35 protein-coding genes, 5 pseudogenes and 1 other annotated feature are annotated in these 43,577 nt (G+C 47.6%); of the genes and pseudogenes, 11 read left to right on the forward strand and 29 right to left on the reverse strand.

All coding sequences use genetic code 11. From position 1 onward, the window contains the following. Window positions 1-244 precede the first annotated feature (244 nt). The 5 genes from FTU83_RS10875 to FTU83_RS10895 form a co-directional block, all read right to left on the reverse strand. Window positions 245-787 carry an AAA family ATPase gene (locus FTU83_RS10875; RefSeq protein ID WP_000587837.1) on the reverse strand — a complete coding sequence of 181 codons (543 nt, stop codon included), beginning with the start codon at window positions 785-787 and terminating at the stop codon, window positions 245-247. Between the two features lie 12 nt (window positions 788-799). Further along, entirely contained in the window at window positions 800-1,660 is an 861-nt protein-coding gene (aac(3)-IId, locus tag FTU83_RS10880) for an aminoglycoside N-acetyltransferase AAC(3)-IId (RefSeq protein WP_000557454.1), read from the reverse strand. Between the two features lie 161 nt (window positions 1,661-1,821). Then, window positions 1,822-2,649: a DJ-1/PfpI family protein gene (locus tag FTU83_RS10885; RefSeq protein ID WP_021263998.1), complete on the reverse strand. Its 828-nt coding sequence runs from the start codon at window positions 2,647-2,649 to the stop codon at window positions 1,822-1,824. A gap of 221 nt (window positions 2,650-2,870) precedes the next feature. After that, window positions 2,871-3,179, reverse strand: coding sequence for a BA14K family protein (locus FTU83_RS17700; RefSeq protein WP_196494983.1), 309 nt, complete (start codon window positions 3,177-3,179; stop codon window positions 2,871-2,873). 155 nt (window positions 3,180-3,334) lie between these two features. Beyond that, a complete protein-coding gene (locus FTU83_RS10895; protein ID WP_021263996.1) occupies window positions 3,335-3,760 on the reverse strand; it encodes an EF-hand domain-containing protein in 426 nt (141 codons plus the stop codon). A gap of 234 nt (window positions 3,761-3,994) precedes the next feature. Here FTU83_RS10895 and FTU83_RS10900 point away from each other — a divergent pair, with 234 nt between their 5' ends. The 5 genes from FTU83_RS10900 to FTU83_RS10920 all read left to right on the forward strand — a co-directional run bounded on the left by FTU83_RS10900 (window position 3,995) and on the right by FTU83_RS10920 (window position 6,810). After that, window positions 3,995-4,426, forward strand: coding sequence for an EF-hand domain-containing protein (locus tag FTU83_RS10900; protein ID WP_180106511.1), 432 nt, complete (start codon window positions 3,995-3,997; stop codon window positions 4,424-4,426). 50 nt (window positions 4,427-4,476) lie between these two features. Further along, on the forward strand, window positions 4,477-4,866 hold the full coding sequence (locus tag FTU83_RS10905) for a hypothetical protein (RefSeq protein WP_021263994.1): 390 nt from the start codon (window positions 4,477-4,479) through the stop codon (window positions 4,864-4,866). Beyond that, the gene (locus tag FTU83_RS10910) at window positions 4,863-5,483 is read left to right on the forward strand and encodes an RNA polymerase sigma factor (RefSeq protein WP_046127927.1); all 621 of its coding nucleotides are present in this window, start codon (window positions 4,863-4,865) and stop codon (window positions 5,481-5,483) included. Before FTU83_RS10905 ends, FTU83_RS10910 begins: the two co-directional genes overlap by 4 nt. Beyond that, the gene (locus FTU83_RS10915; RefSeq protein ID WP_021263992.1) at window positions 5,480-5,929 is read left to right on the forward strand and encodes a hypothetical protein; all 450 of its coding nucleotides are present in this window, start codon (window positions 5,480-5,482) and stop codon (window positions 5,927-5,929) included. Before FTU83_RS10910 ends, FTU83_RS10915 begins: the two co-directional genes overlap by 4 nt. Window positions 5,930-6,105: 176 nt before the next feature. Beyond that, window positions 6,106-6,810 (forward strand): IS6-like element IS1008 family transposase, encoded by a 705-nt coding sequence (locus FTU83_RS10920; protein WP_001067790.1) that lies wholly within the window; start codon window positions 6,106-6,108, stop codon window positions 6,808-6,810. A gap of 52 nt (window positions 6,811-6,862) precedes the next feature. Here FTU83_RS10920 and FTU83_RS10925 read toward each other — a convergent pair. Next, window positions 6,863-7,210: pseudogene (locus tag FTU83_RS10925) on the reverse strand (IS4 family transposase); the annotation flags it as partial. A gap of 89 nt (window positions 7,211-7,299) precedes the next feature. On the opposite strand from FTU83_RS10925, the gene sul2 reads away from it, so the two are divergent. Together sul2 and FTU83_RS10935 are read left to right on the forward strand one after the other, a co-directional pair. After that, entirely contained in the window at window positions 7,300-8,115 is an 816-nt protein-coding gene (sul2, locus tag FTU83_RS10930; RefSeq protein ID WP_001043260.1) for a sulfonamide-resistant dihydropteroate synthase Sul2, read from the forward strand. A gap of 86 nt (window positions 8,116-8,201) precedes the next feature. Further along, window positions 8,202-8,504 (forward strand): phosphoglucosamine mutase, encoded by a 303-nt coding sequence (locus FTU83_RS10935; RefSeq protein ID WP_000251875.1) that lies wholly within the window; start codon window positions 8,202-8,204, stop codon window positions 8,502-8,504. Between the two features lie 175 nt (window positions 8,505-8,679). Here FTU83_RS10935 and FTU83_RS10945 read toward each other — a convergent pair whose 3' ends face one another. The 15 genes and pseudogenes from FTU83_RS10945 to FTU83_RS11020 all read right to left on the reverse strand — a co-directional run bounded on the left by FTU83_RS10945 (window position 8,680) and on the right by FTU83_RS11020 (window position 25,703). Then, window positions 8,680-10,173, reverse strand: a complete 1,494-nt coding sequence (locus FTU83_RS10945; RefSeq protein ID WP_001120888.1) for an IS91-like element ISVsa3 family transposase — start codon at window positions 10,171-10,173, stop codon at window positions 8,680-8,682. Between the two features lie 210 nt (window positions 10,174-10,383). Further along, entirely contained in the window at window positions 10,384-10,608 is a 225-nt protein-coding gene (locus FTU83_RS10950; RefSeq protein ID WP_000743213.1) for a hypothetical protein, read from the reverse strand. Then, window positions 10,605-11,342, reverse strand: a complete 738-nt coding sequence (locus FTU83_RS10955; RefSeq protein WP_001366550.1) for a recombinase family protein — start codon at window positions 11,340-11,342, stop codon at window positions 10,605-10,607. Before FTU83_RS10955 ends, FTU83_RS10950 begins: the two co-directional genes overlap by 4 nt. A gap of 148 nt (window positions 11,343-11,490) precedes the next feature. After that, the gene (locus FTU83_RS10960; protein ID WP_024160783.1) at window positions 11,491-12,657 is read right to left on the reverse strand and encodes a tetracycline-inactivating monooxygenase Tet(X3); all 1,167 of its coding nucleotides are present in this window, start codon (window positions 12,655-12,657) and stop codon (window positions 11,491-11,493) included. A 189-nt stretch (window positions 12,658-12,846) separates the two neighbouring features. Continuing rightward, the gene (locus FTU83_RS10965; protein WP_015060916.1) at window positions 12,847-13,512 is read right to left on the reverse strand and encodes a tyrosine-type recombinase/integrase; all 666 of its coding nucleotides are present in this window, start codon (window positions 13,510-13,512) and stop codon (window positions 12,847-12,849) included. 284 nt (window positions 13,513-13,796) lie between these two features. Beyond that, window positions 13,797-15,290, reverse strand: coding sequence for an IS91-like element ISVsa3 family transposase (locus tag FTU83_RS10975; RefSeq protein ID WP_180124329.1), 1,494 nt, complete (start codon window positions 15,288-15,290; stop codon window positions 13,797-13,799). Between the two features lie 111 nt (window positions 15,291-15,401). Then, window positions 15,402-15,707, reverse strand: coding sequence for a LysR family transcriptional regulator (locus FTU83_RS10980; protein WP_001255015.1), 306 nt, complete (start codon window positions 15,705-15,707; stop codon window positions 15,402-15,404). 27 nt (window positions 15,708-15,734) lie between these two features. Further along, entirely contained in the window at window positions 15,735-16,949 is a 1,215-nt protein-coding gene (floR, locus tag FTU83_RS10985; RefSeq protein ID WP_000214119.1) for a chloramphenicol/florfenicol efflux MFS transporter FloR, read from the reverse strand. A 216-nt stretch (window positions 16,950-17,165) separates the two neighbouring features. Continuing rightward, window positions 17,166-17,297, reverse strand: a pseudogene (locus FTU83_RS10990) (DUF3363 domain-containing protein); the annotation flags it as partial. Further along, window positions 17,296-18,325 (reverse strand): annotated as a pseudogene (locus FTU83_RS10995) (IS3 family transposase); the annotation flags it as partial. The pseudogenes FTU83_RS10990 and FTU83_RS10995, both read right to left, overlap by 2 nt. Then, window positions 17,920-18,036 (reverse strand) — a sequence feature (AL1L pseudoknot). It overlaps the preceding pseudogene by 117 nt. A 182-nt stretch (window positions 18,326-18,507) precedes the next feature. Then, window positions 18,508-19,074, reverse strand: coding sequence for a recombinase family protein (locus FTU83_RS11000; RefSeq protein ID WP_006581699.1), 567 nt, complete (start codon window positions 19,072-19,074; stop codon window positions 18,508-18,510). Between the two features lie 154 nt (window positions 19,075-19,228). Further along, entirely contained in the window at window positions 19,229-20,095 is an 867-nt protein-coding gene (locus FTU83_RS11005; RefSeq protein ID WP_004676005.1) for a hypothetical protein, read from the reverse strand. Beyond that, on the reverse strand, window positions 20,086-21,330 hold the full coding sequence (locus FTU83_RS11010) for a hypothetical protein (RefSeq protein WP_005100615.1): 1,245 nt from the start codon (window positions 21,328-21,330) through the stop codon (window positions 20,086-20,088). Before FTU83_RS11010 ends, FTU83_RS11005 begins: the two co-directional genes overlap by 10 nt. Then, window positions 21,327-21,959 carry a hypothetical protein gene (locus FTU83_RS11015; protein WP_004676008.1) on the reverse strand — a complete coding sequence of 211 codons (633 nt, stop codon included), beginning with the start codon at window positions 21,957-21,959 and terminating at the stop codon, window positions 21,327-21,329. Before FTU83_RS11015 ends, FTU83_RS11010 begins: the two co-directional genes overlap by 4 nt. Before the next feature lie 24 nt (window positions 21,960-21,983). Further along, a complete protein-coding gene (locus FTU83_RS11020) occupies window positions 21,984-25,703 on the reverse strand; it encodes an ATP-binding protein (RefSeq protein ID WP_078390059.1) in 3,720 nt (1,239 codons plus the stop codon). 461 nt (window positions 25,704-26,164) lie between these two features. Here FTU83_RS11020 and FTU83_RS11025 point away from each other — a divergent pair, with 461 nt between their 5' ends. The 4 genes and pseudogenes from FTU83_RS11025 to FTU83_RS11040 all read left to right on the forward strand — a co-directional run. Beyond that, a complete protein-coding gene (locus FTU83_RS11025) occupies window positions 26,165-26,812 on the forward strand; it encodes a hypothetical protein (protein ID WP_004827010.1) in 648 nt (215 codons plus the stop codon). Beyond that, window positions 26,809-27,531 carry a hypothetical protein gene (locus tag FTU83_RS11030; RefSeq protein ID WP_159153672.1) on the forward strand — a complete coding sequence of 241 codons (723 nt, stop codon included), beginning with the start codon at window positions 26,809-26,811 and terminating at the stop codon, window positions 27,529-27,531. Before FTU83_RS11025 ends, FTU83_RS11030 begins: the two co-directional genes overlap by 4 nt. Next, a complete protein-coding gene (locus FTU83_RS11035; protein ID WP_004827016.1) occupies window positions 27,513-28,223 on the forward strand; it encodes a serine/threonine protein phosphatase in 711 nt (236 codons plus the stop codon). Before FTU83_RS11030 ends, FTU83_RS11035 begins: the two co-directional genes overlap by 19 nt. Window positions 28,224-28,419: 196 nt before the next feature. Continuing rightward, a pseudogene (locus FTU83_RS11040) lies at window positions 28,420-28,656 on the forward strand (hypothetical protein); the annotation flags it as partial. A gap of 124 nt (window positions 28,657-28,780) precedes the next feature. Here the strand turns inward: FTU83_RS11040 and brxL are convergent. From brxL to FTU83_RS11080, 8 genes and pseudogenes are all read right to left on the reverse strand, one after another. Next, window positions 28,781-30,820 carry a protease Lon-related BREX system protein BrxL gene (gene brxL, locus FTU83_RS11045; RefSeq protein WP_180106512.1) on the reverse strand — a complete coding sequence of 680 codons (2,040 nt, stop codon included), beginning with the start codon at window positions 30,818-30,820 and terminating at the stop codon, window positions 28,781-28,783. Window positions 30,821-30,849: 29 nt separating this feature from the next. Then, window positions 30,850-33,474 carry a BREX-1 system phosphatase PglZ type A gene (gene pglZ / locus FTU83_RS11050; protein WP_180106515.1) on the reverse strand — a complete coding sequence of 875 codons (2,625 nt, stop codon included), beginning with the start codon at window positions 33,472-33,474 and terminating at the stop codon, window positions 30,850-30,852. Window positions 33,475-33,517: 43 nt separating this feature from the next. Then, the gene (pglX, locus tag FTU83_RS11055) at window positions 33,518-37,042 is read right to left on the reverse strand and encodes a BREX-1 system adenine-specific DNA-methyltransferase PglX (protein ID WP_180106517.1); all 3,525 of its coding nucleotides are present in this window, start codon (window positions 37,040-37,042) and stop codon (window positions 33,518-33,520) included. 46 nt (window positions 37,043-37,088) lie between these two features. Beyond that, complete coding sequence (gene brxC / locus FTU83_RS11060) at window positions 37,089-40,769, reverse strand: BREX system P-loop protein BrxC (RefSeq protein ID WP_180106519.1); 3,681 nt, start codon at window positions 40,767-40,769, stop codon at window positions 37,089-37,091. 41 nt (window positions 40,770-40,810) lie between these two features. Further along, window positions 40,811-41,386 carry a DUF1788 domain-containing protein gene (locus FTU83_RS11065; protein ID WP_065184484.1) on the reverse strand — a complete coding sequence of 192 codons (576 nt, stop codon included), beginning with the start codon at window positions 41,384-41,386 and terminating at the stop codon, window positions 40,811-40,813. A 16-nt stretch (window positions 41,387-41,402) separates the two neighbouring features. After that, window positions 41,403-42,014, reverse strand: coding sequence for a DUF1819 family protein (locus FTU83_RS11070; protein WP_180106521.1), 612 nt, complete (start codon window positions 42,012-42,014; stop codon window positions 41,403-41,405). Window positions 42,015-42,024: 10 nt separating this feature from the next. Then, window positions 42,025-42,891, reverse strand: coding sequence for a WYL domain-containing protein (locus FTU83_RS11075; RefSeq protein ID WP_180106523.1), 867 nt, complete (start codon window positions 42,889-42,891; stop codon window positions 42,025-42,027). A 159-nt stretch (window positions 42,892-43,050) separates the two neighbouring features. Next, window positions 43,051-43,455, reverse strand: a pseudogene (locus FTU83_RS11080) (RNA-guided endonuclease InsQ/TnpB family protein); the annotation flags it as partial. Window positions 43,456-43,577: the final 122 nt, after the last annotated feature.

The raw sequence follows: 43,577 nt of genomic DNA on the forward strand, positions 1-43,577 counted from the left end.
GTACCAGCGTACGGCCCACAGAATGATGTCACGCTGAAAATGCCGGCCTTTGAATGGGTTCATGTGCAGCTCCATCAGCAAAAGGGGATGATAAGTTTATCACCACCGACTATTTGCAACAGTGCCGGTTCGAGTCCCGTCGTCCGCACCACAAAGCCAAACATCCCTGCGATGATCGACCTCTGGGCGTTTGGTCGTGAGCCCGCCACCCTCGCGCTACGCTTTGCGCAGGCGTCGAAGGCGATCAGGTGCGCCCATCGATTCCGTCGAGCACCATCGCTGCGAGTTCATCGCTGGTGTGTGCACCACTATCGAGAACACGGGTTGTGCATGGAAGCCGTTCCCTTGCGGCCAAGCATCGGGCGACATTCGCTAATCGCCACTCTCGAATCTCCGCATTTCGATTCGGGTCAGGATGCATGGTCTGGTTCGCGATCCGGTGACGCAATAGGTCCTCGTTGAGCGTCAGAAAGATGTGCAGCAGCTGATCGTCGATCCGCCTTACCCCGTCGAGTATCTCAGTCAGATAGTCCGGGTGCACGAGCGTCATTGGGATGATGATGTCCTGCGAGTAATTCCTTCGAATCTCCCTGACCGCCGCGATCGTAAGTCCCCTCCACAAGGGGAGATCCTGATAGTCTCCGCTCGCTGGCATGGGGACCGTTTCTTTCACCACGAACCCGATTTCCTCGGGGTCAAAGATCAGCGATTTGGAACGCCGATCGCGCAGCCGCTTAGCGAGCGTCGTCTTTCCGGCGCCGAAAGGTCCGTTGATCCAGATTATCATTGTCGACGGCCTCTAACCTGAAGGCTCGCAAGAGCGCTCGACGGCCTCGTGCGGAGGCACGATCGGAGTGGTTCCGAAATGCTTCTCAAGATAGGTGACGCCGAACGTCACGATGTCCTGCGCGTCGAACAGGTAGCACTGAGCAAAGCCCACGACACCTTCTCGATGGCGACCGAGCTTCACGTAAGCATTTGCTATAGTTTCAACCGCATCCGGCTTTCCTTCGATAGCAAAGCAATCGAGAATGCCGTTTGAATCGTAATCCGATGCCGTTTTCCAGGCGACTTCACCGTCTCTTCCAAGCATCGGCATCTCATACGTCACCCACCGTTTGTTGGGGATATCGGCAACCGCCTCGGCGTAGTGCAATGCGGTAACGGAGTTTAGCGGCGCACCCAACAGCAGGGCCTTCCCGCCAAGGCGAACGAACCGCTCGACGGGCGATCCTTCCCCCAAGGCGTGACCGAGTTCGTGAGGCTCCGTCAGCGTTTCAGCCAGCGGACCAACCGCGACCATCGATGCATCGGGGTGCGCGCTGCGCCGCGCGCCGGGGGCTTGAACCAGAAATTGATTCAGCAGGCCGAACCCACGGTAAGTCCCGGCTGTTGCGGGATCGAACGGCAGCCAGGTACGGCGGGCTTCGTCATCCAGCCGAGCGCCATTCAGAGTCTCCTCGTAGGGTGATCGGTCCCACGACGCGTATCCCATCACAGTGCCAGTCGGCCCAACCGCGGAGCGTAACGCGGCAACGACCGTCTCCGCTCCTCCTTCGACCGGACCAATCGCTTTAAGTGAGGCATGCACCATCAAGAGGTCACCGGTTTGGACTCCGAGTTTTTGAAGCGCCTCCGTTATTGCCTTCCGCGTATGCATCGCGATATCTCCTCTAAACTGCAAAACACTATACCTATCGAGATATCACTCTACTATACCTATCGAGATCACTCTACTATACCTATCGAGATATCACTCTACCTCTCGCTGCTTGACCGAGGTGGGGGACCGTCGCCGTTGGTGGCTTTTTGGCCAAGCGTTTATCCGCGTCGTCTCGCCGCCCGCTCCGCCTCCGCGCGAATAGCAAGCAGCGAAGGACCAAGAAGCTCACGCGCATGAGCGACCGTTTCGGCGGATGCCGTGTTTAGCGAGCCGCTGTCAAAAGGAGGCTTGGGATCGTATTCCATGATCAATTGCTGCAGGCGCGCGCGCTGCTCGCCACGTAGCTCTGCTGCGAGTTCAAGCCCAAAGTCGAGTCCTGCGGTAATCCCGCCGCCCGTAATTCGGTTTCGATCCTTGACGACGCGATCACTAACGGGCGTCGCCCCGAACACTGGAAGCATGTCGAGCGTGCCCCAGTATGACGCCGCCTTGTAACCTTTGAGGAGACCGGCAGCTCCGAGAAGGACGGAGCCGGTGCAAACGCTGGTGATGTATCGCGCACGTGATCCGCGATGAGACACGAAATCGAGAAGCCGATCATTCTGGAGCGCGGTCAATGTACCCTTCGGCCCGCCGGGAACAAAGAAGACATCCAGTTCGTCAGGACACTGTTCAAAAGTCATCGTCGGGACGATTGCCAGGTCGCTGTCCGACATCACCGGGCTTTGGCTCTCGGCGATCAGATGAACGACTGAATTCGGAAGTTTCGACATCACCAGCTGGGGCGCAACAAGGTCCAAGGCGGTCATATTCGGGAAGAGCAGAAGCCCACAGGTCAAGGGCTTTTCGGAGTCGCGGGCGACCAGCTGCGATTGATCCTTCGCCGCGGTTTGCGCGGCCGAATCGTTGGTTAGTAGTGCACTGGTTGTAGCAAACGTTAGCGCAGAAAAGACTTCGCGGCGGGTGAAGTTCAGGTCTCGATTCATAGGTGCCTCCGGTTTCGCCGGCAGCTTAGCGACCCTGGAGTCGTGTCGAATGACAAACCGGCATCAGTTTCGGCCAAGAGATCGTAGAGCTGTTTCGAATTCGGCCCGACAATTTGAGGTTTGCTGCTAACCTGCCGCCAGCGACTTTCTCCCATGGACGAAGAACCGACCGGCGGTGCCTCTGCCGATCAGTTCGTCACACGCATTCGACATTTCCTACGTCAGTTGTAGGGCGACCAGCACTGTTCGCGCGGACCGTCGTACGGCTGATAGGTGTTATCGTACGCACGATATGACCGATAGTGATCGAAGCACCACTCGATATGGGCGGCGGTCAGACGGCGCGCCGGTGGCACGGGATGGGCCAGCGTTCGGCCGACGATCACGCCGGCAGCGAAGGCTGCGGGCGGAAACCAGTATCCTCGATAGAAGCGGTAGCCAGGACGCGCGACGACAACACCGCGATATCCATTATAGTAGTGGACGCCGCGGACCACGTAGAAGCCGTGCCGGTGGGCGACTTCTTGCACGGGGCCCTCACTATCGATCGTTACCGACGATCGAACGAGAGGATTCGCCGATGCAGGAGCGGCATAGGAAAAAGGAGGAGCGCTGCGGCGCCCATGGAGGCAATAGTCTTTCTCATCGCGTTGTGTGTCCTGTTCTTTGAAAGCCTAGGTGACGATTAGCGTTGACGAAGCGACCTGAGTTCGGAGAGCGAAAGTGAACGGTCGCCGTTTGCATCGGCGCGCTGAAGCCGATCGGGAATGAATTGAGCGAATTCCGCTCTCGTAATTCGGCCGTCGCCGTTCGCATCCATCCGGCGAGCCTGCGTTTCCAGACCTTCCGCCGTTGCCATCTGGAGCCTACCGCCCTCGCTCACGCGCTTAAGGGCGGCCTGCGCCTCACCATTGTCGAGAACGCCATTTCGATTTGCGTCCAGCCGGTCGAACAAGGACGCACGCGCCGCCTGTATCTCGGTAAACTGAAGCGCTCGATCACCGTTTTGGTCCATTTGGCGGAAAGCCTGCCGGGCTCTTTGCCCGTCCGCCGCGCAAGCGCTGCTAGTCGCGAGGACAACCATCACGCAGGCCAGCAATTTCAACTTCATTATTCTCTCCCCTTCCTCGGGTGGGATTGGCATCAACGCGAGCTTCTACGCATGGGAACGGCAGCTCCTACGCGCCGCCGGGCATTTTTCTTTGCAAGGGGCGTCCGTCGACGGCCACCGCCAAGATGTCAGGAATCCTTGATTGAGCGCGTAGGAGATGAGCCAGCGGTTCGTATTGGTTCACGTAGCTGCCCATCGGCAGACGAAAACCAAAGAACCGAAGGAAGACACTCGATGAAAAAGGCTTCATACGCGCTGGTCTCAGCGCTGGTCGCCGCTCTCTCCCTGCCGGGGATCTCGGCTCACGCGCAAACGGTATCGCCGATTCTTCAGCGGCTCGATGCGAATAACGACGGCGCTGTCTCGCGCGACGAGATAGTCGCCGCGCGGGCGAAACTCTTCGCTCGCCTCGACGTGAATAGCGACGGAGTTATCGATGAAGACGAAACTGAAATGCTCCGCGATGCGATCATGGATCGCGCGACGGCCATGCAGGCGCGTCTCGGAAATCAGATGCGGCAGCTCGACACGAGCGGCGACGGAAAGGTGTCGAGGGACGAATTTCGTGCTCGCACGCTCTTCTTCGACCTTGCCGACCGGGATGGCGACGGGAAGCTGTCGGCCGCCGAGTTTCTCGTCATCCGCGGCATCATGTTCGACCGCTGAGGTTGACCGCAGCTCTGAGCAAGAATTGAATCAGTACTGAGGAGTTCAAGATGTTTATTTCCTGGAAGAGAACCTTCGCCGCGCTTGGTGTTGCCATGTTGCTTGGCGCGGCCCCGGCCATGTCGGCTGAATGGACGCGCGATACGCGGAATGGCGGCCAGATCACCCGTAGCGTGACGAGAGACGGCAACATCTATTCCGGCCAGACGACACGTGTCGGGCCGAATGGTGCGACCTACACGTCAAATTCGACCTGCCGCAACGGGTTCGTCGACCGGTGCCGGCGCAGCTATTCTGCAACCGGCCCGAACGGGCGGACCTACTCCGGGAACACCGTGACGGCGCGAGCCCCCATGGCGTGCGGTCCATCGGTGTTCACACCGGCCCGCGCGGAAATGTCGGCATCGGCTTTCGCCGCCACTGGAGGTAAGCCCGCGTGAGCCAAGCGCGTGCCCCGGAAATCGCAAGACTGCCGGAGCGCCTCGACGACGAGGTGCTGCTCGCCCGCGTGGCTGCGGGCGAGCAGCTTGCCCTTCGGCAGCTGATAGACAGGCACGGACGCGGTCTACGCCTCTTCGCCGGGCGCTATCTTGGTGGTTCCGATGAAGCCGAGGATGTCGTGCAGGACGTCTTCATTGCGGTCTGGAAGAACGCGAAGCGCTTCGATCGTTCGAAAGGACGCGCGACGACGTGGATCTATCGGATCGCTGCAAATCGATGCATCGACGTGAGGCGCTGGCGCAAATTCCGCATGTTCATCGGCTTCGAAGAGGCGCACGAAGGATTTCCTTCGGAAGACCCCGATGTCGACTCGTGGATGGGCGCTCGGCAGGAGTTGGCCATCGTTCGCGCCGGCCTCGAAAAACTGCCGGAACGACAGCGAATGGCGCTGCTCCTTCGAGCAGTCGCCGACCTCGACGTTCCCGCGATTGCCGAAGTGATGGATGCAAGCGCCGGATCAGTAGAGCAACTGCTTGTCCGAGCGAGGCGAACGTTACGCGCCCAGCTTTCGGAGGTCGGGAAGGCTGAACCACAAAATGGAAGGAAAACAAGATGAACAGGGGCGAATTTGAAGGTTTGAAAGTTCGATTTGGAGCCGATGTCGCATCATGGCCGGCACCGTTTCGCCGCGAGGCGTTGCTGTTTCTAGCGACTGATCGACGCGATACGATCAGCGAGGAAGAGCAACTCGACCGTCTCGTGCTTGAAGCAACGATCGAGCCGACTGACGAGCGTGCGCTTGCGCGCAATGTGTTGGCCAAAATCGCGCTGCCGAAGCGCCGACCCTTCAGCCTGCCGATCGGTCTCGGATCGTGGTCGATGCCGGCGACAGCCGCGAGCATGGCACTTGTTCTTACAGTGTCAGCGGTCGGTGGCTACGTGGCCGCCGGTGTGGAAACGCAGATATCGGACAATGCTCTCTTGGCGTTTGCTGTCGGTGTTCCGCCTTCTGAGCTTGCGGAGACCATTACTGTCACACGAAGCAACGGAGGCCGCCTGTGAAACGATTTTCATGGCTGCGAGCGCTTCTGTTCGCCGTCTTCGCAGCATCGCTGGTCGGAAACTTCTTCTCGCTCGGGTACGTAGTGAAAAGCCAGCGTGACGCACCGGCGATGGGCACTGTTGCAAATAGGCTGACATGATAAGCTAAATATCTTATTTATTTCGAGATACAGCAGATGAATCCCTTCCATGGTCGGCACTTTCAAGGTGAAATCATTCTTTGGGCTGTTCGTTGGTATTGTAAATATGGCATCAGCTATCGTGAACTTCAAGAAATGCTCGCTGAACGGGGTGTGAATGTTGACCACACCACAATTTATCGTTGGGTTCAGCGTTATGCTCCAGAAATGGAAAAACGCTTACGCTGGTATTGGCGTAATCCTACAGATTTACATTCATGGCATATGGATGAGACTTATATCAAAGTGAAGGGGCGATGGACTTACCTGTATCGTGCAGTTGATCAACGTGGTCATACGATTGACTTTTACCTTTCCGCTAGACGGAACAGTAAATCAGCCTATTGTTTTTTAGGAAAAATCTTCAATACGGTGAAAAAATGGCAAATTCCACGGGTCATCAATACAGATAAAGCAGCGACCTATGGCCATGCTTTATCACGGTTAAAGCGAGAAGGAAAATGTCCAGTAGATATTGAGCACAGGCAGATTAAGTATAAAAATAATGTCATTGAATGTGATCATGGTAAGTTAAAGCGGATCATCAGGGCCACATTAGGATTCAAATCTATGAAGACGGCTTATGCCACAATTAAAGGTATTGAAGTCATGCGTGCACTACGTAAAGGACAAGCATCGTCATTTTATTATGGTCAGCCTCAAGGTGAAGTGTGTCTAATCAACAGGGTTTTCGGTCTCTAAGCACTTTTAAAAAGGAACTTCATCGACTCAAATCTCTATTTGCAACAGTGCCCGCTATTCCACGATAAACGATTGCGAGCATCAGGATATTAATATTTCGTTTTCCCCATTTCCAATTGGTTCTATCTAAAGTCAGTTGCACTTGGTCGAATGAAAACATATTGAAAATCAACTGAGAAATTTGACGATAATCAAAATACTGACCTGCAAAGAAGCGCTGCATACGTCGATAAAATGATTGTGGTAAACACTTGATGGGCAAGGCTTTAGATGCAGAAGAAAGATTACATGTTTGCTTTAAAATAATCACAAGCATGATGAGCGCAAAGCACTTTAAATGTGACTTGTTCCATTTTAGAGATTTGTTTAAGATAAGATATAACTCATTGAGATGTGTCATAGTATTCGTCGTTAGAAAACAATTATTGTGACATTATTTCAATGAGTTATCTATTTTTGTCGTGTACAGAGATTATTATAGAAGCCCCCATGAATAAATCGCTCATCATTTTCGGCATCGTCAACATAACCTCGGACAGTTTCTCCGATGGAGGCCGGTATCTGGCGCCAGACGCAGCCATTGCGCAGGCGCGTAAGCTGATGGCCGAGGGGGCAGATGTGATCGACCTCGGTCCGGCATCCAGCAATCCCGACGCCGCGCCTGTTTCGTCCGACACAGAAATCGCGCGTATCGCGCCGGTGCTGGACGCGCTCAAGGCAGATGGCATTCCCGTCTCGCTCGACAGTTATCAACCCGCGACGCAAGCCTATGCCTTGTCGCGTGGTGTGGCCTATCTCAATGATATTCGCGGTTTTCCAGACGCTGCGTTCTATCCGCAATTGGCGAAATCATCTGCCAAACTCGTCGTTATGCATTCGGTGCAAGACGGGCAGGCAGATCGGCGCGAGGCACCCGCTGGCGACATCATGGATCACATTGCGGCGTTCTTTGACGCGCGCATCGCGGCGCTGACGGGTGCCGGTATCAAACGCAACCGCCTTGTCCTTGATCCCGGCATGGGGTTTTTTCTGGGGGCTGCTCCCGAAACCTCGCTCTCGGTGCTGGCGCGGTTCGATGAATTGCGGCTGCGCTTCGATTTGCCGGTGCTTCTGTCTGTTTCGCGCAAATCCTTTCTGCGCGCGCTCACAGGCCGTGGTCCGGGGGATGTCGGGGCCGCGACACTCGCTGCAGAGCTTGCCGCCGCCGCAGGTGGAGCTGACTTCATCCGCACACACGAGCCGCGCCCCTTGCGCGACGGGCTGGCGGTATTGGCGGCGCTGAAAGAAACCGCAAGAATTCGTTAACTGCACATTCGGGATATTTCTCTATATTCGCGGTTCAGCAGGCATGTCCCCTTTGAGGGCGACCCGACGACAGGATAATCGACCTTATGGTGCGCAAATATTTCGGCACAGACGGTATTCGTGGCAAAGCCAACGAAGGCGCGATGACGGCGGAAACCGCCTTGCGCGTCGGCATGGCGGCTGGCCGTGTCTTTCGTCGCGGTGACCACCGCCATCGTGTCGTGATCGGCAAGGATACGCGCCTGTCGGGCTATATGCTTGAACCCGCGCTCACAGCCGGTTTCACCTCGATGGGCATGGACGTATTCCTTTTTGGCCCGCTGCCGACAACGTATAGGAAGAATAAACGCCCTTTTCACCCAAGTCCAACAGCTTTGGACCGCAGTTGACTCTTTCGACACCCCTGCGATGCAACCCAATCCGGCTGACGGGGAGCCAGCAACGCTGAAAATTTACCCTCCTCTTTCCCACTAGCGGCTCCTTTTCCGACAACCAGCACGGCGGATCCCTGCCGCGGCGCTGTGAACGCAGCATTTTGATTGGTATCGTTGGCCTTCAGGCTCGTCAGTCAAACAGACCCAGGAGCAGCTCAGCCGGTGGCGCCCGGCTTTCGGGTAACGCCCTGGTCCCGCTGGTTTCGGCTTTGTGCTTCAGGTGATCAAGGATCTGCTTGATCACTATAGGGTCTTCAATGCAGGCGATGACTTTCATGGCGCCGCCGCAGCCGCTGCAGGTCTCGATGTCGATATTGAAAACACGCTTGAGCCGTTGCGCCCATGTCATCGACGCTCGCCGTTGTGCTGGTGTTGCCGGTTCATCAGCCACCCTGACCTTGTTGCCCCTGCCCCGTTTTGCCGGCGTGACCAACGCCCGGTGCCGACTGTTGGGTGCGAACACCCCGTGGAAGCGGGTTAGGTTGACTCTGGGCTTCGGTACCAGGGCGGCCAGCCTTGCAATGAAATCCAATGGTTCGAAAATGACGTGCGTGGTGCCGTCCCGGTACGGCGTCTTGAGCTGGTAGCGCACGTTGCCGCCTCGTGTTAACGACAGCCGCTTCTCGGATACCGCCGGGCGGCTGATGTACCGGCACAGCCGTTCGAGCTTCTTGCGTTCATCGGCCCTGGCCGCCACGCCGGCGTGCAGGCTGGACCCGGCTACCTTGCCAATCCCGTCACCGAACGGATCACCACTGGTCGGCAGAGTTTGCAAAGTGAACACCTTTCGCCCCGCCTGTGAACCGACAGCGATACGGTAAGTGATCGAGTGCCCCAGCAGGGGTGTCATCGGGTCGTCATCCACCGCATCCGAGGCCAGATAGCTGTTTTCGACATCCCGTTCCAGCAGGCCTTGCCGTTCCAGATAGCGACCCACCCGGTGGGCGATGGTGTGCGTCAGCTGGGTGAGCTCTGGGCTGGTCGGCGCCTTGACCCAGCGGAAACGCGCTGAGCCGTGGGATTGCTCGACATACACACCGTCGAGAAACAGCATGTGGAAGTGAACATTCAGATTGAGCGCCGATCCAAAACGCTGGATCAGGGTGACCGCGCCCGTCTTGGCCACTTGGTGGGTATGGCCCGCTTTCTTGACCAGGTGCGTGGCAATGACGCGGTAAACGATGCCCAGCACCCACCCCATGATCTCGGGCCGGCTGGCAAACAGGAAACGCAGCTGAAACGGGAAGCTCAACACCCACTGACGCATGGGTTGTTCAGGCAGTACTTCATCAACCAGCAAGGCGGCACTTTCGGCCATCCGCCGCGCCCCACAGCTCGGGCAGAAACCGCGACGCTTACAGCTGAAAGCGACCAGGTGCTCGGCGTGGCAAGACTCGCAGCGAACCCGTAGAAAGCCATGCTCCAGCCGCCCGCATTGGAGAAATTCTTCAAATTCCCGTTGCACATAGCCCGGCAATTCCTTTCCCTGCTCTGCCATAAGCGCAGCGAATGCCGGGTAATACTCGTCAACGATCTGATAGAGAAGGGTTTGCTCGGGTCGGTGGCTCTGGTAACGACCAGTATCCCGATCCCGGCTGGCCGTCCTGGCCGCCACATGAGGCATGTTCCGCGTCCTTGCAATACTGTGTTTACATACAGTCTATCGCTTAGCGGAAAGTTCTTTTACCCTCAGCCGAAATGCCTGCCGTTGCTAGACATTGCCAGCCAGTGCCCGTCACTCCCACTCGATTGTAAACAAGCACACAAAACCCTTTAGTGACAACAATTTGCAAGAACTATCAGGCTCAGTGCCATGAAAAATACCATGACCAGATCATGAGGTTGAACACGGCTTGCGCCGGCAGCGTTCACGCTCCTGGTCGGCGATCTCGCCCGGCTGCAATGCTAGCTCAGCATCGGTCATGCGCTCCAGCACGTCGCGTAGGCGGATGGTGCAAGGAATGGGCGGCAGCTCGAACTCATAGCCGCCGGCGATCATTTCGGCCGCAATCTCCTCGGTGATGAAAAACGGCTCGTCGTCTTGGTTCGGCTTCTTCATGCCCTTTCCTCCTGGCGCTCATCCTGGCCGACAGCGGCCAGGGCATCGGCTTCCGTCAATGCGTCCTCCACGAACGCGCCGTGCTGCTTCGCTTCGGCCTGGCTGACCTCGGCCCATATCCGTTTCACCTGGGCCGCACTGTACCCGGCCAGCTCGGCGGTCTTGTTGATGCTGTAGCCGGACTTGCGCAGCGCGACAACTTGGGCGCGGCGCTTCGGATCAGCACGGCGGCCCTTGTACCGCCCGGCCTGGCGGGCCAACTCAATGCCTTGGCGCTGGCGTTCGCGCCTGTCCTCGTAGTCGTCGCGGGCCATCTGCAAGGCCAGGCGAAAAAGCATGATCTGCACGGCTTCCAGCACGATCTTGGCGACGCCCTGGGCCTCGGCCGCCAGGTCGGATAGATCGACCACGCCAGGGACGGCCAGGCGTGCGCCTTTGGCCTGTATCGAGGCCACCAGGCGCTCGGCCTCGGGCAAAGGTAGGCGGCTGATGCGGTCGATCTTCTCGGCAATGACCACCTCGCCGGGCTGTAGGTCGCCGATCATGCGCAGCAGCTCAGGCCGGTCGGCGCGTGCGCCGGATGCCTTCTCACGGTAGATGCCGGCGACGTAGTAGCCGGCGGCCTTCGCGGCCGTAGTGATCGCCTCTTGGCGTTCCAAGTCCTGCGCGTCGGTGCTGACGCGCAGATAGACCCGCGCCACCATCGGCGCGGCTACTGGCTTCGTCCTGCGCATACTTGCGGGCTCCTTTGGGCATACTCAAATGCACCCATCTTAAACTGGCAGCTAATGTACAAAAGTTGATAGAAGCACACAAGTTCAATTTTGCACTTCTGCCCCACTATTGCAAAACTGCTTGTTAGTAGCCGTTTTTTCTTACTGTTTATAGATTCAATAATTTTTGAAACGAAAAATTGGGACTAAACATTTCGGTTTCGTTTTCTGTCGATTCGTCCTGCGTATCTTTTGCATAAACAAACATTTGTTGTTCGTAGTTTTCGATGGCATTTTCAATACTTGTAAATTCTCCGTTTGTAAGGTTTTCAGACAATATCAAAGCATCCAATAATCCCGTATTTACACCCTGTCCTGCAAAAGGCGACATCAAATGAGCAGCATCGCCAATCATTGTTATGGGTAATGGACGGTTACTTTTCCAATCATTGTTCAAAGGAAATTTCCTTGTGGGCAAGCATTGAAATGTTGATACCGAACGTATTAATTGTTTGTAAACTTCACTCCATTTGGAAAATCTTTTCAATAAAAAATCGGCAACGCTGTTTCTGTCCTGAAAATCTAAGGGAATTTTATTTTTCCATTCATCGGGCGTTTTAAAACTAATTCCTAAATACAATGCACCATTATTATTGGGATTGGCAAACAATAAAATGCCCTGATGTCCCGCCATTAATCGGTTGCCGTTGCATAGCTGAAAAAATCCGGGACAGTTTATTTCCGGTTGAAGAATATCAGCTTGGATGTTGAAAGTACCGGTTTCTTCAACTTGCGTGTCGGTAACAAAGCTCCTTATTTTCGACATTCCACCATTGGCAAGAATAACCAAATCTGCTGTTTCACTCGGTTTATTCTCAAAAGTTAGTGTCCACTTCTTCTTACCAGGTTCAAGCATAACAAGTTTTCTATCCCAAATAACCGTGTCGTTTTCTAAACTATTCAACAAGATAGCCCTTAAGTCATTTCTGTTTATTTCAGGATTGTCAAATCGATTTTCGGGCTTTACATTTTTTGTGGATAAAATATTGCCTTTTTCATCAGCAATATTTACACCCATTGGTAAGGCTAAGTCATAATAAGTTTGTAACAATCCCGCTTTTTTCATTGCTTCCTGACCTGAACCTTTGTGTAGGTCAAGGGTTCCACCAAAAATTCTTGCCTCTCGGTCGTTGTCTCTTTCGTAAACTGAAACGTCTATGCCGTTTTGCTGTAATAATTTTGCCATAGTCAGTCCAACGGGTCCACCACCAATTATTGCAACGTTCTTATCACTAAGTAAATTCATTTGTTTGTCCGTATCTATTCGCATTGTCATTCAAAAATGGCACATAACAAGTGGCTATACGCCAAATGGCGTATATATCCACTATATCTTATTTTGCTAAACCTTTCATTATCAGTGACAAATCCGTTTTCAACCGTTTACCGTTCGTTTCTACTCTCTCAAAAGGATTTATATTCATAGTGCTTTTTGTTAAGTTTTGCTCAAATATACAAATCCTTTCTATATATCTAACAAATCCATCGGACTTTTTAATTGTTCCATTCCCTTGGTGGTAATATGTGTATAAACCTCAGTTGTTTTACTGCTTGAATGACCTAACAACGATTGAATATAACGTAAACTCGTACCATTCTCAAGCAAATGCGTTGCAAAGCTATGTCGTAAGGTATGTACAGTAACTTCCTTTTGAATCTTTGCTTTTAAAACAGCTGCTTTAAAAATGTTTTGAATACTTCGGCTTGAGTATGCGCCACCTTTTTGACCTTCAAATAAATAATCTTTTGGTTTATATTCCATAAAGTATGTTCTTAAAATAATTAATGTTTTCTCAGATAAAATGGTATAACGATCTCTTTTTCCTTTTGACTGTTCTATACGAATTTGCATGCGCTTGGAGTCAATGTCTTTTATTTTCAGGTTTATACATTCAGAAATGCGCAAACCTGCCGAATAAATAGTCATCAGAATAGCCTTGTGTTTCACGTTTTCAATAGCGCGTAGTACCCGAATGGTTTCTTCTTCACTCATCACAACAGGAAGTGTTTTTTCTTTTTTTGGTCTTTCGATGAAATATGTTTTCCGTTGTCCACCCAAAACACGTTCGTAATAAAACTTAATCGCATTGATTGCCTGGTTTTGATAAGATATTGAAACTTTTCGCTCCATAACCAAATGTCGGAGAAATGATTGTATATGTCCTTCATTCAATCGATCGACGTATAGGAAGAATAAACGCCCTTTTCACCCAAGTCCAACAGCTTTGGACCGCAGTTGACTCTTTCGACACCCCTGCGATGCAACCCAATCCGGCTGACGGGGAGCCAGCAACGCTGAAAATTTACCCTCCTCTTTCCCACTAGCGGCTCCTTTTCCGACAACCAGCACGGCGGATCCCTGCCGCGGCGCTGTGAACGCAGCATTTTGATTGGTATCGTTGGCCTTCAGGCTCGTCAGTCAAACAGACCCAGGAGCAGCTCAGCCGGTGGCGCCCGGCTTTCGGGTAACGCCCTGGTCCCGCTGGTTTCGGCTTTGTGCTTCAGGTGATCAAGGATCTGCTTGATCACTATAGGGTCTTCAATGCAGGCGATGACTTTCATGGCGCCGCCGCAGCCGCTGCAGGTCTCGATGTCGATATTGAAAACACGCTTGAGCCGTTGCGCCCATGTCATCGACGCTCGCCGTTGTGCTGGTGTTGCCGGTTCATCAGCCACCCTGACCTTGTTGCCCCTGCCCCGTTTTGCCGGCGTGACCAACGCCCGGTGCCGACTGTTGGGTGCGAACACCCCGTGGAAGCGGGTTAGGTTGACTCTGGGCTTCGGTACCAGGGCGGCCAGCCTTGCAATGAAATCCAATGGTTCGAAAATGACGTGCGTGGTGCCGTCCCGGTACGGCGTCATGAGCTGGTAGCGCACGTTGCCGCCTCGTGTTAACGACAGCCGCTTCTCGGATACCGCCGGGCGGCTGATGTACCGGCACAGCCGTTCGAGCTTCTTGCGTTCATCGGCCCTGGCCGCCACGCCGGCGTGCAGGCTGGACCCGGCTACCTTGCCAATCCCGTCACCGAACGGATCACCACTGGTCGGCAGAGTTTGCAAAGTGAACACCTTTCGCCCCGCCTGTGAACCGACAGCGATACGGTAAGTGATCGAGTGCCCCAGCAGGGGTGTCATCGGGTCGTCATCCACCGCATCCGAGGCCAGATAGCTGTTTTCGACATCCCGTTCCAGCAGGCCTTGCCGTTCCAGATAGCGACCCACCCGGTGGGCGATGGTGTGCGTCAGCTGGGTGAGCTCTGGGCTGGTCGGCGCCTTGACCCAGCGGAAACGCGCTGAGCCGTGGGATTGCTCGACATACACACCGTCGAGAAACAGCATGTGGAAGTGAACATTCAGATTGAGCGCCGATCCAAAACGCTGGATCAGGGTGACCGCGCCCGTCTTGGCCACTTGGTGGGTATGGCCCGCTTTCTTGACCAGGTGCGTGGCAATGACGCGGTAAACGATGCCCAGCACCCACCCCATGATCTCGGGCCGGCTGGCAAACAGGAAACGCAGCTGAAACGGGAAGCTCAACACCCACTGACGCATGGGTTGTTCAGGCAGTACTTCATCAACCAGCAAGGCGGCACTTTCGGCCATCCGCCGCGCCCCACAGCTCGGGCAGAAACCGCGACGCTTACAGCTGAAAGCGACCAGGTGCTCGGCGTGGCAAGACTCGCAGCGAACCCGTAGAAAGCCATGCTCCAGCCGCCCGCATTGGAGAAATTCTTCAAATTCCCGTTGCACATAGCCCGGCAATTCCTTTCCCTGCTCTGCCATAAGCGCAGCGAATGCCGGGTAATACTCGTCAACGATCTGATAGAGAAGGGTTTGCTCGGGTCGGTGGCTCTGGTAACGACCAGTATCCCGATCCCGGCTGGCCGTCCTGGCCGCCACATGAGGCATGTTCCGCGTCCTTGCAATACTGTGTTTACATACAGTCTATCGCTTAGCGGAAAGTTCTTTTACCCTCAGCCGAAATGCCTGCCGTTGCTAGACATTGCCAGCCAGTGCCCGTCACTCCGCGGTCTTCACTGCGTGATCGAGTTGATCGACACCCGCCGTGACACGCTCCATGAAGTGCCTGCCTGCGTCTGTTAGCCGAACGCCCCGCGCATGGCGCTCAAATAGCAGGACACCAAGGTTATCCTCCAGCGCTTTCACACGCGCGCTGACGCTCGACTGGCTGATACCAAGTGCCTTGGCCGCATGCCGAAAATTCAGATGCTCGGCGACGGCGATGAACTGAACAAGGGAAATGAGCGGTATCCTGCCAGACAGGATACCGACATTCACGAGGTTTCGATGGTTAGTGCGCCGCATCGGAGCGGGCCTGCTACCAGTCGTCGGTTAGACGACTGGCGACTTCTCGGTGGCAGCCCCACGGAGCCGAAGGAGCACCAGCCCCAACGAAACCAGTACCGCCATCGCCGTGGCGTAACAGATCACGGGCCACGCTGTGTCACCGTTTAAAAGTGCCACCGCCAATGTCCCGACAATGCTGACTATCAGGCTTTGAACGCAGAAGTAGAACGCGACCGCTGATCCCGCGATGTCGTCGAACTCTGCCAAAGCGCCGTTCGCGGTAACGGACACCGTGAAGACAATACCGACCGCGACAACCCACATCGGTAGGATGAAGGTGAGGAATGACGGCGAGCCGTAAAGTTCGCCGATCCCCAACAGGACCGCTCCGCAAACAAGCAACGCCATCCCACGCGCCACGCATCCTGCGATGCCCCATCTGGCGACAAAGGACTTCGCGAAACGGGTTGTCACGATCATTACAAGCGCGACAGTGGCGAAGGCAAAGCTGAATCCGATCTCGGAATATTCCGCTTGGCCTATGAGCACACGGGGAGCCGTCGAGAAGAAGACGAAGAAGGTGCCCATACCGGCGCTAAAGCCGACAGTGTAAACCCAAAAAGCCGGACTCGCGAAGATCGGCAAGACAGATCGGCGCGTCTTGACTTGATCCAGAGGGCGGGTTTCGTGCCACCTGAAACCCGCATTTAGGAGTGCGAGCATCGCCAGTATAGCCAAAGTAATGAATATCGCCTGCCATCCCAAGAACTCGCCGATCAATGCTCCGGCGATAGGGCCGAGCGCAGGCACGAACGCCAGCATCGAACTGAAAAGGCCGTAGATGACGACACCCTCAGGACGGTTGGCATAAACGTCGCGAACCGTCGCGAACGTCGCCACCAGCATGGCCGACGCGCCCACTGCTTGAAGTAGACGGAAAGCGACAAAGGCCGGTGCAGTTGAAGACCAAGCTGCTCCCAGAGACGCAATGACGAAAGCCGTTGCGCCCGCAAGTAGAATTGGCCGTCGCCCGATTCTGTCTGAGAGCGGACCAAAAATCACCTGGCCCACGCCGAGCATCACCATATAGAGGCTCAACGTGAGTTGGATCATAGCGGGCGTCGTGTTCAGGATGCCGGGCATCGCTGGAACGACAGGGAGATAAATATCCATCGCCAGTGAAGCGAGGATGTCGAAAGGAGCCATCAGCAGCAGTGCTGCCGGCAGCGTATAGGCCCACGCGGGGCGTGTGGTGGTCATGACGAATCAACCCTCGATTAAGGAATACCGGGCGACGTCTGCTCGTCAGCAATCAGATGAGACTAGCCTTACAGAGCGCCGCAACAACAATACTGGTTGTTGCGGCTTACTTGTCTGCTGACTTGGAATTTCCCATCTGATTACTCCACGCTTACGAATATGAATTGCTACATTTTATCCGATTATCTTTTGCTTCGCAATGCGGCATGGGCGCACTCAGCGTTCCAGCCCCCTCTGCCGCCCTAACTGCCACGACACCGACCCGCCCTGCACGATGCCCATAACCTCGCGGCCGAGTTGGCGGTCGATGATCGGCCGCCACGGGACAAGGGTGAACTCATGGGATTTCAGCCAAAGCATTATCGTATGAATCACCAGTCGTACCGACTGATGCTCGTAAATTTGCTGCTTCTAAACGATTGGTATAGCGAATGGAAAGATATTGCACACCTCTGTCGGAATGATGAATCACATTCTTTGGCATGCCTCGATCATGCAATGCTTGCTCCAATGCATCGAGCACCATATCTGTATTCATCCGTGTCGATACTTTCCATCCAACAATTGCTCGTGAGAACACATCAATAATAAATGCAGTATAAACCCAGCCTGAATTTGTTTGAATATACGTAAAGTCACTCACCCACAGTTGGTCAGGATGATCAGCAGTAAAATTACGTTTTACCAAGTCATCCGCTCGTTTTTGATCATCTCGGCTACGGGTGGTTTGTTTGTTCTTACCACGCCAAACACCTTTTATACCTAGCTTTTGCATTAATCGAGCAACAGTACAGCGCGCAATAATATAGCCTTCACGTTTCAGTTTTTGCCAGACTTTACGTACACCATACCGACCTGAACTTTCCTTCCAAATTCGTTTAATCTCCTCAGCATGATGCAAGTCATGTAAATCTCGCTTTGCTCGATGTTCTGGATTTTCACAGAGATCTAGAGTCCGGTAATAGGTTGAAGGTGCGATCGGTAAAATTCTACAAATCGCCTCGACTCCGTACAGCTCTTTATTATTATGGATAAAATCCACCATTATTTGTGTGGGCGGTCGAGCTCCGCCTGGGCGAAAAAAGCGGCTGCTTTACGTAGAATTTCATTGGCGCGTTGCAGTTCTTTATTTTCGCGTTCGAGTTGTTTGATACGTTCTTGGTCTGAAAGCTGCTGTACTTTAACTGGATTTTGTTTATCTAAATATTTTTGATACCAAACACGTAGTGTTTCAGGAGTACAACCCTTGCGCAGTATACTGCTCAGGGAGCAATAGCGGTGATCGCAGCCCAATTCGATGGATAATCTTTCTCGGATTCAATCAATAATTGAACCGCTCTTTCTCTGATTTCAGGGGTATATTTTACTTTTTTCATCGGGACATTCTCTCAGAAAGCTTGGTCTCCGACAAACCCGGTACGGTTCAAAAATCTTCCATTGATTTATTTATATCTGTTAAACCAGTCGCATTATGAAATGTAATATAAGTAGAAATTTCAGTATAAATGGTCATGATCTTTTCTAAATTTGAATATCTAAGCGTCTTCATTAATCAACCTTATTGATTATTAGTTTCTTCTTTTAAAGCTCTTTGTACTGTTGCTATCCCTACTTTAAACTTTTCTGCAACACCTCTAAATGTTGAATTTTCTTCAGCCATTGCTTTTCGTATTTCAACATAGTCAACCTTCCGCTTTCTTCCCTTATATAAGCCCTTCGCTTTGGCTTTTGCAATTCCTTCCTTTTGACGCTCACGGATCATGGAGCGTTCAAACTCTGCAAATGCAGCAAGCATCTGAAACATGAGTTTATTTATTGCCGATTGTGCTACATCATGACTGAAGGTCAAATTCTCTTTATGAAAAATAATGGTTATACCACGATCATTCAGACTATTCACAATTTCGTTCAGATCATTTGTATTACGTGCCAGACGATCAATACTATGAACATGCACCGTATCACCTTCACGCAGATAGTCGAGCATTGCATTTAACTGAGGACGTTCACGGCTACCACCGCTTGCCTTTTCAGTAAAGGTCTTATCCAGGCTGATTCCATCTAATTGACGTTCAGTATTTTGTTCAGTTGAACTGACTCGAATATATCCGACCTGATTAGGCATTCTGTACCGTTAGAGTTTAGATAATTAAATACATATTGTACCGAAATTAAATATTAAGTCTATAAATACGGTTTTTGAGTTGCTTTTTAAGACTTTATTTTGTTCCGTTAGGCTATAGTCTAAAGTAACACCTTGAACTTTTGCAACAGTGCCCTTAAATTGCTATACACACCAATGGACCAAGCCGGTTCACGTTCTCTTGCATAACTGCAACTTTATTGAAGTTCACATGCTTCAAGATCGCTTTCATCGGCTCCGACATGCCTTCGGTTTCCGACAAATCCGAAATGTACTCTGACTGGTCTACATACTTATAGAAGTTGTTATCAGGGTGTTGTTCTTTAATGCTTTGCCAACATTGGGGAACCATCACAGAGACTGGTCTGATCAGGTTGAAATTATTGGCGATATTCAACCCATACAGGTCGAAATCGGTATACACCGCTACCGGACATTCTTCTGGCAGAACTTCAAGCAACTGATTGACTGACCGGCAGTTCTTACCATGCCCCCTGTAAAGGAATAGGCTGTCTTGCCATTCGAGTGGAACTTGCTGATACCAGTCCGAAATCCGTACAAGCATAGTGCCATTCTCAATAATGATCAGCTTCCTGATTTTTTCTACTGCAAGATGCTCTAAGGACACGGCTGTTGTCACGCCAGGATGTGCAATGTGCATCTCACCGGACTTTAACGGTAGTTGTGCATTGATCGCAGCAAACCAAAGCTGCTCACCGAAAACGCTGGCATTGCCAGACTTTTCATCTATACGATGATCAGCAAGCGATATTCGGTCTGCATTGGAGTCATACGTTACCTCTGGCTCCGTTTTTACATGCTTTCCGTACAGAACCCGAAGCACATCAAGATCTGATTCACTTAGATGCAGCTCACGTTTGATGATGCTACCGATCTGCATGTCTTTGTTCAGCATTGTCCATGTCTTGTTAAGCTTCACCACTCTGGTTTTAAGCTGTAAAACCGTCTGAATGATTGAGAGTTCTCTTTGCCCTAAGCGCATTGCATCACCTTTCCGTTGCTGTCTTTGCGACGAAACACGATATCTGAAATGTAGTAGTTGCCATTATATTTAGCATCCGTTTCACCCACTAACTGCAACTCAAGATGGTTTGAGTGGTTGAGTTCAAACTCATACAGGAGGCGACTAATCCAGTATTCAAATTTGCATCCAGGCTCTAGGCGTATGTAGGCGTTCTTTGCTGATATTTCATTGATTGCCGGACTGCCAAAAGCGTCAAAGAAGAAAAATGCAGCTTTATCCAGAGGTGAGACTGCCTTCACTATCGTATGCGTTGCCTTCTCTACCGGTGGGCGTTTTTTTTCAACAACTGGACCATCTTTTTTAACACGCTTCTGATTGGCTGTCTGAGCTACCGCAGATAAAGTGTTCTCAAAATCCTCAAGGTAGATATCGGCACGAGCTTTCAGCTTGATAAGTGGTACACGACGGAAGCTATCAGGTGCCTTGTTGAAATCAATATCGGCATTCAGCGTCCGGTTGTTGGCAAAATGACGGTGCAGCGCATCAATCAGATTGATTCGCTCCTGGGTTTTTATGTCCTTTTTCCATTCAAAGAGTTGCTTGTCCAGTCGGTGATGGCTGTGGTTCATTTCTTCAATGGCTTCAAACACGCTTGGCTTGAGACGTTTGGAGATCACTCTCTGCAAGTCTGCATCACCTACCGCCAATTCATCCATCGTATTTGGTGAAAGGATTTCCAGTGCCGTAATTAGCATTTTGGCAGTCTTTAAGCTTTGTTCAGCCTTACGCATTTTCATGTCGTAGTTGTTGAACAGCGACAGATACTCAAAGCACTGATCGGCAAAATTGGTCATGTTCTCGCTGATATTGTTTGAAAGCTCAATAATCAGGTCACTTGCTTCAACCTTTAATACTTCGGCACTTTCCGGGTCCTCGACTTTTGACAAGGCATAGTCGGTACTCACCGTTTTGATACGATCAATCAGACCGCTAATGTCGGGTGCGGAAATGTTGCGTTTCTTTCTGTTTTTATAGAAATTCACAAACTCAATGACGAAGTTTCTTAGATGCAGCGTGTTTTTTTCTGCATCCAGATACCCAAGATCGCAAGACAGCAAATTATCAATCAAGGATTTGTTTGATTCATTGACCTGAATAGACGAACTGGTAAACATGATTGCTTCGGCAATAGCATCAATGTTTGCAGAGAAAACCTTCGCCCCACGTTCAGCCGGATTCACGAAGTCGATCATAGTAACTCGCCCTGCTCCACATCATCTGTTTGAGTGATATCAATCGCATTGTGTTCGGCAAGGTACTCAGCTTCATCGTAGAAAATCGACCAACGTGAAGTTGCCAAAAACTCAGTACCCACAACCCCAACCGGCACTAAATATTCGCGCTGTACCAAAAACTGAATAACACCGTTGATCTGGTCTTTCACTGTGCTTGCGGTCTTACCCAACTTTGCAGAGAGTTCTTTTAGCCCTTTTTGGACATGCTTGGACTTCTCCACTTCAACCAGGATTTCACCAGACGTAATTCTGTCGCCTCCAATCAGAGGTTCATTGCGCCCCCCTGCCTTTCTGAACAGTCGCAGCCAGTCCACAAGTGGCTCCATTTTGCTGACGTTTTCCTCAAACTGTTTGGTGATGACCTTTTTGATCTCAGGGTCACTTTCAATATCAAGGTAAATCAGGAAATACCCACCACCGCACGGTGTCTGAATACACTTTTTGCCTAGAAAACTAATATGGTTGTTTAGTTGATCTAAAAATTCGACATCATTCAAAAACTCAAAGTTCTCAAAATCACTCCACTGGTCAATTAGATAACCTTCTAATAATTTGGTCGCTACTTTTGTTAATCGTTTATCAGCCATTTAAAATTCTCCACTTTTTCCCTATTAGACTGGTTCTGCTGCAAGCAATGGGTTATCGCCTTCGATTTCCAGTGGAACAACAGTGCTGACACCATTGGCTCCAACAATGTAGAGATTCTTAAACTTGTGGTTAGAGGTTGAGTTTTCCGGTTGAGCACAGACCAGATAGATTTTGTTATGGTCCATCATGTCGAACAGCAAATTGGTGTTGATCGCATCAAAGTTGCCAATCTCGTCAAGCGGGATATGGATGTAGGTCGAGTTATCAGGGCATAACTTCCGTGACAATGCGAGGAACATGATCAGCACCAGAATACGTGACGTTCCTGTACTCCCTGCACTGGTAAAGTCGTTGTCAGTACGCAGCTCGGCAAGACGACCATTGTTCATCACGCTCATTTTCAGACGTACCATAGAGCGGATATCATCAGTATGTCCTTTGGTGCTTTCAATTGCCTTTAAGGTGTATTCACAGCAACGAATGAAATCCTCGCTCGGAATGGAGCTGCTTTGCATGTTTTCAAAGGATTGATAGTCCTCACACTGCAAAACAAACTGATTGAGCTGATCTAGGGTGTTCTTGTCATTCAGCACACTTTCCAGATTCATTGAGAAGTCAGTGAATGCCTTGAACTTGTTGCTACGGTTCAGGTAACCAGACAGTTCCGTAGATACGCTCTTTAAACGCTTATTTAGATTAAGGATTTCCTGAATATAGTTACGCAACTGAGCCGATTTATTACGGAAAATGTTTGTGACTGCATCATGCTTTTTCGGCAAGTCGTAGTCCATGATGCTTTCGATGGTAGACATGGAGTTAATGGTGTTCATGGTTTCACTGGTAGTCCCCATACTCTCCATCTTTTCCTCAAACAGCTTGAACAGAGAGAAGGCTTCATATTTGCGCAGTAATGCCTTAGAAGCGTTTGTCTGCAAGCGTAATTGATAAATCTGTTTCTTCTGTGTATCAGCCAACGTACCCAGATCACGAGAGAAGCTGTCGAAGCTTAAAAACTCAGGTCGATCTACCTCTACCAATAGGATATCGTCATCGAACAGGTTTTCGATTTCACGCCCCTGTTTATCCAGCTTTTTGATTTTCTCCCTGAAATCTTGTGCACTCGCTTCAAGATTGTCCACTCTTGTACGAAGGGAGGTTCGGACTTGTTCAAGCTCACTTTCCAGTTTGGAAAGATTGTGGCTGTATTCAGATACAAGTTTCAGAGCTTGGTTCATGTCCTCGATATGGTTCTGCTTGTACTGATAGTGGTTTTTCTTCCACATATCGTACTCAGCCAAAATGCTTTCATAGCCTTTGACTTTGGTGTGCTGTGCAATCGCAGCCTTGATCTTCATTTCTGCCTGTTTCAGGATATTTTCATCCACGCCTTGCTCACGCAGTTTGCTGTGATACAGGTTGGTCAAATCATCCATCTTGGCTTGATAGCTGCTCTCTAGCTGCTTTTCCTTTGTGGCAATCAGATCAAGCTTGATACGCAAGTCTGCATAGGACGCATCATAGCTCTCCTTTAAGCCATTTTTTTCAAGCATGTTGGCTGATCGAAGCTCACCACGTTTCTTCGGCTCAATCTGATTGTTGAAAGTTTGCAGCTCGTATTTCGCTCTATTTACAGCTTCTTGCTCAATACGTGTAGCTTCTGCCTTCTTCGCTTTCAGCTCTTTCTCAGTCTGGTCATAAACCTGTCGGGCTTGCTGCTTCTCGTTTTGCAGGGTATTTAACTCATTTTCGAGTTTAACAACTGCAATATTGGTCTCGTTGATCTCTCTATGGATGGACTGAGCCAGATGCGATTGCTTGTCGTACTGCTCAACCAAAGAAGCCGTGTAAATCTCGGCATCTTTCAGACGTATTTGTAGTTGCTCAAGACTGTCGGCTTCCCCTGGAATCTCCAACTTGTTCAGGTCTATTTCAAGACCATAGAGGCTTAGGGCATTGGCATTCACGCCAGTTTGCCAGACAGGGTTCAGGTTGGTTTTGAAGAAAAGCTCAGGATTGATGACCTTCGCAATGGTAGTACGCCAGTCCACATCTTCATTCGGTGCATCATTCAGGAACCGTAGCAAGGTGTCTTTCTGGAACAGGGTTGTACGCAGATTCTCTTCTGACTGCTTGGCTTTCTCAAGCTTGGCTTTTAATCCATTAAGATCATACTGCGCCTTGTTTTGATCAAAATTAAGTTGTTTAAGCTTGTTTTGAGCCGCTTTCAATTCGTCAGACTTTGCAGACAAGGTATTCTCTTTGACTTCATAAGCCAACTTGAGGCGCTGTAGCTGTAGGTTTTCTTCATCCGTAAACAGTGTTGATTGGTGCATGCGCTCCATAGCTGCTGACTGGATATCCAGAAGCCTTTGACGTTCACTGGAAATTTCTTGATCAAGAATTTGGAGCTGTTCAGCCTGTTTGCGCTCAAGCTCTTTCACCTTGAGATCAAAGCGGTTTCGCAACTGGTTGATTGCCTCCTGAACCTCGTTAGATTCAGCATTAAGGGCTTCACTGGATGCCATTTTTTCACGAAGCAAATCTGCTGAATGCTTGTCGTACTCGCGGTTGATATTTTCGTAGCTTTCAGTCAAAAACTGTTTGTATTTCTTCGCTTCTTCAATCTCGTTGAAGTAGTGCGCACGTTTCTTATATTCCTGTTCCATGACGGAAATATTCATGTCTTGATAACGTCTTTCCGCAACTTCAATATCATGAATTGCCTGTTTAAAGTTACCTGCAGACTTTTCTTTTACTGCAATCAGCTCTTTGACTTGTACAATCTGGTTATTCAGGTTACGGACTGTCTCATTCCCTTTGTTCTTTACCGCATAGATTTCATGCTCTATCGAACTGATCTGCTGCTCGTAGTTCACCACATGGTCCCGGAGTACCAACAGGTGTGCATGAAGCGCATTAAAGGAGGCTAAGACCGCATTCTTTAACTGAATGCCAGAGATAATCTTCTGCTTTTCCGATTGAAGGCTTTGTAGGGCTTTCACATCATTGATGGTTGCTAACCAATCTGCGGTAGAGGTTGGTTTTGTTTTGATTTTCTCGTTGTCCAAATACGCTTCAATTAACATGGTTTTGAAGTTTGAGACAACATTGTTCTGGTTAATCGTTACCTGGGTCAGATTGCTCAGGAATTTTAGCTGTTGTTTGCTTCCAGACAGTGAATAGCGGTTGCATAAATCACGAAGGTTTCTTTCACCTGTCAGTCGTGATTTATCTGCAGTCAGCGTATAGATATATTCAGGGATGCTGTCGATCTGACGGCTCACATCAACGCCAGATTTATAAACCTGATCAAATACGTCTTTCACATTCTGAGAAAGACCCAAGATTTCCAGACTGCTCTCACTTAATAGCGTATCTTCCGCGCATCCATCAACAAATCGGTAGTTGTGCTTGCCCTGATTATTATTGCGATACAGCACCACACACTTTGTACCTGAGTGAGCAAGGTATTCAAAAATCACCATGCTTCGACTGCTCGGCAAATAGTAGTCTACGAAATTTTTCTTGTTTGCAGCTTTCTCTATTAACCCATTTGGTGAGGCACCAAAGAAAATAGGAATCAGGTTCAGGAATGAGGTTTTCCCTGCACCGTTGATACCGGTAATGTTTGTATGACCACCACTAATATCAACTCGGAATAGTTTAGATGAAAGAAAAGAATCATAAAGAATGATTGACTGTAAACCTTTCATAGAGGTTTCTTGAGGGTTAATAATACTCATTATATACCTTTTATAAATATTCATAAGTCTAATGGATACTTCAATTTTAAATAAAAACTGTAACTTTCCCTGATCTTATACTTTTATTAAATATAATGGCGGTTATCCGACATAGACACCAACTATCCCCAATTTCTGCGGATAAAACCGGGACAACTTTTAGCCATTTTTGTACGCCCTGGCGCACAGAGATTTAGGGATTTTGCGGCTAGGGCAGCTGCGGTTTTTTACTTATGATGAAGTCATACAGGAACAGGACGTTCCGGAACATAAAACAATAACGATAAGTTCTAGCACCAGGATTATTAGGTAGACAGCCCTACCTAGCACCAAACATGAAAAAGCCCGACAAGATGTCGGGCTTTTTTATTTAATATTATTTTTAAAAAATACTTGCAAATAGTGTAATGAGTTGATCAAATATGAATTCAGTCCACGGATTAAGGACAAGGTAACTTAATATGATTAAACCTCAAGACATTCTAGTTCTCGTAAAACTGATCTCTATTGAGAATCAGCACCAGATATTCAAAGAATACTATTCAGAAGCACAACTTGAGTGGGATAAATTAGAAGATGAGCAGTTAGATATCTTTTTAAAATTAAGTGCTTTTTATGATTCTTTATCAATCAGAGGGTTGGCTGAAGCAGTAGTTATTAGTAAAAGTGAGGTTGCAGAATCTTTAAAGCGTTTAATCAAGATAGGGCTATTGATCGTAACCTCTAATTCACCATTTAAGCGATTAGAGCTAGTAGAAATGCAATGGAAAACCAATAGAAGAGCTCTCTTAGACCTAATTATTTACAGTTTTCAATACTTTTTCCATACAGAAGTTGGTGCTATTGATATTGGTATTCCTACTGTTTTCAATAATAAAAAACTTTCAGATCATTTATCGTATTCTTCTTCATTACCTTATATTTGGCCCGCTCAAAGCTATCAATCAATTTCAGGATTAGCAGTTGAACCATTATATAAATCTGTACCATATGCAGCGTTAGATGATAATTTCCTGTATGAAGTTTTTGCTCTTATTGATGTGTTTAGAATAGGTTCCCCAAGGGAAAAGAAAATAGCTGAAAAGTTATTACGTGAGTATCTACAATGAATAATGCTTTAACACAAATGAAGATGCTAGAGCAGGTTATAAGTGCTTTAAGCGAGGATCTTATCAAAGACCTAGTATTTATTGGAGGGTGCACTACTAGCCTGTTTTTAGATCCAGAAAATTTATCTTTATCAACTAGATACACTCAAGATGTTGATTTAATTGTAGATATAAAGACTACAACCCAATGGTATGAGTTAGATGAGAAAGTCAGAAAACTAGGGTTTAAAAATTATCAAAGTTCAGATCCATTTGAAAAGAACACGGACTTCACTTGTCGCTACCAACTAGGGGAAGATCTAATTGTAGACTTTATGCCCACTGATGAAAAAATTTTAGGCTTCTCTAATTCTTGGTATCTAGAAGCTTATAAGAAAAAAGTAGAGTATAAGCTAGGAAATAATTTAATTATCAATACCTTAATGCCTGAATATTTCTTAGCAACCAAGTTTGAAGCATTACATGGCCGTAAAGAAGATCCCTTATATAGCAAAGACTTAGAAGATATCATCACAATTTGCTTGGGACGATCCTCCTTAGTTGAAGAAGTCTATAATGCTCCAACAGAACTCAAAGATTACTTATCTGACCAATTTAAAAAACTCACTGAATTAACTGATTTTGAAATCATAATGGAAGATCAATGTAGATTTGGCTCAAGAGAAAGAGCTTTACAAGTAATTCAAGCGATCATAAAACAATGGCCAAAAGCATATTAATAAACTCCTTTTCCTTATGTCAGAATCTTAGCGCACCAGAAAAATTTGGAATCGATGCTGTAGGGAACCTTACTGATAATGAAAATCTATATTTTTGTTACGTAGTGGATGGTCATGGGGGATGTAAAAACAGCGACATACTAGTTAAAAATTTTCAGGCTTATGTGCTTTCTTTGAAGGACGTCTTTGCTCAATTAAATAATACTACACAAGATATACATGATTTTTTTGAACGTCTAACAGAGAATTTTTATATAGAACATCGGGGAAAATTGCGACCTGCAGCAATGAGTATTTTGATGGTTATTTTTAGTCAGACTCAAATTTATTCAGCACATTTGGGTGATTGCAGACTTGGGAAAATCAATAATGAGCAACAAATCAGTTGGATTACTTATCCTCATAATTTAGCGATGAGCTTAAATAATCAAACAGATCCCCAAAGTATCGAAATGATACTTAGGTCTTCTTCAAATGATAATATTGTCACCAAGTCATTTAATACAAAAAAGTTAAAACCCTTGAGCTTTAAGACCTTAGATATTGAAAAAAAATCCACATATATTCTAGCATCCGATGGATTTTGGAAGCTTTCAGAAAATGATATAAAAACAATAATTTATAGCAAAAATTTATCCGAAGTATCTTCATTATTTGATGATATTTCTCTATGGGTTATATCATTCATTTAACATAAAGTCTCATATACCCAATTCGGATGTTAAAATCAAATAAACCTAATTTTTATAAGCAGATACTCGCTATGAACCGTACCGGGTTTGTCGGAGAATTTTTATTTAAGTTAGGCCACCTGACCTAACGGGTTAATCTTATCATTGTACATTGCTTCAAACTCAAAAGGCGATACATTGTCAACGGCATTCTAAAATTGCCCCCTTTTACCTTACAAATGGCAAAGTAAAATTGACCCCTGAAATCAGAGAAAGAGCGGTTCAATTACTAATTGAATCTGAAAAAGATTATCCTTCTACTTGGGCAGCAATCACAGCTATTGCTCCTAAAATCGGTTGTACTCCTGAAACATTGCGTGTTTGGTATCAAAAATATTTAGATCAACAAAATCCTGTCAAAATACAACAGATATCTGATCAAGAAAAAATGAAGGGTAATCCCCCACTAAAATACTAGCTCTTTAAAAGAGGCAGTATTATGCTTTTACAACATGGTGTTTAACTTGAGAAACTGAATTTAAAACAATCTACTGTAACTCTTCCAGACAGATATGAAATTAATCCACCCCTAGCCCCTTAAACACAGCATCTACCGGATCTGCATAAAAGCTGGTCTGGAACTTGGTAAACAGTCCCACAGGAATCGTTGGGATATCTGCCGCACTACTCATTGGCAAAGCAACCTTCTTGGCACCAGCATCAAAAGCAACTTGCAGACATTCGGCAATACTTTCCACCGGTGTCACAGAACCACCCAAGCTCATATCACCCAGTACCACCATCTGACTTTGTACCGATCGTCCTAACAGGCCAGAAGCGAAAGCCACTAAACTTGGTAAGGCAAGATGGCTGAGCGGCCCGGTATTCTGTAATTCAACCACATGTAAGTGGAAGTCATGTTCCAGCACCTTACTGCCACCCGATATTCTGGATGCATTGGCCTTGAAGTAGTCAAATGCGATTTTGACCTGCTCCTTGGCACTGCTTGAATTCCATAAGCCTGATGTCGCCAATTTTCCAGAACCTTTGGTCACTTGAAGTTCTAAGCGGTATAACCCCGGCATGCCTTTATTACTGAGCCCGATGGTATACAGAAAACCTGGCTTGGCTGGACCTTCAGGAATCAGTCCGCCACCCCCCTGCTCTTTGACGGAAACAAAGTGCTCTTCTAGGGTGTCATTGTCGATATAGCTAAAATGCACATCATAGAATTCCATCCCTCCAATTTTCTTCAGCTGTTCTTTAACCCGACGGCGCACCTGCAGTGCATATTGAAGACATTGCCGTACATCTTCTTTATTAAACTGACCGTGTGGGTAGAGCAGCTTCATCAATCCAGAAACCGTCTTGCGAACGGCGATCACATCACGCTGATTCAGGTTATTTCCGAGTTTGAAGTACTTCTCAATGGAATCTGCAAAGCTACGCTTGCGCATTTCCCGGAAGAATTCAGCCAGATAATCAACAATCAGGCCATAACGGTTGGTGAAGAACTCCGGGCGCATCTTGGGAATTTCCCAGCCGGGGATGTAAGCATGAAAACGATCGAAGAATGCCGAATCAATCATGGCTTCAGGGAACGGCGCCAAGAGATGGCTTGTTTTAACCAGAGATTCCACACTTTGGTTAATATTACCCACAAAAACCATCGAAGCTGAGGCTTCCATCTGTTCACGACCACGGGCAAAAGATCCAGAGGCCATGTAGTCTTTCATGATCTGTACGCCATCTTTGTCCTTAAAGGAAATACCAGCGACTTCATCAAAGGCCACCACATCCCAGAGTCCAACCAGACCAATACGGCGGCTACTCATGTTATAGAACAGATTGGCGACAGTGGTTTGCCCACCTGAAACTAGAATACTATTCGGTGAACACTCTTTGTAAATATGGCTTTTCCCGGTACCGCGTGGTCCAAGTTCACAGACGTTATAGTTATTTTCAACGAACGGAACCATACGTGCTAATAGGTGCCATTGCACGTCCTCTTTTAGCGAAGCCGGTTCCATGCCGATCGAACGGATTAAACTCTCGCGCCACTGATCCGTGCTTAATGCTGCTCTGCCACTGAAGAGTTCATCCATATTCATATTCGGCATTTGAATCGGCTTGAGTAAACTCACCCCAAATGGAGAACTGGTCTGCCCTTCATCAAAGTAGTAGCTGAGCGTAGCAATGACCCAGATACCACCAACAAGTAATTTTTCATACTCTTTGACGATGCCTGCCGAGATTTCGGCATCTTTGATACCCAAATTACTAAAGGAGGCTTCGTATTTGTCCTTACGCTCATTCAGCTTCACCGTGACCCGATCAATGACCTTATAACTGCCCCGTTCACGAACCAGGGATTTCACCTTCTCGGCTTCATCAGGACGGACGTAGTTCTCAGCCAGTACGGTCTTTACGTTACGTAGTCCCTGTTCAATGATCTCTGGATCATCCGAGGCACAGTACATTCCCAGCAGGTATTCAAGTACATAGACAGGGACATTTGCCCCTTCTTTGATCAGTTTAGTTAGATCCTTACGTACCACCCGCCCAGCAAAGTGTTCATTCAGCAGCTGATCCAGTTCTTTATCGTTAGCAGATTCCATGTAGGCTACGCTCTATCGTTAATTCGTTATCAGAAGAAGTCATCGGTAAATGCCAGATCAATGGTGACCTTATAGCGTTGCATCTCGATATTAAGGTCTTTGTCCTTCAGTACCAGGAAGTAATCTTTCTTACGGTCAAAATCAGTGCCAGATAATGACAGTCTGACCTGTTTTACCCGATCGGCAACAGAGTCGGTACTGCTATCAAAGGTCAAGGTTTCTTCACTTGACACTTTGAGATCCCCATCATAAATGGCAATCGACAGGGTCACTGGCATGACCAGCTCACTGACAGCTTCGGTTTGCATCAAATCAAACTTCTGGATGTTATTGACCATCTTCAGCGTGGATTTGGTAGAAATAACCTCAACTTTACGCTTGGTTCGTTGTCCGGCCTTTTCACCACGCAGCTGTTTTACCGTCAGTACAGGCACCACGATTTCCTGAGGCATGATGCCACCATGCACGAAACGTGAGCCTCCTACAAAATGGAAACGGTTCGCCCCTTTTGGAATCCAGAAATCAGTCGCAGATAGTGTACCTGCCGTAGCTTGGGTTGAGCCTTTCCATGCTTCCTTGCTCTCTGGTAAACCATGCCCAATCACATAGCGTTTTTTGCTTTTCAATGTATTGGCAGGTTTTTCAGTCAAGCTTGAACGATCCGCAGATTCTAGTTTACTTTGCTGGAACAAGAAGCCATGGTCGGCTGTGACCAACAGGGTAGAAATATTGAAATGCATCAAGATTTTGCGGCTAAGTTCAGTCAGCTCTTCAATGGCATGTTCCACCGCCATAAAGGTTTCTGATTCTGTAGAGGCACTGTCTCCCCGAGCATCAATCACGTTGTGATAAACGTAAATCAAATCATGGTCTTTAAGTGCTTCACGGCCTTCATCACGCGACCAACTTTTTACAGTTTCAGCGGTAACCGCCAATCCATTATAGGCTGCCAGAATTTTGGATCGTGCTGCAGTCCCTTTGCTGGACTGCCCATCTACTAAAACATCATCCCCTGCGGCCTCTTTGTACTCCAAAGTCTGGTGCGGCAACAACGAAGCCATGCCGAGTGTGGTGTAACTTGGCACAACGCCCAGCTGTGAAGACAATGTCGCTTCAGAATAACGCTTTTCATTGATACGATCACGCAGCTCTACTGCAGCTTCATAGCGGAAAGCATCACTGATGATCACCACAATACGGCGTTTCGTTGCAGAACCTAGTAAGGGTCTGACATGGATATCATAGAAGTTCTGCTGATTTGGGATATCTGCCATTTTCCAGACATTCAAGCGTTGCTCAGCTTCAATCCGCTCTCCCCAGTTTCGTGCCAAGTGGTCAATAAACCAGTAGGAATAGCAATTTTCGACTTCTTCATCGAGTTTTTTCAGGATATCGACATGAGCGCGTTGAGAAGCAGCACTGTAGTGGCGATATGCCATATCAAAGCGATACAGCTCCTGCTCGTAGGCTTTATACAAGGCTTCGCTGGAGTCGAAATAGAACCCAGAATCAAACAGCAGTCGCAGACTGAACAGGTCAATGGCTGCCTGCAACGCTGTATAGACAGTGCGATATTTACGGCGGGTTGCATCATCCTTATGTTTGGAAGCCCAATAGCCATCCAAACGGGTAGAAATAATCGTTCTGAAATGTTCCAGTTCAGCTTTGGTTGCTGCAGGGATCTGGCTGGACAGATCGACAATGATCTTTTGTTCAATCACTTCAAAAGTCATGACATCCAGCAGCTGCCCCAGATCAAAGGCCCCGACCTTCTCCTGGATCCGCAGTGCATTGGCCACGGTCTGGGAGAGTGTATCGAAGGTTGGGTAGTATTTAGAACTGTCTCTCCAGCGCGACAAAAAGGCTCTAGCCGTCGCACGGGAGCTGACGGATGACATCACCAGTTCCTGAGCCCATAGCGGTATATCGCCCAGACTTTCACAGAAACCTGTAGTCATCAAACGGATAAAGAACGTACCGAGCTTGAATGGTGCTTCCCCATTCAATTCTTCAACCGATGCTGGATAACCAATTTCCGCCTGTAATGCTGTGACTAAAGCTGGCACTAGTTGGAATTTTTCCAGTTCAGCAAAGGAGTCTGGATTCACTTCCAGATCCAGATTCTGCTGTACCATTTCATCTGCTAGCGCCAGAACGATATGCATCAGCTCGGCACTGTCGGCCTTGACCACAGCTGCAATCATGGCCATATCTAGATCCTGTGCATCTGCATCAGGCTGGATATAGCGTTTTAACGCGCTCAGACGTGCTTTGGCTTTAAGGAACTCTTCACGTTTGGCCAGATGTTCTCTTAAACTTTGTTGCTGTAGCCCAAGCTCATTGAAAATAATCGAGAAACGATCGGCATAGAAGCTGCGTGAATACAGCTTGATGTCCAGTAACCAGTCTTTTTCAGTTTCAGGCTCAGCACTTGGGAAATACAGCAAGTATTTACCCTGCTGATCCTCAAGTTCCAGTTTAAGCTTAATCGCAAGGCTGGATTCTTCTGCCATATTCAGAATCTGGACATCCCCCAGATTTAAAGCTTTTACTTCTTCGCTGAAGGACTGTTCCGCATCGTACCAGAAGACAATCCGGTGCTGTTCAATATAAAAGGCTTGTTCCAGACCTTGTTGTAGTTGACTTAAATTCATGCAACGACCTCATCAAGGTCTAGTACCGGAGAAAAAGCATTCATCATTTCTCCCCCGTCACTGCTTTCACTTCAGCCAGCAAGTCCCCAAACTTGCCATAATTGACTTTCACCCCATCATCCAGATCTAACGTAATACGCTGATCGGCATAATGACGCAGTTTTTCCTCAAAACTACTGAGTTCAGCCTGTTGCTTATGCAAGTTTTGCAGCTCTTTCTCTTTTCGTTTGATTTCAGCAGCAGAATCACTGTTTTCGATTTCACTTTGCAAAGAATTGACCATAGCGGACATTTTGGAAATGAGTGGCATAACGTATTCAGTACGCATACGTGCCAAGGTACTTTCGTTATAGCGGTGCAAGTACACCAACGCCTGGAAAGCGCCCTGTTTACCACTGCTGAATAACCAGTAAATCGGGCGCTTTTTATAGGTTTGCATATGGTCTTTATAGAACTTACTCGCTAGGTAACGGCGAATCGTATCTTCAGCGGTTTCATTGGCTTTTTTATCTAAGCTTTCTGCTAGCCACAACATATTGGCATCTAGCGTGTCTTTGCCCCAAACGGCAGTTAAGAACTCTTGGATACGATGTGTAGCATCATCTTCAAACCAGTGCATTTCGGTCAGTGGAATAATGCCGTCAGCATCAGCTGGGAATGTTTGATAACGGCTGGCATCGAAGTCTTGGTTGCCTGCATGAGCATAGATCAGACCTGGTTCGTCCAAGCTATAACGTCCCATCATGCAGCCAAGCGCATAAGAAACTAAACGCTGGCTGTCTTTTTCACGATCAGCTCGGGTTAAAGTGATTTGCTCATCGGGTACATCTGGGGTGAGTTCATCCTGTAAACCATAAGCATCAATAAATAGCTTATTGTTTTCTTCTTCCAAACGTTTCATTTCAGCTACGGCGTCAGAGTTTTGTTGCTGCCAGGCTGTAAAGGCGTGTTCTAAGTTTAGCTGTTGAGTGCGGATGATTGGGTTTTGAGTAAAGTCCCATGATGTTTCATAAGAATCCCAGTCATACTTTGCAATTTGAATGCATGTTTCTACATGGTTATTTTTTTCGGTCACTTCAATATAAGGTAATTGTTGAATATTACCTACCTGAAAGTTTACAGTAGGATTAACGACTTTCATTAATTGTGGAGCTATATATGAACACAAGAATCCAGTAATTACTTTGTAGTGATTATGTTTTGGGAATAAAGAAGACCCTCCGACATCAAATATAAAACCTGTTGGATAATATCTAACACCAAAATATGAGGCACTTATGAATGACCAACTCACTGATTGTCTAAAGTAAAATTCTGTGTTTTGTGGTCTAGATCGTTGTTTACCATTTGCATCTACAAAGTTTCTTATTTCAAAACCATCATTTTCCCAGTTAACAATAAGTTCTTGATTACCATACCATTTACGAAAATCACCTCCTTTATTATAAGGAAACCATTTTTTATTTGAAAATTTAGCTTGTTCCCTATTTTCAAAATGAAAACCAATTCTTTGAATACTAACTTCTTGCCAAAAACGTAAAAAACGATTGTTATCTCCTGTTTGTAATCCAACCACAGCATCTGCGATATTACCAATCGCTAGGTTTTTTTCAAAAATTTCTCCGACTTTATCACTCACCCAAAAAGCAACTGGACTACCAGGAATTTTTTTAAATTTTTCCTGTGATGAAAGAAATTTCAATGTGGAATCATTCGAGTTTATAGTTTCTAAGAATTTTATTGGTTGTGATTCAGCTGAACCTAAGTGCCCTAGATCGAAATAGGTACCATTTATGTTCTCAACAGTATTAGCTACTGTAAATGCTACAACAGAAACAATTGCTGAATCAAAAAACATTGTAAAGGAAGGTTTTACTAAAGAAGTTATTGATTTACTTTTAGATAAATTTTTTCTTAATTTTTCATAAGATGATAATGACATCCACGTATATGGTGTCATAAAACCAAGTTGCCCATTTGTTTTGATAAACAACGAATTTCTAATCACAAATGCAGAAAATAGATCTTTATCATAACCTTTATAGTTTTTCGTTAAATAGGTTTTAAGGTTTGGATTTATATATTTATTACCCATATACGGTGGGTTAGCTATCACTGCATCATATTGTTTAGCAAGTAATTTAGCTTGTTGAACTAAAGGTAACAGTTCTTGTGCTGACTGCTGTGCAAAAATATCACCAGACTCTAATGCTGTATTGAGCTTTGTTTCTAAATCAGGTAGTTTCTTTGCAAATGCTTGAGGAATTTGGATCAAAGAACCAAAAGTAGAAGCATGTTCAAATAGGTCTAGCAGTTCTTTTAAATCGGTCTGAGCAATACCAGTACTTGCCAAATCCTGACTGAATGCATCCAAACGTTCCGGCTGGCTATCCTGTAACGCAATGATATTCAGTTTTGGTGGATTGCTAAATAAACGTCGGTCATCCTCACGCGCTTTCATCAGCAATGCAAAACTCGCAAGCTGTGCCGCACGGGTATCGATATCAATCCCGTACAGGTTATTTTCCAAAATCAAACGTGGAATATCACGGCTGCGGTAACCACGTTCTAAATAAATCGCTTTTAAGCAGTCATAAGCTTCCACCAGAATATGCCCCGAACCACAGGCCGGATCGAGTACCGTAATGCTTTCAGGGTTTAAAGTATCGCCATCTTCACTGATCCGCACATCAATCAATTGTTTTAACTGGGCATTGACTTCATCGGTCTGTTCCGCTGGTTGAATGTAATATTCCCACTCACTGGCCAGCGTACTCTCCGGCTGTGCCATCATCCATAAACGACCGACACTATTCTGTACCAGGTATTTCACAATCCAGTTTGGGGTGAAGAGTTGTGTCGCTGCAGGAATATCTTCACTCTTGACGACTTTACCAATCACCTGGTCTTTCTTTTCAGAAATATAGAACTGATACAGCCAGCCAATAATCTGCACATCCGACCAATCTTCTTCCGGAATGCTGCTCACCAAATCACGGATCAAGGAATCGGTTTTGGTGAGGTTATCCGGTAATAACAGTTCTGACTCATCAGACACCTGTTCGAACAGGAGTGGCATGACCTGATTCAACGCATGACACTGAGCCAGTAACAGTTCCCGATACAGCTCTTCGTCTTTATTGCCATCCAGCTTGAGTTCAGCCACACGACTAGCATTTAAACCCGGTAGGTCAATATCCAAACATTCTTCCAGAATCTGTGGCAAGCCAGCACTGCCATCAGCACTACTCAGTACACGGCGACCATGATCCAGTAAGCCTTTGCATTCCATGTAACGAATCGCACAGAGACGGTTAAACCAACTGTAAGCGATATAATCAATCGTCTGCTCAAAACTGCTGGTTTGAATGCGCTTGATCAGCTTGTCACGTGGTTTCATGACTGATAGCGGAAAAACCTGATCGCCAATCAGCAGCAAGTCGCCTTTCTGTTCTGCCGGTAAAATGCTGTCTGCGGTGATGCCATATTTGGCGGCCTGCTTGCGCATCGCTGCGATAAAATCATTACGTGCTTGCGGTGCGTATTTTTTAATATTACTGGTATTCATCTTTAAACCTTTAATTAATGACTGATGCCGATATCCCTAACCCAAGTTAGCGGATACGCACACGCTTTTTATCACTCACAATTTTTTTCAATTCAGCTTTGAGTGCGTCTACAAACTGATCCACTGATTCTTCTGTTTCCAGATAGACACTACTTGAGCTTTTGCTGTAAATGCTAGCAACATCGACTTCGACAACAGGTTTCGGTGGCACTACGGCTGTCACAGGCTGTACAGGACTTGTAGTAGATGCTGAGCTAACTGGACTGGAGGTGGTTGCAGTGTTGGTTACACTCTCTGCTTTGCTCTGAGCCAGTTGTGCCGCTTTGGCCTGACGCTGGATTTCCGCCTGAACTTCGCTTTCCAACTCATACAAGGCTTCATCAAAACGCTCCACGGCGGTTTGGGTTTGCAACATATAGATGGTGGACAGGCTAGTTTCCACTTCAATATCTGTTTTCAGCAGTTGTAGTGGGCGTAATAGCTTGTTACTCAGCTCAGCTGTAGCGATGCCACTGTTTTTAATCTCGGCTTCTAACTGTTTGATCTTGTCATCAATGTGTTCTATCGCCTGATTGCGCTTCTCACTCAACAGTCGCTCATTGACGCTTTCCACAGTGCGAACCAAATCAGCGATTTTATTGAGTAAACCATATGGTGATTCAATGGTCGAAATGCGATGTAATTCAGAGAGGGCTTTTTTTGCCACCTCATCACTGCCCAGCGCCTGTTTGTTTTTCTCAAAATGACGTAAGGCCTGTTGCAGTTGTTGCCAGCTTGGCATCTGGTTGCTGAAGAATTCATGAATGTCACGATAATCTTCTTCCAGATCCAGATAGTCGTCCTTGTTCTCGACCACGGCCTTAAAGAAATCGAAGCTGTCGCTATTCGCCAGCAGACGTTCCAAAGTCAGAATCGACTTTTCAATCACTTTCTTGCCCGGGAACTGCCCGACATCAGTTTTACTCTTATACGACTTAAAGTTGGCTAACCAAGTCTTAAAATGCTGCAAATAGAATTCAAATAGCTCTTTCTCAGTCGCTGGTCCCATGGCCGAGAATAGGTCTTGGGTGAGTTGGCGTGCCTGTTTCAACACCTGATCATCAGTCTGGCGCTTTTTAATGATCGACACATCACGGCGACGGCGGCTGTTTTGTAAAGGCTCAAAGGCATCTTTTAACTGTAAGCTGCCGCCATTTAACTGCAGAGAAATCCGCCCCATTGCCGCCAGCTGACCTACCAGCAGTAAAATCTCGGCATCTGGCCAGCCATAAGGGCGTTTGGCAAAACGATCCACCACATCTGACACCAGAATACGTTCGGTACCAGTTGCCCGTAGCGCAATGTACTGCTCTACTTCTTGTAGTGCTTTCGGATTCGTTTGACCACCATCCAGAGACAATCCGAGCTGCGCCATATCATCCACCGTCAAGACGGCGTTCAGTTCACGCCAGGCATCCTGCTGATAGACTTGCAGATAGCTCAGTTTGGTATAAGTGTTTTCCAGCAAATAACGACAAGCCTCATCCAGCTTGGTGGTTGAACTTGAAGATGAAAGTTGTAGGTGTTGACCCAAGGCATAACTTTCCGCGTCTAGCAACATTTCTTCGACCCGGGCACGCAGACGTTTTTTACGCTCCTGGTTCTCACGGCCACGGTCTGCCAGGATACGGCTGATATCCGATTGGGTGCCATCATCATTTAAGCGAATAAATTTATTGGTTTTCAGCCAGGTGCGCAGTTCATTAAAGAACTGTTTATCGTCTGCCAGTTTAAACAATATCTGCCCTTCAGCCTCGGTGCTTTTACCAATACAGAAAGCTTCTGTGTAGAGGTTATATTCCGTATCCAGTGGAGAAATGATTTCAACTTTCAAATCGCTCTCATACTTGCCATCCAGGCTATGACCATCCAGAAAACGTCCAATCTGATAGTCCATCTTGTTGGCTTGATGGCGGTATTTGTTCTGATCGCGCAGTAAATCTTTAAAGATCAGATTGGCTAACTCTTTATTTTCTTCTGAAGCTGCTAAGTCTGTGGCTTTAATTTTACGAGTGATATCGCGTTCTTCATTGGTCAGGAACAGGAACTCATCGCCATTCCTAGTAATCAGGCTCTCTTTTTCCAGACGCAGTAGGCTTTCTTCAATCCGCTTGCGTAATGCCAGCTTATCTTCATCAATTTTCTCAATCGACAAAGTCACCAGGTTATCCAGCGTACCTTTGATGATATCGACATAGCGGATCATGAACAGGGTACGCAGCATCTGCACATCAAAACCATCCAGGGTCTTATTCTGCTCTGCCTGGTCGATGGTACGCTTCACTGCTGTATCCAGAAATCCTTCCACTGAAGTATAGAAGCGGTAGAAAGGAACCAGGGCACCGACTTCATCTGTAGCAATCGCATTCGCGGCCATCTGGAACGCATCCAGCATGGACCGTTCACCATAGGCCAAGTGTGCACCGGTCGCACCGACTTTACGGATTTCTTCAAATACTTTTTGCACCAGCTGGAAATGGTACGGCGCAAAAGGATAGTTATGAATAAAACTTTCTGGCCCCTCATAGTTCTTGAGGGTTGGACCTGAACGGTCAAAGGTAATCTGATTTTTTAAGATATCGCCCTTTTGCTCAAACACCGATCTGAGCAATGCTTCTGCTTCTGGGGTTTTGCGTAATAAACGTTTCTGGATGACTTCATCGGTATTGGAACTGGACAGTGATAAACGGGTTTTAAAACGTCCAGCAATCTTGGAGAAGTCATTGGCTTTGGAAGAAGACATCTCACCTAAAACAGCATCGATGTCTGCCTGTGAGGTGACGATAATCCAAGCCCGGCCTTTACAAATCGTGCCGAGGTTTTCAGTAATCGTCTGTAAGGTCAGCATCAAGCGGGTATCGCTACCAATAAACTGACCTACTTCATCCACCAGGAACAATATCCGTTGCTGCGGTCCTTTGCTGTCCAGATATTCTTTCACCCACTGACAGAAGTTTTCAACCGAAACACTAAATGTTTGTTCAGAATCTTCAAACCACTTGTGCGCAGCTTCAGCAGATAAGTTGAGGGCTTGGGAAATCGCGGTTTCGACATCATCCTGATAGAACTGATAACCGTCACGCTCCTCTAGCCAGGACATGCCACTGGATTCCTCAAACGCCTGTTTAAAGCGTTCGTAGACACCTTTCTGGCTCAGGTGACGTTCCATATGGGCAATATGTGGATGATCTGCGCTAAACCCCTGATACTCGTTAAACACACGTAAAAACACATTCAGGATCGGATTGCCATCATCATTGGAGCTGGCTTTACTGTCGATGTTAAACAGGATGACATCGGCATGATGGCTGACCGCCTTGCCAATATCCGCACGGATAAACGCATCACGAATTTTGCTTTCATCAAAGAATTCTGCGGCGCTACGCTCGTTACCTTGCGCATCACGTGCCACTTTATTGGCCAGAATATACGACAAGGTTTTCAGGAAATGTGATTTACCTGAACCAAAGAAGCCTGAAATCCATACGCCGACTCGGTTAGCAATCGAGGGATCGCTTAGGTCTGTGCCATAAGACTGGAAAAAGTCCCGAAAATGCTTTTCCAGTTCATTGGTGACCACATACTCATCGAGTTCCTGATAAACCGTGGTATTGTCATTCTGGTCTGCTTTTACGACCCCGTTAATCGCACGATCTAATGGCTTGTAAAAAAGTTCTTTAATGTTCATCTCAATCCATTCCCCCGAATTTTTATTTCTATTTGCCGTGTTTAAGGCACTAATCTGAATGCTCTGTAGTAATTATTGCTTGGAATTTTTCCAAATAAACTCATCGCTTGACCGTCGTAATAACCTGGGTAAAACAGCACCACTGGCTTATGCCCCAGTAACGAATGCAAACTGTTCAATAAGTGATGGGCACGTAACAGTGGCCAAACCGACCCTACCCCAGTCATCAACACAATATCTTGCGCATTGGTGGCATATTTACTTACCAGATAGGGCGCGAACTTATCCATATGCAGTGGGCCTTTCAGCGCTTTGAGCAGCGCCTCATCGCCTTTGGCTTTTTGCATTTGAATGGCTTTATCGATGAAGTTACGCTCAGCCAGATAATCCACCACGGCTTGCAGCAGGTTGATATTCACCACCTTCAGCTGACTGTGTTTTTTCTCCAGCATCCCGTCTAGAAAATGCAGATATTCGCGCACTTTCAACTCATCTTCAGGTGCATAATCAAAAATCCAGAAGCCAATTTCATTGCCCAGTCCTTGCCCGGTGAGAAACTCGGTGGAAAGAATTCGCTCTGGAATCTGATTCAGACGCTCATGTATTGCTTGACTCATTGCTGCCCCTCTACAACTACCGCGTCCATAGCGACACTTCCATAGATCTTTTAATGCGTTGTTTATAATGTTCTTCCAACAGGCTACGCAGCTCTGCTCTGACGATCACACGCTGCAACTCCAGCTTACGGGTACTTTTTAAGTAACCAGCTTCTGCCAGCATGCGAAACACCACCTGCCCCATTTTTTTCTTGCTGGACTCTTTCCAATCACAGATATCCGGATCACGTTGTGAGCGTTCATCCAAAAAATCTGACCAGATATAACTGTCCAAGTATTGCGCCTGAGAGATATAGGCATCCCTCATCACCGTTTCCATAAACTCAAGCAGCAACAAGTTGCGTTCCAATACACCACAAAAAGCCACCTGAGTCGCCAGCTCATCATCCCCATCACGCAAAGCTTTCCAGAAATCAGGCTCTAAGCGCTCCAGACGCTTACGAATAGCGGTGGCATTGCGTTGAGCTGAAGCAGGCGTTCTTTTTTGTAGAATATTGTCAATCTGAATGGCCTGATGCCATTGTTCTGGAGTCGCTTCTCGTAATAACAGATCCGCGATCAGCCGGCTTTCACGCACCATCAGGGAACCGCCAATCAGGTCACTGTCATAATGAAATTGCTCTAACATGGCCAATCTCCTATGAAGCTTGATCAAACAGATAAGACGACAGCTTTTCGATATCTGAACGTTGTAACACTAAGGGATATTTCAAGGCATCATCCGCCTCAGCCAGCGTGATCGCGGCCTGATATCGCTGCAAAGTATAGTGAGCCAGGGCTTTTTTCACCGGAATCTGTAATCTGCCATCAGGCATGCCGAAGTCTTTTTCGACCAGCGCTTTTTGAGCTTCATTCAATTTTGGATTAGGGATCAGCGTCAGTACAATTTCTTCATGCCATTGCTGATCCTGAGCAGGGTCTACTGAGTCAATCGCCACCACAACAGGTGTGCGATCAATTCTGGAGAGTAAAAAGTCCTTAAACTGCTTGCTCTGATGGCAATAGGCACGGACATGCCAGCGAAAACCGGTATACACCAGGGTATGTGGGGAAATCATGCGTTCATGCCACTGCGGATTCTGCATGGAGGCATAAATCATTTTTAAAGTACTTTGGTTGCGGCAGGCACGCAAAACTTCCCGAATCACTTCAGGACGTACACTGCGATCAGGTAATTGAACTGCTGCAAGATTCGGTTCTGGCATCGCAATCAGCGCATGCGATTCACTAACCAAACCTGACAGCATGTTGAGATATTCATTGATATGCGCTGTAGTCAGTACAGGCTGGAAGCTGGCTTTAGGCACATAACCCTTGACGGAGGGGTCATGAATCAAGGCATCGGGGTTATACAGCGTATTATAGCGCTTGATATCCGCAGAAGCCTGCTGTCGACTCAGTCCAAACCAGCTCATCAAACGATTGGTAACCAAACGACCTTCCCAGTATGCAAGGAGTTCAATGGCTCTCATTCTGAGAAGCACTTCATGCTTATCTGTCGTCATATACCAATCAGTCAATAAATAGTAGTTTTAAGATTACCCCATAGCAAATATACAGTAAACATTTTTTACGGTATTTTAAGGTAGTATTGCAATCACCAGTTGACATACTCCCGCCACTTTCGTTTTACCTCAAGTGGGGGATTCTAAAAGCAAAAGCTCTTAGGTGACTTCCTCACGGATTTCACTTGCTTTCTGCTTCACAGGGCGACCTTTACCGCATCCTCCCTCGACAGACAAAACGGCATGTCCTGCCGCCAAAATATTGCAAGAAGCGTTAATATCCGCATTCTCGCTAAAGCCACATTCAACACACTCAAATTTAGCTTGAGTTTGTCGATTCTCTTTCGCTACATGACCGCATGAGCTACACGTTTGACTTGTATATCTAGGGTCAATTTTGACGAGCAAACCACCACGCCATAGCTGTTTGTACTCCAACATATCGACAAGCATCGACAAACCTTGATCAAGAATTGATTTGTTTAAGCCCGATTTGGCTTTAACATTCTTTCCTTTTTTCTCGATTGAGCCTTTCGCTGATTTCGACATATTGGCTACCTTTAACTAAATGTGCGGAATTCTCCATCTATAATCTGTGATTTAGATGGAGATGGATAGCACGCCTTTTCAGTCGGGTCTTTCTTGGTTTTGGATGTATTCTCGAATTACATCAATTGTCGCTCCAC

This window comes from Acinetobacter sp. YH12152 (assembly GCF_013418285.1).
Classification (GTDB): Bacteria; Pseudomonadota; Gammaproteobacteria; order Pseudomonadales; family Moraxellaceae; genus Acinetobacter; species Acinetobacter amyesii.

Bases quoted from the DNA above. Each gene is read 5' to 3' on its own strand.
- FTU83_RS11015 (WP_004676008.1), bottom strand. From the start codon at position 21,959: ATGGCTGATAAACGATTAACAAAAGTAGCGACCAAATTATTAGAAGGT.
- FTU83_RS10905 (WP_021263994.1), top strand. From the start codon at position 4,477: ATGTTTATTTCCTGGAAGAGAACCTTCGCCGCGCTTGGTGTTGCCATG.
- floR (WP_000214119.1), bottom strand. From the start codon at position 16,949: ATGACCACCACACGCCCCGCGTGGGCCTATACGCTGCCGGCAGCACTG.
- FTU83_RS11010 (WP_005100615.1), bottom strand. From the start codon at position 21,330: ATGATCGACTTCGTGAATCCGGCTGAACGTGGGGCGAAGGTTTTCTCT.
- pglZ (WP_180106515.1), bottom strand. From the start codon at position 33,474: ATGAATTTAAGTCAACTACAACAAGGTCTGGAACAAGCCTTTTATATT.
- sul2 (WP_001043260.1), top strand. From the start codon at position 7,300: ATGAATAAATCGCTCATCATTTTCGGCATCGTCAACATAACCTCGGAC.
- FTU83_RS10915 (WP_021263992.1), top strand. From the start codon at position 5,480: ATGAACAGGGGCGAATTTGAAGGTTTGAAAGTTCGATTTGGAGCCGAT.
- pglX (WP_180106517.1), bottom strand. From the start codon at position 37,042: ATGAATACCAGTAATATTAAAAAATACGCACCGCAAGCACGTAATGAT.
- FTU83_RS11000 (WP_006581699.1), bottom strand. From the start codon at position 19,074: ATGCCTAATCAGGTCGGATATATTCGAGTCAGTTCAACTGAACAAAAT.
- FTU83_RS10875 (WP_000587837.1), bottom strand. From the start codon at position 787: ATGATAATCTGGATCAACGGACCTTTCGGCGCCGGAAAGACGACGCTC.
- FTU83_RS10965 (WP_015060916.1), bottom strand. From the start codon at position 13,512: ATGGAGCGAAAAGTTTCAATATCTTATCAAAACCAGGCAATCAATGCG.
- FTU83_RS10935 (WP_000251875.1), top strand. From the start codon at position 8,202: ATGGTGCGCAAATATTTCGGCACAGACGGTATTCGTGGCAAAGCCAAC.
- FTU83_RS11030 (WP_159153672.1), top strand. From the start codon at position 26,809: ATGAATAATGCTTTAACACAAATGAAGATGCTAGAGCAGGTTATAAGT.
- FTU83_RS10900 (WP_180106511.1), top strand. From the start codon at position 3,995: ATGAAAAAGGCTTCATACGCGCTGGTCTCAGCGCTGGTCGCCGCTCTC.
- FTU83_RS10885 (WP_021263998.1), bottom strand. From the start codon at position 2,649: ATGAATCGAGACCTGAACTTCACCCGCCGCGAAGTCTTTTCTGCGCTA.
- FTU83_RS11020 (WP_078390059.1), bottom strand. From the start codon at position 25,703: ATGAGTATTATTAACCCTCAAGAAACCTCTATGAAAGGTTTACAGTCA.
- FTU83_RS10960 (WP_024160783.1), bottom strand. From the start codon at position 12,657: ATGACAATGCGAATAGATACGGACAAACAAATGAATTTACTTAGTGAT.
- FTU83_RS10955 (WP_001366550.1), bottom strand. From the start codon at position 11,342: ATGCGCAGGACGAAGCCAGTAGCCGCGCCGATGGTGGCGCGGGTCTAT.
- FTU83_RS11005 (WP_004676005.1), bottom strand. From the start codon at position 20,095: ATGCGCTTAGGGCAAAGAGAACTCTCAATCATTCAGACGGTTTTACAG.
- FTU83_RS10920 (WP_001067790.1), top strand. From the start codon at position 6,106: ATGAATCCCTTCCATGGTCGGCACTTTCAAGGTGAAATCATTCTTTGG.
- FTU83_RS11065 (WP_065184484.1), bottom strand. From the start codon at position 41,386: ATGAGTCAAGCAATACATGAGCGTCTGAATCAGATTCCAGAGCGAATT.
- FTU83_RS11070 (WP_180106521.1), bottom strand. From the start codon at position 42,014: ATGTTAGAGCAATTTCATTATGACAGTGACCTGATTGGCGGTTCCCTG.
- FTU83_RS11035 (WP_004827016.1), top strand. From the start codon at position 27,513: ATGGCCAAAAGCATATTAATAAACTCCTTTTCCTTATGTCAGAATCTT.
- brxL (WP_180106512.1), bottom strand. From the start codon at position 30,820: ATGGAATCTGCTAACGATAAAGAACTGGATCAGCTGCTGAATGAACAC.
- FTU83_RS11075 (WP_180106523.1), bottom strand. From the start codon at position 42,891: ATGACGACAGATAAGCATGAAGTGCTTCTCAGAATGAGAGCCATTGAA.
- FTU83_RS10945 (WP_001120888.1), bottom strand. From the start codon at position 10,173: ATGCCTCATGTGGCGGCCAGGACGGCCAGCCGGGATCGGGATACTGGT.
- FTU83_RS11025 (WP_004827010.1), top strand. From the start codon at position 26,165: ATGATTAAACCTCAAGACATTCTAGTTCTCGTAAAACTGATCTCTATT.
- brxC (WP_180106519.1), bottom strand. From the start codon at position 40,769: ATGAACATTAAAGAACTTTTTTACAAGCCATTAGATCGTGCGATTAAC.
- FTU83_RS10975 (WP_180124329.1), bottom strand. From the start codon at position 15,290: ATGCCTCATGTGGCGGCCAGGACGGCCAGCCGGGATCGGGATACTGGT.
- FTU83_RS10950 (WP_000743213.1), bottom strand. From the start codon at position 10,608: ATGAAGAAGCCGAACCAAGACGACGAGCCGTTTTTCATCACCGAGGAG.
- FTU83_RS10895 (WP_021263996.1), bottom strand. From the start codon at position 3,760: ATGAAGTTGAAATTGCTGGCCTGCGTGATGGTTGTCCTCGCGACTAGC.
- FTU83_RS10980 (WP_001255015.1), bottom strand. From the start codon at position 15,707: ATGCGGCGCACTAACCATCGAAACCTCGTGAATGTCGGTATCCTGTCT.